Genomic DNA, 45,482 nt, shown 5'->3' on the forward strand with positions numbered 1-45,482 from the left:
ACCATCGCCTTCACGAAGGGGCACGGCACCGGCAACGACTTCGTCGTGATCCCCGACCCGGAGGGGCAGCTGGACCTCAGCGACGACCAGGTCGCCGCGCTCTGCGACCGGCGCTTCGGCATCGGCGCCGACGGCATCCTACGCGTCGTGCGCTCGGCCCAGCTCGCCGAAGGAGCCGCCGCGCTGGCGGAGGAGCCGGCCGCGGAGTGGTTCATGGACTACCGCAACGCCGACGGATCGAAGGCCGAGATGTGCGGCAACGGCATCCGCGTCTTCGCCAAGTACCTGCTCGATTCCGGGCTGACCACGCTGAACGCAGGGTCGACACTGCCCGTGGGCACCCGCGCGGGCGTGCGTGACCTGACGCGCAGCGACAGCGGGTTCCAGGTCGACCTGGGGCGCTGGCGCATCGAGGAGGCCGACACCCTGGTGCGCGCTCGCGGGCTGTCCGTGCCGCGCCCGGGTCAGGGCATCGACGTCGGCAACCCGCACGTCGTCGTCGCCCTGCAGTCCGTCGACGAGCTCGAGAGCCTCGACCTCACCGTTCTCCCGCAGCTCGATCCGGTGCCGCCACACGGCGCCAACATCGAGTTCGTCGTGCCGGGTGACCCGCTCGTCCACGACGGCGTCGGCTCGATCCGGATGCGCGTCTTCGAACGAGGCGTCGGCGAGACGCTCAGCTGCGGCACGGGGGTCGCCGCGGCGGCGTTGGCCGTGCGGCACTGGGCCGGGCCGGCGGCTCCCGATCACTGGCGCGTCGAGGTGCCGGGCGGAACGCTCGGTGTTCGCATGTTCCCGGCCGAGGAGGGCGAACACGTGGCCCTGTCCGGTCCTGCGTCGCTCGTCTTCTCGGGCGAGATCGCACTCGCCGGCTGAACCGATCGCGTCCGCGGATCCCGCCGCGCGAGGCGTCAGCCGACGATGTGCAGGGGCTCCGTCGGGGGAGTGCCGTGCCGGCGCACCCGCAGCACGCGGAACCCCTTCGCCGTCGCGGCCCGGTGCACGCTGTACCCGGTCGCGAACGTGGCCGCGAGCCAGCGCTGCAGCGAGTCGGATCCGAGATTGCGCTGCACGACGAGCCATGCGTCGCTGCGCTCGTCGAGACGAGGGATCCAGCGTTCGAGCAGACCGTGCAGTTCGCTCTTGCCCACGCGGATCGGCGGGTTGGATCGGATGCCGCGGAAGGACACGTCCTCGGGAACATCGTCGGGCAGCGCGGCGTTGACATTATCGAGCCCGAGTGACAGCGCGTTGCGGCGCACCAGATCGAGGGCTCGCTCGTTGACATCGACGGCCCACACCGTGGCGTGGGGGGAGAGCAGCGCAATCGACAACGCGATGGGACCCCATCCGCATCCGAGGTCCAGGATCTGGCCACCGGGCGGCGGGGGCGGAGTGTTCGCGAGCAGCACCGCGGTTCCGACGTCGACGTGCTCGGGGCTGAAAACTCCACCCGCGGTCGCCACCTCGACATCCCGGCCCGCAAGGGTGACCCTGATGCGACGCAGATTCTCGGGGGATGATGGTGTGGCGCTGAAGTAGTGGTCGCCGCCCATGGGAGCGAGCGTAGCGGAACAGGCGTCGGCGGGGGAGGCTAGGGTTTGGGGATGCTCCTCTGATACCGGCTCCAGCCACCACTCTCGACGAAGACAGATATCAGAAGCATCCGAAAGGCAATACATGACCGATACGACCACACAGCCGAGCGAGACCCCGACCGACCCGGTCGAGCGCGTTCTCGCCCGCGCGGAAGCGCGATCCGGCGTGCGGGTCTTCGGCTCCGACGCGACCCCGACAGACGGTCGCGTGACGGGAGCCGCTCAGGCTCTGCAAGACGAATCGACGGCGGGCGGTGCGAGTGCCGACGGCGACCAGTGGGACCGCGAAGAGCGCGCAGCGCTGCGCCGGGTGCCCGGCCTGTCCACCGAGCTCGAAGACGTCACCGAGGTCGAGTACCGGCAGCTGCGGCTGGAGAACGTCGTGCTGGTGGGGGTCTACCCCCAGGGCGAGCAGGAGGACGCCGAGAACTCGCTCCGCGAGCTGTCGGCTCTCGCCGAGACGGCGGGCGCCGTCGTGCTCGACGGCGTGCTGCAGCGTCGACCGCACCCCGACCCGGCGACCTACATCGGCAGCGGCAAGGCAGGTGAGCTCCGCGATCTCGTGCAGGCCGTCGGAGCCGACACGGTGATCGCCGACACCGAGCTCGCCCCGTCGCAGCGCCGCGCGCTGGAAGACGTGGTGAAGGTCAAGGTCATCGACCGCACGACCGTCATCCTCGACATCTTCAGCCAGCACGCGAAGAGCCGCGAGGGCAAGGCGCAGGTCGAGCTCGCGCAGCTCGAGTACCTGCTCCCGCGCCTGCGCGGATGGGGTGACTCCATGAGCCGCCAAGCCGGTGGCCAGGTCGGTGCCGGCGGTGCGGGCATGGGCTCGCGCGGACCGGGTGAGACGAAGATCGAGCTCGATCGCCGCCGCATCCGCACGCGCATGGCCATCCTTCGCCGGCAGATCCGCGAATTCGGACCGTCCCGCGAGGCCAAGCGCGCCGAGCGCAAGCGCCACACCATTCCCTCCGTGGCGATCGCGGGATACACGAACGCCGGCAAGTCCAGCCTGCTGAACCGCCTCACGAGCGCGGGGGTCATGGTCGAGAACGCGCTGTTCGCGACCCTGGATGCGACGGTGCGCCGGTCGGAGACGGCGGACGGCCGCACCTTCACGCTGACCGACACCGTCGGCTTCGTGCGCAACCTGCCGCACCAGCTCGTCGAGGCATTCCGCTCGACGCTCGAGGAGGTGGCCGGGGCCGATGTGATCCTGCACGTCGTCGACGCCGCGCATCCGGATCCGGCGAGCCAGCTGCAGACGGTGCGCGACGTGATGGCGGATGTCGGGGCACGCGGATCGCGCGAGATCGTGGTGTTCAACAAGGCCGACCTCGTCGACGACGACACGCGGATGGTGCTGCGAGGGCTCGAGCCCGACGCGCTCTTCGTGTCCTCACGCACGGGCGAGGGCATCGACGCTCTGCGCGAGGCGGTCGAGGCCGCCCTGCCGCTGCCGGCGGTCGAGGTGCGCGCCCTGGTGCCGTACGACCGGGGCGACCTCATCTCGGCGGCACACGACTCCGGGCACATCCTCTCCGCCGTGCACGAAGAGGGCGGCACCGCCCTGCACGCGCACGTGTCGGAGCGGCTCGCCGCGGAGCTCAAGCAGTACCGGGTGTAACCGCCCGGCGGCCAGCGGCCGGCATCCCGTTCTTCAGCGCGGATGCCGGCCGCTTCGTCGTTCGCCGGCGGGCACGAACTTCGGAAGATCTCACCATCGTCGGCCGATTCATGCCGTATGGGCCGAAAGCCGTGACATTCTCCGAAGTCGGTGCACGGCGCCCTTCCCGTTCCTGAGCCCGCGGAGCCAGGCGCGGGGCCCGCCGGTCAGTCCAGCGGCAGGGCCGGCACGCCGGGAGTCTCGAAGCCGAGCACCTGGCCGAGGAAGCTCAGCTCCGACTCGAAGGCGTTCTCGATCGTCTCCGCTCGCCGGAACCCGTGGCCCTCGCCCGCGTACTCGATGTAGGCGTGCCGCACGCCGTTGGCCGCGAGGGCATCGCGGATGGCGAGGGATTGCGCCGGCGGCACCACGGGGTCATCCGCGCCCTGCAGGATCAGTACGGGCACGCGCAGCCGGTCCGCATGCGTGAGAGGCGACCGCTCGATGTAGACGTCCTCGGCCTCGGGCAGCGGACCGACGAGGCGATCGAGATAGCGTGCCTCGAAGTCGTGGGTGTCCGCGGCGAGGGCGCGGAGATCGGCGACGCCGTACCGGCTGATGCCGGCGGCGAAGACATCCGTGTTCGCGAGCGCGCACAGCACCGTCCAGCCTCCGGCCGAAGCGCCCTTGATGGCCAGCCGCCGCCCATCCGCCCGCCCGTCCTCCGCGAGCCCCCGCGCGGCCGCCGCGACATCCTCGACATCGACCACGCCCCACTGCCCGTTCAGGCGCTCCCGGTAGCGGCGTCCGTAGCCGGTGGAGCCTCCGTAGTTCACGTCCAGCACGCCGATCCCGCGGCTGGTGAAGAAGGCGACGGCCGCGGATGCCTCGCCCGACACGGAAGTGGTCGGCCCGCCGTGCACCAGCACGAGGTAGGGCGGCCGTTCATCATCGGGCTCGGTCACGTCCGGGTTGGTCGGCGGATAGTCGAACGCGTGCACCTCGCCCGACGGGCCTTCGAACGTGACCGGTCGCGAGGGCGGCAGCCACTCGGGGTCGATCCCCGCGCCTCCGCGCAGCGGCACGAGGGACGCCGGGTCATCCACGTCCAGCAGCCAGAGCCCGCCCGGCACGCGGGAGCCGCCGCCCGTCAGCAGCACCCGGGTGCCGCGCGCGTCGCGCAGCAGCAGCGAGCCGGACAGCGGGACGCCGAGAGTGCGCGTTCCGGTGGGCTCGAGGACCACCAGATCGTCGCGCCCGTTGGTGCGGACGGCGACGATCCGCCCGTCCTCCAGCGTCAGGAACCAGCGGAGCCCGAGGTTCCACAGCGGTCCGCCCGTGTCGGCATCCGGGGTGGCGAGCGGCTCCACCTTCCCGGCGAGGCGCCCCTCCAGCTGCAGCCGCTGCAGGTTCCAGCGACCGTGGGGATCGGCCAGGAACGTGAGTTCGTCCGGTCCCGTCCACTCGGGCTGCAGCGCGGAGACGCCGTTTCCCCCGGCGACGACCACGCTGTCCGCGACGGCGCCATCGGGCATCAGCCGGCCGACGGAAAGGGCCGCCGCATCCCACGGCATGTCCGGGTGATTCCACGAGAGCCAGGCGAACCGAGCGCCCCGTGCCGAGGGATAGGCCACGAAGTCCGTCCCGCCGACCACCCGCGTCAGGGCTTCGGCGCGATCGGCGGCCGAGCCGTCGAGCGGCACGATCACGATGTCGCGGACCGGTGCGGCGCCATCGGTGTGCGTCTCGCGCACCGCGAAGAGCCGCCCGTCGGCGGCGGTGAGGTCGGCGAAGCGCATGCCCGCGTCGGCGGGGGTCAGGGGTTCCGGCGTGCCACCGAGCCGCTGCAGCCACACCCGCTGGTCGGAGTGCTCGACGAACACCAGATCGTCGGGGCCGATGCTCGTCCATGCGCCGCCGCCGTACTCCTGCACGCGCGACCGCGCGCTCCACGGGGCGGGGAGAAGAAGCTCCACCCGGGCATCCGATGGACCGTAGGACGCTCGACGGAAGACCGCGGTGCGGCCGCGCTCGGCGGGTACCCCCTCGCTCCACCACACGTCCTCGCCGACGAATCGCGCACCGTCGATCCGCGGCGAGGCGATGGCGACATCGGCCGCCGCGATCGGAGAGGGCCACGAACCATACGTGAGCGTCTGGGGCACCACCCCAGGCTAGGGGGCCGGAACACGGCGCCGGCGAAACACAGCGACACATCCGTGAAAGCGGGTGCCGAGTTCCCCTACCGTGGTCCCATCGTTGCCCGGTAGTCCAGGGCATGGTGCGACAGCCGAGCCCGGCACCCGCCCGCGATCCCCGGCGTCTCCAGCGCCGGTCGCGGCCGTCCGGCCTTCACCGTCCATCGACCCGAGGGGGAGCGATGCCCTTCGAGACCCGCAGTCCGTCAGCGGTGCCTTTCTCGTTCGAGCTGTACCCGCCGCGCTCCGACGCGAGCGAGGCGCAGCTCCACTCGACGATCGGCCGGCTGGCGGATGCCGGTGCCCAGTTCATCTCCGTGACCTACGGTGCAGGAGGCTCCACCGGCGGCCGCTCGCTCGAGGTGCTCCGCTACATCCGCGAACACACGTCCGTCGAGCCGATGGCCCACCTGACGTGCGTCGGAAACAGCTACGCGGGCGCCGCGGCCCTCATCCGCGAGTTCCTGGACGCCGGCATCGAGAACTTCCTCGCGCTTCGCGGCGACCCGCCGGCCGGCGCCTTCGACGGCGCTTCCTCCCTGGGCGACCTCGAAAGCGCCGCGCAGCTGACCCAGCTCATCCAGCGGGTGCAGGCGGAGCGCGCCCCGTACACCGAGGCGGTCGTGCCGGGTCTGCCCCGTGCGGCCACGGTCGCGCCCCGGCGCAAGGTGCGCATCGCGGTCGCTGCCTTTCCGAACGGGCATCCGCGGTCACGGCACCCCGGGGAGGACGTCGACGCCCTCGTGGCCAAGCAGGCGGCGGGCGCGACGCTCGCCATCACTCAGCTGTTCTTCCACGCCGACGACTACCTGTCCTTCGTCGAGCGCGCACGCCGCGCGGGGGTGGTCATCCCGATCTTGCCCGGCATCATGCCGATCACCTCGCCGAACCGCCTCCGCCGCGTGCTCGAGCTCTCCGGCGAGCCGCTTCCCAGCGAGCTGGCGATAGCGCTCGAGATCGAACCGACCGTCCACGGCCGCAACCGGATCGGCATCGAGGCCGCGGCGCGCCTGACCCGCGAGGTCGTCGCGGGAGGCGCCCCGGGCGTCCACCTCTACGCCTTCAATCAGCACGAAACCGTCCTCTCCGTCCTCGCCGAGGCCGGGATCACCACCCCGGCCGGCACACCCGCCGACCACCGCCTCGTTCCCATCCAGTGAAGGAAACTCCCATGACCGCATTCCCCACCGGCACGATCCTCGGGTACCCGCGCATCGGCCGCCGCCGCGAGCTGAAGCACGCCGTCGAGTCCTTCTGGGCCGGCCGCATCGATGAGGCGGCCCTCGAGGCGACGGCGTCCGAGCTGCGATCGGGGACGAGGGAGCGCCTCGCGGCCCTCGGTCTTGCCCGCGAGGACTCCTCGATCCCGGAGTCCTTCTCCTACTACGACCAGGTGCTCGACGCCGCCCTCGCGGTCGGCGCGCTTCCCGAGCGCTTCGAGCACCTCCGTTCGACGGATGGGACCATCGGGCTGCCCGCGTACTTCACCGCCGCGCGCGGCGAGGGCGAGCTGGCGCCGCTGGAGATGACCAAGTGGTTCGACTCCAACTACCACTACCTCGTGCCCGAGATCGGTCCCGAGACGGTCTTCTCCCTCTCGAGCGACCGGCTCGTGCGCGATGTCGCCGAGGCGCGGGCGGAGGGCTTCACCACGCGGCCGGTCGTGGTCGGCCCGGTGACGCTGCTGGCCCTGTCGAAGGCATCGGATGCGGCGCCGGAGGGCTTCGCGCCGCTGAGCCGGCTCGATGACCTGCTTCCCGTGTACGCCGAACTGCTCGCCCGGCTCGCCGAGGCCGGTGCCGAGTGGGTGCAGCTGGATGAGCCGGCGCTCGTCAGCGAGTCGTTGCCGGTGGATGCCGCGACGCTGACGGATGCCGCGGTTCGGGCGTACGCCGTGCTCGGTGCGGCCGAGAGCCGCCCCGCGATCTTCGTCGCCGCACCCTATGCCGACCTCGGCGCCGGCTTCGCCGCGCTGGCGGCCGCGCCGATCGAGGCGCTCGGTCTGGATCTCGTTCGCGGCGACGTTCCCGCGGGCGTTCCGGGGCTCGAAGGCAAGACTCTCGTCGGCGGGGTCATCGACGGGCACAACATCTGGCGGGGCGACCTCGGTGCCGCCTTCGACCGGCTCGAGGCGCTGCGCGGTCTGGGTGCGACGGTGTCGGCATCCACATCCACCTCTCTGCTGCACGTGCCGCACGACGTCTCGGAAGAGACCGATCTCGATGCGCGGCTGGCGTCGTGGCTCGCCTTCGCCGACCAGAAGGTGGCCCAGGTGGCCGCGCTGGCCCTCGGGCTCGCCGAGGGCCGCGACGCGATCGCGGGCGAGATCGCCCAGGCGTCCGCCGCGCTCGCCGATCGCCTCGACGCCCCAGGCGTGCGCGATGGCTCCGTGCGCGCGCGTGCGGCCGCGTTGTCGCCGCTGGACTTCGACCGCGGCGACTACGCCGAGCGCCAGGCCGCACAGGCGGAAGCACTCGACCTCCCGGTGCTCCCCACGACGACCATCGGATCTTTCCCGCAGACCGCCGACATCCGCCGCGCGCGGGCGCGCCACGCCAAGGGCGAGCTGAGCACCGAGGAGTACGAGGAGTTCCTGCGCGTCGAGATCTGCACCGTCATCGGCCTGCAGGAGGAGCTGGGGCTGGACGTGCTGGTGCACGGTGAGCCGGAGCGCAACGACATGGTGCAGTACTTCGCCGAGAACCTCGACGGCTTCGCGGTCACGCGTCACGGGTGGGTCCAGTCCTACGGCTCGCGTGCGACGCGCCCGTCGATCCTCTGGGGCGACGTGTCGCGTCCGGCGCCGATCACGGTCGGGTGGTCCGCCTTTGCGCAGTCGCTCACCGAGAAGCCGGTGAAGGGGATGCTGACCGGCCCGGTCACGATCCTTGCGTGGTCCTTCGTCCGCGACGACCAGCCCCTCGGCGACACGGCGAACCAGGTGGCGCTCGCCCTGCGGGACGAGATCGCCGACCTCGAGGCGGCCGGCATCGGCATCATCCAGGTCGACGAGCCCGCGCTGCGCGAACTCCTGCCGCTGAAGAAGGACGACCAGCCCGCGTACCTGGACTGGTCGGTGGGCTCGTTCCGCCTCGCGACCGCCGGTGCTGCGCCCGCCACGCAGGTGCACACGCACCTCTGCTACTCGGAGTTCGGCGTCGTCATCGACGCGATCGCCGGCCTCGACGCCGACGTGACATCGATCGAAGCCGCCCGCAGCCGCATGGAGGTGGTGACGGATGTCGCCCGCTCCGGCTTCGACCACGCCGTGGGCCCCGGGGTCTACGACATCCACTCGCCGCGGGTGCCCTCGGTCGACGAGGTGACAGATCTGCTCTCGCGCGCTCTGGCCGAGATCCCGGAGCGGCAGCTGTGGGTCAATCCCGATTGCGGGCTGAAGACGCGGGGGTACGCCGAGACCACTGCGTCGCTCAACAACATCGTCGAGGCCGCGCTGCGGGTGCGCGAGGGCGTGCCCGTCTCCTGACCTCCATACGAGAACGGCCGCCGCGCCCAGCGCGGCGGCCGTTCCCGTCGTCCGGTCAGACGGCGCGCAGCACGGCCACGACCTTGCCGAGCACCGTCGCCTCGTCGCCGAGGATGGGCTCGAACGCCGAGTTGCGCGGCAGCAGCCACGTGTGGCCGTCGCGCCGGCGGAACGTCTTGACGGTCGCCTCATCGTCGAGCATGGCGGCGACGATGTCGCCGTTCTCCGCGTTCGGCTGAGAACGCACCACGACCCAGTCCCCGTCGCAGATCGCGGCATCGATCATCGACTCGCCGCTGACCCGCAGCATGAAGAGCTCACCCTTGCCGACGAGCTGACGGGGGAGCGGGAAGATCTCCTCCACCTGCTGCTCGGCCGTGATGGGCACGCCGGCGGCGATGCGCCCCACGAGCGGCACCATCGCGGCGTCGCCCACCGACGGTCCGCTGTCGGCCGGGTTCTCCGTGGCGCTGCCCGGCAGATCGATCAGGACCTCCATCGCGCGCGTCTTGCCCGCGTCACGCCGCAGGTAGCCGCTCAACTCCAGCTGGTTCAGCTGGTGGGTGACGCTGGAAAGGGACTTGAGGCCCACCGCGTCACCGATCTCGCGCATGCTGGGCGGATAGCCCTGCCGGGCGATGGAGCGCTGGATGACCTCGAGGATCGCCAGCTGTTTGTCGCTGAGGCTCTTGCGCCGCCGCGTCTGGGGCTTCTCGCGGACGGTCGAGGTCGCCCCGGCCTCATCGCCGATGCTGTCGCTCGCGTCGCTCATGCGTGCTCCTTGTCTGCCGTTCGAAGAGGCCGCTCTTCGAATGTCGGTGGTTCCTGATGTTCTCTGTCTATCGAAACGGTATCCGAAAAAAGCCCGTCAAGCAGAGATTTGTTCGAGCGTGTCGCGCCTGGAACGGCATCCGATTCGAAGACCCGCTTGACAGCGTAGAACATCGAAGATAAATTCGGAACGTAGGTTCGTATCCGGCCCTCCCGGCCGAGAGTCGGATACGAAACTACGCCAACCTCGGAAGGACCCGCCATGACCACGGTCACCGCACCCGCCGGCATCCGCCACGCGATCGTCTCGGCTCCGGTGTCCCGCGCAGGGCAGACGCCCACTGCCCGCCTCCGCCTCACCGTGCGCGGCCGTCGTGTGCTCGCCGTCCTCGCGGCCACGCCGGCGGCTCTGGGGCTCGGCCTCGCCATCGTCGCCGGAGGCTCCGCCATCGCGGCCCGCGACGACGCGGCACCGTCTACGGCGTTCGAGATGGTCACGGTGACGAGCGGCGACACGCTGTGGTCGCTGGCGCAAGACGTCGCCCCGGCCGCCGACCCCCGGGATGTCGTCGACGCGATCGCGAGGCTCAACGCCCTCGACGGGGTCACGATCACCCCGGGCCAGCGCCTTGCCATCCCCGCCGAGTACGCCACCGACTGACGCCGGGCGGCTCGTCGCACCCTCCGCACCGAGCCGACAGCCGCGACCCGCGCTCTAGCATGGAGTGGTGAGTGTGAGTCTCGATGATCTGCCCCTGCGCGAGGAATTGCGGGGGAAGGTCCCGTATGGCGCCCCGCAGGCCCCGCTCCCTATCGCGCTGAACGTCAACGAGAACACGCATCCGGTGCCGGAAGAGGTCGCCGACGACATCCTCGACTCGATCGCCCTCGCGCTGCGCGAGGTGAACCGCTACCCGGACCGCGAATTCGTCGCGCTGCGAGAGAGCTTCGCGGACTATCTCGGGCACGGCGTCACCGCAGATCAGGTCTGGGCGGCCAACGGCTCCAACGAGGTGCTGCAACATGTCCTCCAGGCCTTCGCCGGTCCCGGCCGCACAGCGTTCGGCTTCGAGCCGACGTACTCCATGTATCCGCTGCTCGCGCGCGGCACCGGCGCCACCTGGATCGGCGGTTCCCGCGAGCCGGACTTCACGGTCACGCCCGATGATGCGGCATCCCAGGTCGCCGACGCGGCACCCGACGTCGTCTTCCTCTGCGCGCCGAACAACCCGACCGGCACTCCGATGCGGCTCGATGTGATCGAGGCGGTGTACGACGCCACGGACGGCATCGTGGTCGTCGACGAGGCCTACCAGGAGTTCGCGCCGCGCGAGGAACGGTCGGCGCTGACCCTCCTTCCCGATCGCCCGCGGCTCGTGGTCTCGCGGACGATGAGCAAGGCGTTCGCCTTCGCCGGAGCCCGTGTGGGGTATCTCGCCGCGGACGCGGCGCTGGTGGACGCGCTGCGCCTCGTGCGGCTGCCGTACCACCTCAGCGCGCTGACGCAGGCGGCGGCGCTCGCGGCGCTTCGCCACGCCCCCGTCATGCTGCGCATGGTGGATGAGATCGTGTCGCAGCGCGACCGGATGTCGGCGACCCTCGAAGCACTCGGCTACCGGGCCTATGAATCGTGGAGCAACTTCGTGCTGTTCGGGGGCGTCGATGACCCCGCCGCCACATGGCAGGGTCTCTACGACCAGGGTGTGCTGATCCGCGACATCGGGATACCCGGATGTCTGCGCGTCACCGCCGGCACCGAGGAGGAGACCACCGCGTTCCTCGAAGCACTCGCGTCGATAGACTCCCCAGCATGACCACAGCCCGCACCGCACGTCGCACCCGGGCCACCAGCGAGTCCACCGTCGAGCTCGAGCTGAACCTCGACGGCACGGGCAAGAGCCACATCGACACGACCGTCCCGTTCTTCGATCACATGCTCACGGCCTTCGCCAAGCACTCGCTGACGGACCTCACCGTCCGCGCCTCCGGTGACACCGACATCGACGTGCACCACACCGTCGAGGACGTGGCGATCGTGCTCGGCCAGGCGATCCGGGAGGCTCTCGGAGACAAGGCCGGCATCTCCCGCTACGGCGATGCGCTCGTCCCGCTGGATGAGGCGCTGGCGCAGGCCGTCGTGGACATCAGCGGTCGGCCGTACCTCGTGCACACCGGCGAGCCGGAGGGCTTCGAGCACCACCTGATCGGCGGTCACTTCACGGGGTCGCTCGTTCGCCACACCTTCGAGGCCATCGCGTTCAACGCGGCGCTGACCGTTCACGTCCGCGTGCTGTCGGGCCGGGACCCGCACCACATCGCCGAGGCGGAATACAAGGCGTTCGCTCGCGCGTTCCGTCAGGCGAAGGCCCTCGACCCTCTGGTGGAGGGCGTGCCCAGCACCAAGGGAGCACTGTGACTGAGGGAGCACTGTGACGACGGAGCAGACCCGGCCGGATGCCGCGACCAGGCCGCTCGTGGCGGTGCTGGACTACGGATCAGGCAACGTGCACTCGGCGGTGAAGGCGCTCGAGGCCGCGGGCGCGGACGTGCGACTGACCAAGGACCGCGGCCTCGTGATGGAGGCGGACGGCCTGGTCGTGCCGGGGGTCGGCGCCTACCGCGCCGTGATGGACGCGCTCCGAGTGAGCCGCGGAAACGAACTGATCGACCGCCGTCTGGCCGGCGGCCAGCCGGTGCTCGGCATCTGCGTCGGCATGCAGGTGCTGTTCGAGATGGGCGTGGAGCGCGGTGTCGACACCGAGGGCATGGGGGAGTGGCCCGGAGTGGTCACCGAACTCGATGCCCCCGTGCTGCCGCACATGGGCTGGAACACCGTCGAACCCGAGGAGGGCTCCCGCCTCTTCCGGGGCATCGAGGACGAGCGGTTCTACTTCGTTCACTCGTTCGGCGCCCAGAAGTGGCTGCTCGACGCGCAGCGGCCGTTCCGGCCGGCGGTGCTCACCTGGTCGACGTATGGATCCCCCTTCCTCGCCGCCGTGGAGAACGGTCCTCTGTCGGCGACGCAGTTCCACCCGGAGAAGTCCGGCGCTGCCGGCATCCGGCTTCTCGCCAATTGGATCGACGGACTGCGCAAGGGCTAGTGTCTAACTTCGTGCCACCAGTGGAGGGCACCCGTCCCCACGACACGCACGAGGAGCCATGAACGATTTCGCGTCAACGCCCGAGCTGACCCTCCTTCCCGCGGTGGACATCGCGCGGGGAAAGGCCGTCCGGCTCACGCAGGGCGAAGCCGGCAGCGAGACGAATTACGGCGACCCGGTCGATGCGGCCACCGACTTCGCTCGCCAGGGCGCGAAGTGGATCCACCTCGTCGATCTCGACGCGGCGTTCGGCCGGGGCAGCAACGCGGCGGTCCTCCGCCGCGTGATCAAGCAGGTCAGAGGCGTGTCCATCGAGTTATCGGGCGGCATCCGCGACGACGCGACCCTCGAGGCGGCGCTCGAGAGCGGGGCGGCGCGCATCAACCTCGGCACGGCGGCGCTGGAGAATCCGGAGTGGGCGGCCGATGTGATCGCGCGCTACGGGGAGGCCATCGCGGTCGGGCTCGACGTGCGCGGCACGACGCTCGCGGCGCGCGGCTGGACGCAGGAGGGCGGCGACCTCTGGACGGTGCTCGACCGCCTCGAAGCCGCAGGATGCAGTCGCTACGTCGTCACCGACGTCGCCAAGGACGGTACGCTGCAGGGTCCCAACCTCGAACTGCTGCGCGATGTCACGGCGCGCACGCCCAAGCCGGTGGTCGCGTCCGGCGGAGTTTCGAGCCTCGATGACATCGCGGCGCTCCGCGACCTCGTGCCGCTCGGCGTCGAGGGAGCGATCATCGGCAAGGCGCTCTACGCCGGCGCCTTCACGCTCGCCGAGGCACTGGATGTCGCGGCCGGCTGATCCGGATGGCTTCCCCGCCGACTCCGCGGGCGTCCCGTGGGCCGGCCGGTCCTTCGAGCCCAACGAGCACGCCGCCGACGACGGGTCGGCCCCTCCCGCCTTCCTCGACGCCCTGGCCCGGTTCCGCGCCGGCGAGGCCGGACCCGAAGCCGTCGTCGAGTCCCTGCGGGATGCGCGCCTGCTGATGCCCCTCGTGGCGGAGCTGGGCGAGTCGGGAACCGGCACGAACGGGCACACCGCCGACAAGTCGCAGGAGCTCTCCATCGTGACGGTCGCCGCGCCGGACGGACGAACGGTGCTGCCGGCTTTCAGCGACGTCGCCGCAATGGCGCGGTGGGATCCCGCGGCCCGGCCCATCCCGACACCGGTGCGGCGCATTGCGCTCGCGGCGGCCGACGAGGGCACGGACCTCGTGGTGGTCGACCCCGGCTCCGACACCGAATTCATCGTCCGCCGCCCGGCCGTGTGGGCGATCGCCCGCGGGATCCCCTGGGAGCCGAGCTACTCGTCTCCGGAGGTGTTCTCTGCCCTCACCGCGTCGGTCGCATCGGAGCTGGCCGTCCTCGACCTGTCCGTCGCGGCGGGCGATCCTCAGTCGCGCCTGCGCGGGCCCGAACTCGTCGTCCGGCTGGAGCTCATGGCGGGCCTCGAGCGCGCGGAGCTCGACGGAGTGCTCGCGCGGCTGGCTCGGCGATGGGCCGCCGATGACCGGATCGCGGTACTCGTAGACTCCCTCACGGTCACGCTCGTATCAGGAGACCCGCTGTCGCGCTCCTGAGCCGTCTCAGGTGACGGGACCGGTCCACTTCTCGCCGGGTCCCTTGCCGATGGGGTCGGGGATGACCGACGCCTCGCGGAACGCGAGCTGCACGGACCGCAGCCCGTCGCGCAGGGAGCGCGCATGCATGTCGCTGACCTCGGGCGCGGCCGCGGTGATGAGGCCCGCCAGGGCGTTGATGAGCTTGCGCGCTTCGTCGAGGTCGATCTGCGCATCGGGGTCGTCGGCGAGCCCGACCTTCACCGCGGCGGCGCTGAGCAGGTGCACTGCGGCCGTGGTGATGACCTCGACGGCCGGTACGTCGGCGATGTCGCGTGTGGCGGATGCCGCGGCCTGTTCGCGCTCCTCCCACTGGGCCTGGCGCGCGTCATCCTCGCTCGCATCGCTCTCGGGAGGGCCGTCTGGGACTGGAATCGTGCTCACGCGCTGCTCTCTGCTAGACTTGGGCGGGCTCCGGAGCGTTCTGCTCCGGCTCGAAAGAGGATTCACATCCCACCCGCGCTTGCCGTTCCAGGCTACCGGGTCACAGCACTCCGCCTCCGCGCCGCCAGCGCAGGGGTAGCAAGGGTGCAGGCGCTGCACGTGCCGGGTGGACTGTGATCCGAATTCGCCCGTGACACGAATCCTCGCGTCGCGGCGGCCGAATCCGCACAAAGAGGAGTTCCGCATCAGCGATCCCCGCACCAATGACCGCATCCGCGTGCCGGAGGTCCGACTCGTCGGCCCGGCAGGCGAGCAGATCGGCGTCGTCCGCATCGAGGTCGCCCTTCGTCTTGCCCAGGAAGCAGACCTCGATCTCGTCGAGGTCGCTCCCAACTCGAAGCCTCCCGTCGTCAAGATCATGGACTACGGGAAGTTCAAGTACGAGGCAGCGCAGAAGGCCAAGGAGGCCCGACGCAACCAGGCGAACACGGTCCTCAAGGAGGTCCGGTTCCGTCTGAAGATCGACCAGCACGACTACGAGACCAAGCGCAAGCGCGCCGAGGGCTTCCTCCAGGCGGGCGACAAGGTGAAGGCCATGATCCTGTTCCGCGGCCGCGAGCAGTCGCGCCCCGAGCAGGGCGTCCGCCTCCTCCGCAAGTTCGCAGAAGAGGTCGCCGAGTTCGGCACAGTGGAGTCGAACCCCACGATCGACGGTCGCAACATGGTCATGGTCGTCGCGCCGCACAAAAACAAGTCCGAGGTCAAGACCGAGCAGAACGCGGTCCGGGCTGCCAACAAGGAGGCCGCACGCAGCGAGCGCAGGCCCGCCACGGATTCGGCGCCGGCCCTCGACGAGGCACCCGCGCTCAGCGAGCCCGTCGCAGCGGCTCAGCCGCAGGCGGCAGCACCGGCCACGGCACCCGCCGTAGCGGCCGAGCAGGTTGCCGCGACACCGGCGAAGCCCGCGGCGGCCGAGCAGGTTGCCGCGACACCGGCGAAGCCCGCGGCGGCCGCGCAGGCAGCATCCGCGCCGGCGGCACCCGCGACGCCCCCGGCGACCGCCCCGGCGACGCCCCCGGCGACCGGCCCGGCAGCACCGGCGAAGCCCGCAGCGGCGGCAGCCCCGAAGCCGGCGGCACCCGCGAAGCCCGCAGCACCGGCCAAGCCGGCCGCACCGGCGAAGCCCGCAGCATCACCCGCGAAGCCCGCGGCGCCGAAGCCCACACCGGGCAAGCCCGCCGCACCGGCGCGAAGCACAGACACACCTGCTCCGGCATCCGCCGAGTAGGACAGCAGACTCCCGCTCGTCGGGCAGCACACACAACGAAGCCCCGTAGGGCCCCAGCAAAGGAAACACGGAAGATGCCGAAGCAGAAGACCCACTCGGGTGCCAAGAAGCGCTTCAAGATCACCGGCAGCGGAAAGCTCAAGAAGCAGCAGGCCGGAATGCGCCACAACCTCGAGGGGAAGTCGAGCCGCCGTACACGTCGCCTGAACCAGGACCAGGTTCTGTCCAAGGCCGACACCAAGGTCGCCAAGAAGCTCCTCGGCCGCTGACGCGCCCGAGACACGATAGGAAAATGAGAAATGGCTAGAGTCAAGCGGGCCGTAAACGCCCACAAGAAGCGTCGCGTCATCCTCGAGCGTGCCTCCGGTTACCGGGGTCAGCGTTCGCGCCTGTACCGCAAGGCGAAGGAGCAGGTCACCCACTCCCTCGTCTACGCATACCGCGACCGTCGCAAGCGCAAGGGCGACTTCCGCCGCCTGTGGATCCAGCGCATCAACGCCGCGAGCCGCCAGAACGGCCTGACGTACAACCGCTTCATCCAGGGCCTCGGCCTCGCGGGTGTGCAGGTCGACCGTCGCATGCTGGCGGAGCTCGCCGTGCACGAGCCGGCCACGTTCGCGTCGCTGGTCGCCACGGCGAAGGCGGCGCTGCCCGCCGACACGTCGGCCCCCAAGGCCACCGCGTAGTCGCATCATCGTCGTTCGGGGCGCCCTCCTTCGGGAGGGCGCCCCTTTCGTGTGCCCGCGCGTCTTTGTGGGGCTCCGCCCCACACCCCCGGCTTGCTGGCGCGCGCCCGCCCCTAGACTGAGCGCGTGCTCGAAAACCCTCGATCTCCGCGCGTGCGTGCGGTCGCGAAGCTCACCAAGCGCAGCGCGCGCCACGAGACCGGGCTCTATCTGCTCGAGGGTCCGCAGGCCGTGCGCGAGGCCCTGTCGTACGTGCCCGAAAGCGTCGTCGAGCTCTTCGCCACGCCGACCGCCGTGGAGCGGCATCCGGATCTGAGGTCCGCCGCGGGGGCCGCCGGGGTGGACATCGACTTCGCCACCGAAGCGGTGCTCGACGCCATGGCCGATACCGTCACCCCGCAGGGCGTGATCGCCGTCGCGCGCCAGACTCCGACATCCGTCAGGGACATCTTGGCGGGGTCGCCGAAGCTCATCGCGATCTGCGAGGAGGTACGGGATCCCGGCAACCTCGGCACCATCATCAGGGCAGCGGATGCCGCCGGCGCCGACGGCGTCGTGCTCACCGGCCGCACCGTCGACCCCTACAACCCGAAGGTCGTGCGTGCCACGACCGGCTCGCTCTTCCACCTTCCGGTCTCGGTCGGGGGCGAGCTCGACCAGATCATCGACCGGGCTCGCTCCGCCGGACTGCAGGTCATCGCCGCCGACGTCAAGGGCGACGATCTGCTTGCTGCCCGCGCCGAAGGCGTGCTGTCCCGACCGACGGCCTGGCTGTTCGGCAATGAGGCGCGAGGGCTGGATGACGAGAGCCTGGCGCTCGCGGATCGCGCGCTGCGGCTGCCGATCTTCGGTCGCGCCGAATCGCTGAATCTCGCCACCGCCGCCAGCGTGTGCCTCTACGAAACGGCGTTCGCGCAGCGCGAGCGCTCCTGACGCGGTCACATTCCGCAACTGTTACGTTCCGGTAAAGACACCGGCAACCTCCTGCGGGCGCGCCATCCGCCTCCTATGGTGAGGGCATGGCTCAAAGCGCGACCGCCACACCCCTCGTCGTGATGAAAGACGTGCAGAAGCACTACGGGGACTTCCAGGCCCTGACCGATATCGACCTCACCGTCAACAGCGGCGAGGTCGTGGTCGTGATCGGCCCATCCGGCTCGGGCAAGTCCACGCTCTGCCGGACGATCAACCGCCTCGAGACCATCACCAGCGGAACCATCACGATCGACGGCAAGGAACTGCCGAAGGAGGGCAAGGGCCTCGCCGAGCTCCGCGCCGACGTGGGCATGGTGTTCCAGTCGTTCAACCTCTTCGCGCACCTCACGATCCTGCAGAACGTGACGCTCGGGCCCATGAAGGTCCGCAAGCTCAAGCGGGCCGATGCCGAACGTCAGGCGCAGGTTCTGCTCGACCGCGTCGGCGTCGGGCACCAGGCATCCAAGCTGCCCGCTCAGCTCAGCGGCGGACAGCAGCAGCGCGTCGCGATCGCCCGGGCGCTGGCCATGAACCCGAAGGTCATGCTCTTCGACGAGCCGACCAGCGCGCTCGATCCGGAGATGATCAACGAGGTGCTGGATGTCATGGTCGGTCTCGCCCGTGATGGCATGACGATGATCGTCGTTACGCACGAGATGGGATTCGCTCGGAAGGCGGCCGACCGCGTCGTCTTCATGTCGGACGGACTCATCCTCGAAGAGCAGACCCCCGACGGCTTCTTCACGACGCCTCGCACGGATCGCGCCAAGGACTTCCTTTCCAAGCTCATCACCCACTGAGGCGCTGCGCGTCGGCACGGCCGCGCGCGGTGAGCCGTCGAACCCGCTCACTTGAGAGACGCAACACAAGGAGGAATCACATGCGAAAGTCACGAATCGTCGCAGGAGCCGCATTCGCGGTGACGGCGGCGCTCATGCTGTCGGCGTGCAACAGCGGCACACCCGGCGCGGCCCCCAGCGACGACGGCGGAGATACCGGAGAAGAGACCACCAGCGAGGCGCTCTGGGAGGTCTCGACGGACGTGTCCCTCGAGGGCAGCCCGACGTACGACGCCATGGTGGAGCGCGACGGCGTCGTGGTCGGCGTCAAGAACGACCAGCCGGGTCTGGGCATCGAGGACGCCACGACCGGCGAACGCTCCGGCTTCGACGTGGACATCGCCCGCTGGATCGCGGCGTCGCTCGGGTTCAGCGAGGACCAGATCGAGTACGTCACCATCCCGTCCGCGAACCGCGAGCAGGCGATCGTGAACGGCGACATCGACTACTACGTCGGCACGTACTCGATCACCGACTCCCGCAAGGAGCAGATCGACTTCGCCGGCCCGTACTTCGAGACCGGTCAGGGCCTGCTCGTGGCCGCGGACGACGACTCCATCAACGGCCCCGACGACCTCGAGGGCAAGGTCGTCTGCTCCGTCACCGGTTCGACGCCTCTGCAGCGGATCCGAGACGAGTACAACCCGGGCGAGACCGTCGAGTACGAGACGTACTCGCAGTGCGTCGAGCAGCTGAAGAACGGACAGGTCGACGCCATCACGACCGACCAGGCGATCCTGGCCGGCTACGTCGCGCAGGAGCCCGACGCCCTGAAGATCGTCGGAGAGCCCTTCAGCGAGGAGCGCTACGGCGTCGGACTCGCCAAGGGCGACACGGCCCTGAAGGATCACATCAACACCCTGCTCACGGACGGCGGCGATGTCTGGACCGCCCTCTTCGAAGAGCACCTCGCCCCGGCCGGCATCGAGGCGACGCAGCCCGCTGTAGACGAGTGATCGTCCTCCGGGAGCGGCGGCTTCGGCCCGCCGCTCCCGGAGCACTTCCCCCGAAACGAGAGGATGAGCCATGGGCGTGATCAGCGACAACGCCGACATCTGGCTGGAAGGCCTGTACGGCACGCTCGTGCTCTTCGTGTGCGGGGGACTGCTCGCCCTGATCCTCGGCATCATCGTCGGCGCGATGCGGGTCTCGCCCGTACCGATCGCCCGGACGATGGGAACGCTGTACGTCAACATCATCCGCAATACGCCGCTGACGCTGGTGTTCTTCGGATTCGTGTTCGCGCTGCCGCCTCTCCTGCAGATGAGGATCAACCCGCTGATCCTGGCCATCAGCGCCCTGGGCATCTACACCGCGACGTACGTTGCGGAGACGATCCGCTCCGGTATCAACACCGTCCCCGTGGGTCAGGCGGAGGCGGCTCGGGCGATCGGCATGACCTTCGGCCAGGTGATGTCGCTCGTGGTCATGCCGCAGGCCTTCCGCTCGGTCATCCCTCCCATGATGAGCGTGTTCATCGCCCTGCTGAAGAACACGACGGTGGCGGCAGGCTTCTCGGTCATCAACCTCGGATCGGTGCGCAACTACCTGAGCGAGCGCGGCGAGAACCAGATGGTCGTGATCCTCTGGGTGATGGTGTCCTTCGTCGCCCTCGTGCTCCTGCTGTCATGGGCGCAGCGCACCCTGGAGAACCGATGGAGGGTGGCGCGATGACTTCCGTGCTCTACGACGTGCCCGGTCCGCGGGCGATCGTCCGCAACCGAGTGCTCGGCGTCGTCACCGTGGTGGTGGTCGCCGCCATCGTGGGCTTCTTCGTGTGGCGCCTGGCCGTGACGGGCCAGTTCTCCGCCGAGAAGTGGGCCGCTTTCACGTACACGAACGTGTGGCTGCAGATCGGTCTCGCCACGCTTCGCACCCTGGCGGCATTCGCGGTGGCCGGCATCGGGGCGCTCATCCTCGGATTCGCTCTGGCGATCGGCCGGATGTCTGACCACGCCTGGATCCGCACGCCGGTGACGGCGATCGTGGAGTTCCTGCGGGCGGTCCCCGTGCTGATCTTCATGTTCCTGCTGTACTACGGCCTGCCCGTCATCGGCGTGAAGATGGCGCCGTACTGGGCGGTCGTCATCGCACTCGTGCTCTACAACGGATCGGTGCTCGCCGAGGTCATCCGGGCGGGCGTCGAGTCGCTGCCCCGTGGGCAGAAGGAGGCCGGGTACGCCATCGGGCTCCGCAAATCGGGTGTCATGCGACTCGTGCTGCTGCCACAGGCGATCCGCGCCATGCTCCCCGTGATCATCGCCCAGCTGGTCGTCACGCTCAAGGACACCGCCCTCGGCTTCATCATCACGTACCCCGAGCTGCTGTTCTACGCCCGCTACCTCGGATCGCAGTCGCAGCTGGACTCGCCGATCGTTCCGGCGACCATCGTGATCGGGTCGATCTACATCGGACTGTGCCTCATCCTGTCGCTCATCGCGAACCAGGTGGAAAGGCGAACGCGTCGCTCGCCGAAGGTCCCGCGAGACCCGCGTCAGAAGGACGGCACGGACACCCAGCTCATCATCACGCAGGTCGAGGACGGCACGCTCAACACGGGCAGGGCCACCGTCTGACCGGGCGCCGCCTGCGCCCCCGCTGAACGGGACGCGGCACAGCCGTCGGTAGACTCGACTCTCGTGTCCGACGTACCCGAAATCACACCAGAAGCGGTGGATGCCGCCGCCGAGGCCGCGCTCGCCGCGGTCGCCGCGGCATCCGATTCCTCGGCGCTGAAGGCCGCGCGCTCCGCACACGCGGGGGAGGGATCGCCGCTCGCCGCTCTGAACGCTCAGTTGCGCAATGTCGCCCCGCAGAACAAGGCCGCGTTCGGAAAGCTCGTGGGTCAGGCCCGAGGGCGGGTCGGCCAGGCGATCGCCGCCCGGGAGGCCGAGCTCGTCGAGGCCGAGACCGCAGCCCGCCTCGAGGCCGAGCGGATCGACGTCACGGCGCTGCCTTCCCGCGCGCGCCTCGGGGCGCGGCATCCGCTCACTCTTCTCCAGGAGGAGGTCAGCGACATCTTCGTCGGCATGGGCTGGGAGATCGCGGAGGGCCCCGAACTCGAGCACGAGTGGTTCAACTTCGACGCGCTGAATTTCGACGCCGACCACCCCGCGCGGCAGATGCAGGACACCTTCTTCGTCGACCCGCCGGAGCGCCACCTCGTGATGCGCACCCACACGAGCCCCGTGCAGGTGCGCTCACTGCTCGCGCGGGAGCTGCCGGTGTACGTGCTCTGCCCCGGTCGCGTGTACCGCACCGATGAGTTCGACGCGACGCACCTCCCGGTCTTCAGCCAGTTCGAGGGCATCGTGGTCGACAAGGGCATCACGATGGCGCACCTCAGGGGAACCCTGGATCACGCGGCGCGCGTGCTCTTCGGACCGGAGGCCAAGACGCGCTTCCGCGCGAACTTCTTCCCCTTCACCGAGCCGAGCGCCGAGCTCGATCTCTGGCACCCCACCTTCAAGGGCGGAGCCCGCTGGATCGAGTGGGGAGGCTGCGGCATGATCAACCCCAACGTGCTGCGCGCGGCGGGCATCGATCCGGAGGAGTACTCCGGCTTCGCGTTCGGGATGGGGATCGAGCGGACCCTGATGTTCCGCTCCGACGTGCAGGACATGCGCGATATGGCAGAGGGCGACATCCGCTTCTCGCAGCAGTTCGGGATGGTGGTCTGATGCGCGTCCCCCTGTCGTGGCTGCGTGAGTACGTGGATGTCCCCGCCGAGGCGACCCCGGAAGACGTGCTTGCGGCACTCGTGTCGGTCGGCTTCGAGGAGGAGGACGTCCACAGGTTCGAGCTGCAGGGCCCCATCGTCGTGGGCGAGGTTCTGGAGTTCACCGAGGAGCCGCAGTCCAACGGCAAGACGATCCGCTGGTGCCAGGTGCGCGTGGCGCCCGACGGCGAAACGGCCGCGGATGGTGGCCCGGCCGTGCACGGGATCGTGTGCGGTGCGCTCAACTTCTTCGAGGGCGACAAGGTCGTGGTGACGCTCCCGGGTGCGGTGCTGCCCGGTCCCTTCCCGATCGCCGCACGCAAGACCTACGGGCACGTCTCCGATGGCATGATCGCCTCGGCGAAGGAGCTCGGGCTTGGCAGCGAGCACTCGGGCATCCTGCGCCTCGCCGAGCTCGGCGTCGACGCACCCGTCGGCACCGACGCCATCTCGCTGCTGGGGCTCGACGACGTCGCGGTCGAGATCAACGTGACGCCGGACCGCGGCTACGCGCTGTCGATCCGCGGCGTCGCGCGGGAGTACTCGCACGCCACGGGCGCGCCGTTCCGCGACCCCGGCGCCGACGCCCCGGAGTGGACGGCGAGCGGCTTCCCGCTCGCGATCCTCGACGAGGCCCCGATCCGCGGCCGGGTCGGTGCGACCGGGTTCGCCGTGCGGGCCGTCTTCGATGTGGATGCCTCACGCCCCACCCCGCCCTGGATGATCACGCGCCTGACCCTCGCCGGCATCCGCTCGATCTCGGTGCTGGTCGACATCACGAACTACGTGATGCTCGAACTGGGCAACCCGATCCACGGATACGACCTCGACAAGCTGAACGGCGGCATCACGGTGCGCCGCGCACAGCACGGCGAGAAGCTCGAGACCCTCGACGGTCAGGTGCGGGTGCTCGATCGCGAAGACCTGCTGATCACCGACGGATCGGGACCGATCGGCCTCGCGGGCGTCATGGGCGGTGGCACGACCGAGATCGGCGACGGTACGCGCAACGTGCTCGTCGAGGCGGCGACCTTCGACCAGATCTCGATCGCACGCACCGCGCGGCGGCACAAGCTCCCATCGGAGGCGTCGCGCCGGTTCGAGCGCGGTGTCGATCCGCTGGTGGCCGCGGCGGCCGCCGACCGAGTCGTGCAGCTGATGGTCGCCTACGCGGGCGGGACCGCGTCCGACCTCGGGGCCATGATCGTCGAGCCGTTCGTGGCGCCAGAGATCCCGCTCCGGGCTGACTTCGTGTCGGGCCTCATCGGAGTGGAGTACTCGGATGCCGAGGTGCGCGAAGCGCTCGAATTGATCGGATGCCGGGTGCTCGATGCCGAGGGAGGGTGGGTCGTAACCCCGCCGAGCTGGCGCCCGGATCTCACCGACAAGTGGACGCTCGCGGAGGAGGTCGCCCGCATCGAGGGCTACGACCGCATCCCGTCCGTGCTGCCGACGCCGCCCTCCGGCCGGGGGCTGACCCCGGCGCAGCAGGGACGCCGGCGGGTCTCCAACGCCCTCGCGGCAGCCGGTTTCGTCGAGACGCCCTCGTTCCCGTTCACGACCGAGGAGCAGAACGACCTGCACGGCTCGGCGACGGGAGAGCACCTGCCGAGCATCCGGCTGGCCAACCCGCTCGACGGGCAGGCTCCGTACCTCCGCCGCTCTCTCGTGCAGGGGCTGCTGCAGGCGGCGCACCGCAACGTGGCGCGCGGGCTGACCGACCTGTCGCTGTTCGAGGTGGGCACCGTGTTCCTGCCCGAACCGGGGGTCGTCTACGGCACCGACTCGGTGCCGCCCCTCGCCGTGCGACCGGATGCCGCGACCCTCGCCGCGCTCGACGCGTCGATCCCGCCGCAGCGCCGACACGTCGGTCTGCTGCTCGTGGGCAACACGGTGCCGAAGCAGCCGGACGTAGCCCCCGTGCCCGCGGGCCTGGCGGACGCGCTGGACGGCGTGCGGACCATCGCTCTCGCGGCCGGCGTCGAGCTCACGGTGGCGCAGGGCGAGCGTGCGGCGCTGCACCCGGGCCGGACCGCGGTGCTCGCGGTGCCCGGCGACTCCCCGACCGTGGTGGGCTACGCCGGTGAGCTCCTGCCGGCGGTGGCGGAGGCCGCCGACCTCCCGGGCCGGGTGATCGTGGCCGAGCTGGATCTCGACCTCCTCCTGAGGCTTGCGGGCGAGAAGGTCGTGGCCGCATCGCTGTCGGGCTTCCCCGCCGCGACGCAGGACGTCTCGCTGGTGGTGCCGATCGGTGTCGCCGCCGGCGACGTTCGCGCCGCCCTCGAGGAGGGCGCAGGGCAGCTCCTGGAGTCGCTGCGCCTCGTCGACGACTACCGGGGAACCGGCATCCCGGATGGTTCGAAGAGCCTCACGTTCGCGCTCCGTTTCCGGGCGCCGGATCGCACGCTCACCGCCGCCGAGGCGACGGACTCGAAGCTCGCGGGCGTCGCGCTCGCCGCGGAGCGCTTCGGCGCCACGCTCCGCGAGTAGTCCCCGGCTGCGGCCTGTTCTGGGGTCGCTGAGCTTGCTCTCGGTCCCTGAGCTTGCTCTCGGTCCCTGAGCTTGTCGAAGGGTCGACGGGGCGACGCCTCGACAGGCTCGGCGGCCGGACTTCAGGTCACTGCCCTCTCCGGTCCCTGAGCTTGCTCTCGGTCCCTGAGCTTGCTTTCGGTCCCTGAGCTTGTCGAAGGGTCGTTCGCGGTCCGGTCTCTGAGCTTGCTCTCGGTCCCTGAGCTTGTCGAAGGGTCGAGGGTGCGACGCCTCGACATTCTCGGCGGCCGGGCTTCAGGTCACTGCACTGTCCGGTCCCTGAGCTTGCTCTCGGTCCCTGAGCTTGTCGAAGGGTCGAGAGTGCGACGCCTCGACAGGCTCGGCGGCCGGGCTTCAGGTCACTGCACTGTCCGGTCCCTGAGCTTGTCGAAGGGTCGAGAGTGCGACGCCTCGACAGGCTCGGCGGTCAGCACGTTCTCCACACCTTCAGTCACGGGCGTGCTCGGGTCAAGCGACGCGAACCAGCATGGCCGAATGCCATACATGTACATCGTGCGCTGCCGCGATGGAGCGTATTACACCGGAAGTACGCTCAAGGATCCGGAGGCCCGCGTCTGGGAGCACAACCATGACGAGGACTACGCCGCGCGATACACGATCAAGCGGCGCCCGGTCGTTCTGGTCGATGTCGAGTCGTTCGCCCGGATCGACGACGCGTTCAGGCGCGAGAAGCAGGTGCAGAAGTGGAGTCGGGCCAAGAAGGAAGCGCTGATGGAGGGTCGGCTCGATGATCTCCCCGGGTTGTCGCGTGCCGGGGGCGACGCCTCGACAGGCTCGGCGACCGGAGCTTAGGGATAGGTCCCTGAGCTTGTCGAAGGGTCGAGGGGGCGACGCCTCGACAGGCTCGGCGACCGGGTTGGGGGCGACGCCTCGACAGGCTCGGCGACCGGGTCGGGGGCGACGCCTCGACAGGCTCGGCGACCGGGTTGGGCGACGCCTCGACAGGCTCGGCGACCGGGTTGGGGGCCGACGCCTCGACAGGCTCGGCGACCGTGGCACGTCCCGCCATCGATTTGCGGAGCCGGCCCACCGGCGGCTATGGTCGCGGCATGCCTTCGGCCGCGCAGCTTCCCGCGACGCTCCTCGCGAGCGTCGCTCCCGCGCGCCGTCGTCAGAGCGACCGCCGACCGTAGGCGACCCCGCGCTCCCCGGTTTCGCCCGGGTCGAGCAGCCGGTGTCGCCGTCCCCGGCCTCCGCACTCCTGACCATAAGGTAGAAACCATGACGTACTCGGTCGCCGTCTCCGGCGCATCCGGCTATGCGGGTGGCGAGATCCTCCGCCTCCTCGCCGATCATCCCGACATCGAGATCCGCACCGTCACCGCGCACTCCAACGCGGGCCAGCCGCTCGTCGCGCACCAGCCGCACCTGCGCTCGCTCGCCCATCTGACGCTGCAGGACACGACGCCGGACACCCTCGCGGGCCACGACATCGTCTTCCTGGCGCTGCCCCACGGGCAGTCGGGCCAGTTCACCGAAGCGCTCGCGGACACACCCCTCGTGATCGACTGCGGGGCGGATCACCGCCTCGAATCGACCGCCGAGTGGGATCGCTTCTACGGCGGCGAGTTCTCCGACCCCTGGACCTACGGTGTGCCAGAGCTTCCGGTCGGTCCTGCGAACGGCAGGCAGCGAAAGCGCCTTGTCGGTGCCACGCGCATCGCCGCACCCGGCTGCAACGCGAGCACGGTCGCGCTCAGCCTCGCCCCGGGCGTCGCGGCGGGAGTGATCGATCCCTCCGACATCGTGACGGTGCTCGCCGTCGGTCCGAGCGGCGCGGGCAAGAGCCTGAAACCACACCTCCTGGGCAGCGAGATCCTCGGATCGGCCAACCCGTACGGCGTCGGCGGCACCCACCGGCACATCCCCGAGATCCGGCAGGCGCTGGTCGCCGCCGGGGGACCGGCAGACGGCATCCGCATATCCTTCACCCCGATCATCGTTCCGATGGCACGGGGGATCCTCGCGACCAGCTCCGCACCCATCGCGTCGGGCGCGACGGATGCCGAGATCCGGGCCGCCTGGGAATCCGCCTACGGCGGCGAGACGTTCGTCCAGCTCCTGCCCGAGGGCCAGTTCCCGCGCACGGCGGATGTGATCGGCGCCAACACGGCTCTTCTCGGCCTCGCCGTCGACCGCGCCGCCGGCCGGGTCGTGGTGATCGCCGCCGTCGACAACCTCACCAAGGGCACGGCGGGCGCCGCCATCCAATCGATGAACATCGCGCTCGGCCTTCCCGAGGGCCGCGCACTCAGTGTGAACGGGGTGGCACCGTGAGCGTCACCGCTCCCCAGGGCTTCGAAGCGGCCGGCGTCGCGGTCGGCCTCAAGAGCACCGGCAAACCGGATGTCGCCGTGATCGTCAACCGCGGCCCGCTCAAGACAGGCGCCGCCGTCTTCACCAGCAACAGGGCCAAGGCGAACCCGATCCTCTGGTCCGAGCAGGTCATCCGCGACGGGGTTGTGGAAGCCATCGTCTTGAACTCCGGCGGCGCCAACTGCTTCACCGGGTCGTTCGGATTCCAGACGACGCACCAGACGGCGGAGCGCGCCGCCGAGCTGCTCGGCGTCGGGGCCGGCGACATCCTGGTCTGCTCGACGGGGCTGATCGGCACGGGCGACCAGGTCTTCCGCGACAAGGTGCTCGCCGGCGTCGAGCAGGGCATCGCGCGGCTGAACCCGGAGGGCGGGCCGGATGCGGCGAACGCCATCATGACGACCGACTCGGTGCAGAAGACCGCGACCTACCAGGCGGACGGCTGGAGCATCGGCGGCATGGCGAAGGGCGCCGGGATGCTTGCGCCCGGGCTCGCGACGATGCTCGTCGTTCTCACGACCGACGCGGTGCTCACCTCGTCCGAGGCGGACGCGCACCTCCGTGCGGCGACGCGCGTGAGCTTCGACCGCCTCGACTCGGACGGCTGCATGTCGACCAACGACCAGGTCACGCTGATGGTGAGCGGGGCGAGCGGTGTCACACCGGATGCCGCGGCCTTCCGCGCCGGGTTGACGGCGATCTGCAGCGACCTCGCGAGGCAGCTGCAGGGTGACGCCGAGGGCGCGAGCCATGACATCTCCATCCAGGTCATGCACGCGGCATCCGAAGAAGAAGCCGTCGAAGTGGGCCGCTCCGTCGCGCGCAACAACCTCTTCAAGGCCGCCATCTTCGGGAACGACCCGAACTGGGGCCGCGTGCTCGCCGCCATCGGCACCACGACGGCGCTCTTTGACCCCTACGACGTGGATGTCGAGATGAACGGTGTGCGGGTCTGCAGCTCCGGCGGTCCTGATCGCCCGCGCGAAGAGGTCGACCTGACCCCTCGGGCGACCAGCATCGTCATCGACCTGAAGGTCGGCGACGCATCCGCGACGATCCTCACCAACGACCTCACCCACGACTACGTGCACGAGAACAGCGCCTACGCGTCATGACCGACATCCAGAACACGAGCCCGGAAGAGGCCGCGGCGAAGGCGAAGACGCTCGTCGAATCGCTGCCGTGGCTCAAGCGCTTCCACAACCAGATCGTCGTCATCAAGTACGGCGGGAACGCGATGGTCAGCGAGGAGCTGCAGGACGCCTTCGCCGAAGACATCGCCTACCTGCGCTACGTCGGCGTGCTGCCGGTCGTCGTCCACGGCGGCGGGCCGCAGATCTCGAACATGCTCGATCGCCTGGCGATCCCGAGCGAGTTCAAGGGCGGCTACCGCGTGACCAGCACCGAGGCGATCAGCGTCGTGCGCATGGTGCTGACGGGTCAGATCAATCCGCAGCTGGTCGCCAAGATCAACTCGCACGGCCCCCACGCGACCGGCCTGAGCGGGGAGGACGCGGGGCTCTTCGGCGGTCGCCGCAGGGGAGTGGTGATCGACGGCGTCGAGCAGGACCTCGGTCGCGTCGGCGATGTCGTGGAGGTCGACCCGACCCCCGTGCACGATCATCTGGCCGCGGGCCGCATACCCGTGGTGTCCAGCATCGCCCCCGATCTCGATCGTCCGGGGCACTCACTCAACGTCAATGCGGATGCCGCGGCCGCCGCACTCGCGGTCGCCCTGAAGGCGACCAAGCTCGTGGTGCTCACGGATGTGCCGGGCCTCTACGCGAACTGGCCGAACCGCGATTCGCTGGTCTCGCACCTGACGAGCGCGCAGCTGCGCGCCATGCTGCCCAGGCTCGAGTCGGGGATGATCCCCAAGATGCAGGCGTGTCTCGACGCCGTCGAGGGCGGTGTCGAGACGGCCGCGATCATCGACGGACGGGTCCCGCACTCAGTGCTCGTCGAGCTCTTCACAGACAACGGAATAGGAACAGAGGTGGTGGCGAAGTGACCGATTCCTTCGGGTCAACGACATGGCAGGATGCCGCGGGCCGCGACCTCGTCCGCAGCTTCGGTCCCCGTATGGCACTGTTCGCCCGCGGGAGCGGCGCGTATCTGTGGGACGAGGACGGCCGTCGGTACCTGGACTTCCTCGCCGGCATCGCCGTCAACTCGCTCGGGCACGCCCACCCTGCGTTCGTCGAGGCGATCGCCGATCAGGCCGCAACGCTCGCTCACGTCTCCAACTACTTCGCCACGAAGCCGCAGCTCGAGCTCGCCGCCCGGCTCAAGCGGCTGGCCGGCACGGGCGATTCGGGTCGGGTGTACTTCGGCAACTCCGGCGCCGAGGCGAACGAGGCGGCGTTCAAGCTCGCGCGCCTGCACGGCAAGGACACCGGCCGCACGCGCATCCTGACCCTCGAGAACGCCTTCCACGGCCGCACGATGGGAACGCTCGCGCTCACCGGAAAGCCGGCGATGCAGGAGTCGTTCCTGCCGATGGTGCCCGGCGTCGAGCACATCCCGGTCAGCCTCGAAGCGCTCGAAGAAGCGATGGATGATCGCGTGGCCGCGCTGTTCCTCGAACCCATCCAGGGCGAGGCCGGCGTCATCCCGCTGCCGGATGGATACCTGCGAGCGGCGCGCGAACTGACGGAGCGGCACGGGGCGTTGCTGATCATCGACGAGATCCAGACCGGCGCCGGGCGCACGGGGGCCTGGTTCGCCTACCAGCACGCGGGGATCACCCCCGACGCGATCACCGTCGCGAAGGGCATCGGCGGTGGGTTCCCGATCGGCGCGCTGATCACCTTCGGCGCCGCCAGCGACCTCTTCTATCCCGGCTCGCACGGCTCGACCTTCGGGGGGAACGCACTCGGCACGGCCGTGGCCGGAGCCGTTCTCACGGAGATCGAACGCGCGGGACTGGTCCGCAACGCGGCGCTCCGTGGCAACCAGGTTCGCGAAGCGGTGGCGGGCATCGGCTCTCCGCTCGTCGAGGGGACCCGCGGTGCGGGCCTCCTGATCGGCGTCGGACTCGCGCATCCCGTGGCGGGCGCGGTCGTGGCCGCCGCCCAGCAGCACGGCCTCATCGTCAACGCCGCCAACGACAGCACGATCCGGCTGGCGCCGGCGCTCATCATCGGCGACGCGGAGATCGCCCAGTTCACGGAGCTCTTCGCGGCGGCTCTGGCCACGGCATCCGAAGCGCTCCTGCTCGATCATCCCGCCGCGCAGGAGGTCTCGGCGTGACCCGTCACCTGCTGCGCGACGACGACCTGAACCCCGCCGAACAGGCCGAGATCCTCGACCTCGCGATCGAGCTCAAAAAAGATCGCTGGGCCGACAAGAGCCTCGCCGGCCCTCAGACCGTCGCCGTGATCTTCGACAAGTCCTCGACACGCACCCGCGTCTCCTTCGCGGTGGGCATCGCCGATCTGGGTGGTTCGCCGCTCATCATCTCGACCGCGAACAGCCAGCTGGGCGGAAAGGAGACCCCGGCCGACACCGCCCGGGTGCTCGAGCGCCAGGTCGCCGCCATCGTCTGGCGCACGTACGCGCAGGCCGGCCTCGAAGAGATGGCGGCCGGCACGCGCGTGCCGGTGGTGAACGCGCTGTCGGACGACTTCCACCCCTGCCAGCTGCTGGCGGATCTGCTCACCATCCGCGAGCACAAGGGCGAGCTGAAAGGCCTCACCCTCGCCTTCTTCGGAGACGGTCGCAGCAACATGGCGCACTCCTACGTGCTCGCGTGCGTCACTGCCGGGATGCATGTGCGCGTCGCCTCACCCGAGTCGTACGCGCCGCGGGAGGACGTCATAGCGGATGCGGATGCCATCGCCCGGACGACCGGAGGCTCCGTCACGCTGTACACCGACGGCCTCGAGGCGGCATCGGGCGCCGATGTGGTGGTGACCGACACCTGGGTGTCGATGGGCAAGGAGGAGGAGAAGCTCGCGCGGCTGCGCGACCTCGGGCAGTACAAGGTGACGCAGGAGCTGATGTCGCTCGCGCGACCGGGTGCGATCTTCATCCACTGCCTTCCGGCTGACCGCGGCTACGAGGTCGATGCAGAAGTGATCGATGGTCCGCAGAGCGTCGTGTGGGACGAGGCCGAGAACCGGCTGCATGCCCAGAAGGCGCTGCTTGTGTGGTTGCTGCGACAGCGCTAGGGTCCCCGGTCGTTGAGTGAGCGCACCGAGACGAGACGCTCGTACGTCGCCTCCCGCTGGGAGCGGCTGAACGGCCATCGCCGGGTGCCGGGGGTCGACCTGGCGCGAGGGCTCGCGGTGATCGGCATGTTCGCCGCGCACCTGGTGTCGATTCCGCCGTTCGAGTGGACGGACGCCTCCACCTGGCACGACGTGGTGAACGGGCGGTCTTCGATTCTGTTCGCAACGCTCGCCGGCGTCTCGGTCGGGCTCGTGACCGGACGAACCACCCCGTTCGCCGGCCCGGAACTCTCGCTCGCGCGGAGTCGCCTCGCCGTGCGGGCGGTGCTGGTCTGGCTGCTCGGGATCGCCCTCATCTCCCTCGAGGTTCCGGTGCTGGTCATCCTGCCGGCCTACGCCGTGCTCTTCCTCCTCGTGCTTCCGCTGCTCCGGCTTCCGGCCGCGTGGCTGTTCGCGCTCGCTGCGGCGCTCGCCGCCACGATGCCGTTCGTGCAGTTCGTGGTCGCCGGATGGTCGCTGTGGGCGACGCCGCAAGGCTGGCTGATCGACGCGGCGATCGGCGGCCACTACCCGTTCCTGGTGTGGAGCGCGTTCGTCGTGGCCGGGCTAGGGGTGGCGCGGCTCCCCTTCTCCCGCCCGCGGACAGCCGCGGCGCTGCTCGGCGTGGGCTCCGCACTCGCCCTGGTCGGGTACGCCATCGGCGCCGCGACGGCCGGCGCCCGGGCCGGTGAGCGCGAGTCGCTGTGGGCGTTCGTGACCAACTCCGACGCGCACTCGAGCGGCGTGGCCGAGGTCGTCGGCTCCGGTGGATTCGCCATCGCGATCCTCGGACTGTGCGTGCTCGCGACCTCTACGCCGCTCACTTGGGTGGTGCTTCCTCTGCGCGCCGTCGGCGCGATGGCGCTCACCGCCTACTCCGCCCAGCTGATCGCATGGGCGCTGCTGCAGCCGGCGCCGGCGCCGGGGGAGAGCAAGCTCAGCGCGTTCCGCGCGCTGGAGCCGTTCTGGCCGTTCACGCTGTGGACGATCGTGCTGTGCACCGCATGGGCACTTCTCGTCGGCCGTGGACCGGTCGAGTGGGCCTTCGACCGCATCGTGCGATTCGCCGTCCCCGATAGTCTGGAAACGCCATGACCGACGACGATTCTTCCAGCGACGCGACCACCAACGAGGGGGCACTCTGGGGCGCCCGCTTCGTGGGTGGGCCCTCACCGGAGCTCGCCGCGCTGAGCCGCTCCACGCACTTCGACTGGGTGCTCGCGCTGTATGACATAGCCGGATCGCACGCTCACGCAAAGGCCCTCGCCGCTGCCGGCTACCTCACGGCCGAGGAGGAGCGTGCCATGCACGAGGGCCTCGACGTGCTGGCGCGTGGCATCACCGACGGAACGCTGCGCCCCGGTCCGGCCGACGAAGACGTGCACGGTGCCCTCGAACAGGCGCTCATCGCGGTCGTCGGTCCCGAGCTCGGCGGCAAGCTCCGCGCCGGCCGCAGTCGCAACGACCAGATCGCGACACTCGTGCGCATGTATCTGCTCGATCATTCGCGCCCGATCGCCCGCGACATCCTGCGCGTCGTCGACGCGATCGTCGCGCAGGCCGAAGCCCACGAGAACGCCATCATGCCCGGCCGCACGCACCTGCAGCACGCCCAGCCGGTGACACTGGCACACCATCTGCAGGCGCACGCGTGGCCGCTCGTGCGTGACCTGGAACGCCTGCGGGATTGGCAGGCGCGTGCGGTCGTCTCGCCGTACGGCGGAGGAGCCCTTGCCGGCTCCACCCTCGGCCTCGATCCGGCACTGGTCGCCCGCGAGCTCGGGATGGCGCGCCCGGCCGAGAATTCGATCGACGGCACCTCGTCGCGCGACGTCGTCGCCGAGTTCGCCTTCATCGCGGCGATGATCGGCATCGACATCTCCCGGTTCGCCGAGGAGATCATCCTGTGGAACACGCGCGAATTCGGATTCGTCACGCTCGACGACGGGTATTCGACCGGATCGAGCATCATGCCGCAGAAGAAGAATCCTGATATCGCCGAGCTGGCCCGTGGCAAGGCCGGTCGCCTCATCGGCAATCTCACCGGGTTGCTCGCCACACTGAAGGCGCTGCCGCTCGCCTATAACCGCGATCTGCAGGAGGACAAGGAGCCGGTGTTCGACTCGGTGGCGACGCTCGAACTGGTGCTTCCGGCATTCGCCGGCATGGTGGCCACTCTGCGCTTCGACACGAACCGGATGGCCGAGCTCGCACCGCAGGGGTTCTCGCTCGCCACGGACGTCGCCGAATGGCTGGTGAAGCGGGGGGTCCCCTTCCGGGACGCGCACGAGATCTCGGGATCGCTCGTGCGGCTCTGCGAAGAGCGCGGGATCGAACTGGACGAGGTCAGCGACGACATGCTCGCCTCCGTCTCGCCCGAACTGTCACCCGACGTCCGATCGGTGCTCACCATCGAGGGTTCGGTGGCCAGCCGCACCGGGGCCGGAGGGACCGCACCGGAGCGGGTGGCGGAGCAGCGAGCCGACTTGATCGCCCGGGTGCAGGCCGCCGCCCACACCCTCGGACTCTAGGCGACCGAATCAGCCCCGCACCGCGGCGAGCGGTCCTCGCACGTCGTGGGCCTGTCGGCGCGTGGCCTCCGTCAGCTCTCCCAGTGCGAAGGCGACCTCTGGTGGTTCGCCGGCCACGTTCCGGCCCTCGAGGAACTCGGCCGCGACGACGGCGTCCTGTTGTTCCCCGAAGGCATCCTGCAGCTCGCGCCGACGCTCGATCTCTTCGTCCGCGCCGGCGCCGAGCACCGGTGCGGCGAGCTCCAGCGCGTAGCGGTGGCGTTTCGCGGTCTTGCGAGCGGAGTGAAGCAGATCGGCTGCCCGTGGGTCGCCCGCCGCGGCCCCTTCCCGAACGCGCTCGAGCCGCTTGCGGAGCTTCGCGTCGGCCTTCTTCACTCGCTTCCTCGCGCGTTCGGGCCGGCGGTCGGCATCGTCCGCGAAAGGCGGAGAACGATGCCACCGGCCGACCGCGTCGTACAGCCGGGTGGCGCGCTCGCTGGTCATCGCGTCCGACATCGCCCGCCACGCCGAGTCCAGTTCCCGCGCGATCTCGGCAGCGAGGTACAGTTCGACCCGGCCACGCGGGGTCCGTGGGTCCTCGTCCGGGGCGAAGCGCTCCCCGAGCACCTGCAGATCCCGCACCCCGCCGAGCACGAGGCCCCACCACCGCAGCTCGGCGGCGAACTCCTCCGCGGCCCGCGCGTCGTAGACCCGCCCGAAGGTGCGCAGGGTCGCGCGCAGGCGACGGACGGCCACCCGGGCGGGGTGCACCGACTCCGCCTCCCTGCGACCGAGGGGCTCCCAGTTCTCCAGGATCACGCCGCACTGCTCCGCGACGTAGCGCTGCACGAGACCTCCGAGGGTCTCTTCGGCGTCGGACTCCGCGCTCATCCGAGTGCTCATTCGGTCGCTCCGGAGCGAAGGTCGTTCACCAGATCGCCAGTCGCACGAGAGCCCCGACGATGCACGCCCACAGCAGGCTCGACAGGGTGCCGATGATGAAGCGCTCCCTCGCCTCGGCGGCGGCGAGTTCGGAGAACCGCCCGACACCCTTGATGGCGACGAGGATCGCGATCGCCTCTGGATAGCCCGCGATGAGCGCCACCACGACGGCGAGGCGTTCCAGGTAGCCGATGGTCGTGCCGCCTCGCATCACCTCGGCGCCGGCCGCGGACGGCTCGGTGATGGCGGTGCCCGCCGCCTCGGCATCCAGGATGATTCCACCGTTCACCCCGTCGCGCACACGGCCGTGCGTTGCGATCTCGAGCACCCGCCGAGTGATCGGGTTCCCGCCCAGCACGCCTACCGCGGTGCCGAGCAGTGCGATGACCATGCCCATGAGAATAGGCACGTTGAGGGGCGCGACCGAGACGAGGACGAGAGCCGACACGACCAGCCCGGCGGCCACGACAAGGGGCAGCGTCGCGGGCCTGCGCATGCTCAGCACGATGAGCACCAGCGCCGCGCACATCGCGAGAAACAGGAAGATCGAGAGGATGGCGATGGAGATCGCCTCGGGGAACAGCGCCGGCATCCGCACAGTCTGTCACGCACCCCCGTCGAGGCGGGCGAGCACCCGCCCCAGGGCGGGAATCGCCGCTTCGTCGGTACGCAGCCCGGCGGCGTTGGCGCGCAGGCTCACCGCGGTGGGGGTGATGCCGAGCACCGTGGCGGCCCTCTTCTGCGTCATTCCCCGGCTCAGCAGATCGGCGACTTCCCACCCCTGAGGTGTCCGGCGATCGCGCAGTTCGATGAGCAGCCGGATGAGGGCTTCCGCGTCACCGCCTGCGACACGGTCGTCGGCTTCGACGGCGAGGCGCTGCTGGGATTTCTTCGCGCGTTCGACGGCCGTGCGCGCGTGCAGGAAGGCGTCGCCTCGCCCTTCCCGGACGTGGGTGGAGAGGGGCGCTTCGATGGCACCGGCTCCCACTCCGACGCTCCATTCCTGCGCGCGCACCAGATGGAGTGCGATCTGCAGGGCAGCATCCGCGTCGGTCGTCGCCAGCTGGATCTCGTCCCCCACGGTACGCTCGGCGGGCGCCGCGAGGCGACTGCCGGCGAGCCGGTCGACATCGGCGAGCGCGGCGGGAACGAGATCACGGTTGGTGCGGCTGGCCCGCTGATCCGCGGTGATAACGAACATCCGTCCTCCATTATGCCTGTACGCCTAATTCCATAAGCATTATTGCTGGAGGCTTACTCTATTGAAGCCTTCAGACTTCATCAAGTCGTAGATATGTCTCCGAGCTTATCCCGAGCCGGCCTCACGGGCGGAAAGAGGTGCACGAGCGCCCGCTGATAGCCTGACGGAGTGTCTGTGTCCGCCGATCCCGCGCCGCCCGCAGTCGATCCGTCCTTCGAGAATGTCTGGGACGAGCTCGTCTGGCGAGGCCTCGTGCACGTCTCGACCGACCAGCAGGCTCTCCGCGCGCTGCTCGCCGGTCCGCCGATCGTGTACTACTGCGGCTTCGACCCGACCGCCCCCAGTCTCCACCTCGGCAACCTCGTGCAGCTGCTCACCATGCGTCGGCTGCAGTTGGCGGGGCACAAGCCGCTGGGACTCGTGGGTGGCTCGACCGGCCTGATCGGCGACCCACGACCGACATCAGAGCGCGCGCTCAACACGAAGGAGACCGTTGCCGAGTGGGTCGGGTACCTGCAGGAGCAGGTGCAGCGGTTCCTGAGTTTCGACGGCGAGAACGCCGCGCGGATGGTGAACAACCTCGACTGGACGGCGCCGCTGTCGGCGATCGACTTCCTGCGCGAGATCGGCAAGCACTACCGCGTCGGCACCATGCTGAAGAAGGAGGCCGTCAGCGCGCGACTGAATTCGGACGAAGGCATCAGCTACACCGAGTTCAGTTACCAGATCCTCCAGGGCCTCGACTACCGTGAGCTGTTCCTGCAGTACGGCTGTGTGCTGCAGACCGGGGGCAGCGACCAGTGGGGCAACCTCACGAGCGGGGTCGACCTCATCCACCGCGCCGAGGGGAAGAGCGTCCACGCCATCGGCACGCCGCTGATCACGAACAGCGACGGGCGAAAGTTCGGCAAGAGCGAGGGCAACGCGATCTGGCTGGATCCGGCACTGACCAGCCCCTACGCGATGTACCAGTTCTGGCTCAACACCGATGACGCCGACGTCGTCGATCGCCTCAAGGTCTTCACCTTCCTCACGCGCGCCCAGATCGAGGCGATCGCGGCGGAGCACGCCGCGGAGCCGTTCAGACGGATCGGTCAGAAGCGCATCGCCGCCGAGGTCACCAGCCTGGTGCACGGAGCGGATGCCGCGAACGCGGCGATCGCGGCATCCGAGGCCCTTTTCGGCCAAGGTGATCTGCGCTCCATAGACGCGGCCACCCTTGCAAGCGCGCTCCGCGAACTGCCGCATGCCGAACTCCCGGCCGGCACGCCCGTCGTCCAGGCGCTCGTGGAGACCCGGCTCGTCGCCAGCCTGAGCGAGGCACGACGCGCGCTCGGTCAGGGCGGAGTCTCTCTCGACGGCGTGAAGGTGGAGAACGAATCCGCCGTCGTGCAGGGCTCCCTTCCCGGTGGCGTTTCAGTGCTGCGGCGCGGCAAGAAGACGCTCGGCGGCGTCTTCGTGCGCGCATGACGGGAACCCCGCCCGCCGGCTAGGCGAAGCGCCATGCCGTTCACTCCCAGTCACGCCGTCGTCGCGCTGCCCTTCGTACGGACACCGCTGGTGCCGGCCGCGATCGCGATCGGAGCGATGACGCCCGACCTCCCGCTGTTCGTGCGCGGGGTGCTTCCGCGGTACGCGGTCACGCACGATCTCGCTTGGATTCCGCTGACCATGGTCATCGCGCTCGTGCTGCTGCTCCTCTGGCGGTGCGTGCTGCGTCCGGCGACTCGGGAGCTGGTGCCCGGATGGCTGGCGTCTCGACTTCCCACCGAGTGGGACGCAGGGTGGCGAACCGCCGTCAAGGAGACCTTCCCGTCGTGGCGTGGCGTGTTGATGCTCCTCGCGTCGCTCGCGATCGGCGTCGTCTCGCACATCGTCTGGGACCTGTTCACCCATGAAGGCCGGTGGGGCGTGTCGGCGATCCCTGCGCTCGCAGAGCCGTGGGGCCCGTTCGTCGGGGTCAAGTGGCTGCAGCACGGGTCCAGCGCAGCGGGGCTCGCCATCCTCGCCGTCTGGGCTGGGGTCAGCCTCGCGCGCAGCTCCGTGAACCCGATCCGCCGCCGTCTGCCCGGATGGATCCGCTGGTCATGGTGGGCGTCGCTTCCGCTGCTGCTCGGCGGGGCGCTCGTGTGGGGCGTCGTCACGGTCGGGCCGCTGACCGATGAATGGACGCCGGCGCATCTCGGCTACTTCGTGCTGCCACCGGCCTGCGCCGCATGGGGCCTGCTCACCGCGGTGCTGGCGGTCGCCATCCAGCTGGAGCGGACGATACGCGCCCCGCGCGTCGGCCGCCATCCCCTGCACCGGTGATCGGCGGCGTGGCTACTCTTCCCGCATGACAGCGGAGGAGCGACCAGGGGCGGAGAAGTGGGTGCCTCGCGGCGCGGACCTCGGTGAGCTGCGCAACGCCGTGCAGTCCTGTCGCGGATGCGAGCTCTGGAGGCCGGCAACGCAGGCCGTGTTCGGCGACGGGAGCCCGTCCGCCCGGATGATGCTGGTGGGCGAGCAGCCGGGTGACCGCGAAGACCTCAGCGGCGAGCCGTTCGTCGGTCCGGCGGGCGCGGTCCTTGACCGTGCTCTTCAGGCCGCGGGCATCGCGAGGGACGAGATCTACGTCACCAATGCCGTCAAGCACTTCAGATTCGAGGAACGAGGTAAGCGCCGGATCCACAGCAAGCCCGGCGTCGCCCACATCGTCGCGTGTGCCCCGTGGCTGGAAGCGGAGCTGGATGCCGTGGATCCAGACCTGATCGTCTGCCTCGGAGCGACCGCCGCACGCGCCGTGTTCGACCGCACCGTTGCCATCGGAGGCGAGCGCGGAAGACTGCAGCCCGCGAGGGGTCGGCAGGCGCTGGTGACGGTGCACCCGTCGTCGATCCTGCGGCTGCGTGCGGATGCCGATCGATCGGCCGCGTTCGATGCGCTCGTCGCCGATCTGCGCGTGGGGGCCGAGGCGCTCGGCCTCAGCCGGCGCTGACCCAGCCGGCGCTGACCCAGCCGGCGCTGCTCCTCAGCCGTTGTCGGCGGTGGGGCAGACAGGAGCGGCAGCCGTTGTAGCCACGGGCGATCGCGTCGGCGACCGTGAAGAACGGCACCTTGCCGGCCGACGCGAGCTGCGGCCACCACTGGCATGTGACGACGTGCAGCTCGAGCGTGCGCGCGTTGCCGAAGAACATGTCCTCGACCTCTTCGAGCTCGGCGCGGTCTGCTGCCCACAGGGGAGGGCAGCTCCGCGGGCACACCCGACGGAAGGGCGAATACGGCGTGTGACCGGCGGTTCTCCTCGCCGGCGCTCGGTGCGACACGCCCGGGCGACGGCCAGGATTTGCCCGATGCGCGGAACCGACGTAACTTATTACTTGTTCGCCCCACAGGGAAGCGGAGAGGCCGAGAGCCTGACCCCCCTCAAGCGGAGAACCACCCCCCATCTGAAACACACTCATTGAGTGTCGCGACCTTCGGGTCTAAGATGGAGGTTCCCACTCCTCGAAGCTGTCGAAGAGTGCTGGCCGGTGACGTTGAAACAGTCACGGACAGCCCGACTTGACAAGCAGAGCGAGTGAGATAGGATAGAGAAGTTGCCCCGGCGGCCCGGTTGATACGCCAGGAACGCGAGGCACACGATCTAGCTTGGTGAGACGCCGTCACTGACAGCTGCGAACGACTTCACGTCGAAAAGCGCCGATTTGACACGCGGATCACGATGAATAAGATAGAGAAGTTGCCCTGCGGGCGAGGCCGAGAGGCTGAGCAGCAGGAGCATCCGATCCTTGAGAACTCAACAGCGTGCACTTGTCAAATGCCAAAAAACCTCGCGGTCAGCTCTGCTGATCGATGAGATTCTTTTGAGATTAAACGGATATGTCAGTAATGACATCCGATCGTCAGATCAAACTCGCTCGGCCGAACCCATTCCGGTTCAGTCGCAGCAAAAATTCTTTACGGAGAGTTTGATCCTGGCTCAGGATGAACGCTGGCGGCGTGCTTAACACATGCAAGTCGAACGGTGAAGGAGAGCTTGCTCTCCTGATCAGTGGCGAACGGGTGAGTAACACGTGAGCAATCTGCCCCTGACTCTGGGATAACAGCTGGAAACAGCTGCTAATACCGGATACGAGCTGCGAAGGCATCTTCAGCAGCTGGAAAGAACTTCGGTCAGGGATGAGCTCGCGGCCTATCAGCTAGTTGGTGAGGTAATGGCTCACCAAGGCGTCGACGGGTAGCCGGCCTGAGAGGGTGACCGGCCACACTGGGACTGAGACACGGCCCAGACTCCTACGGGAGGCAGCAGTGGGGAATATTGCACAATGGGCGCAAGCCTGATGCAGCAACGCCGCGTGAGGGACGACGGCCTTCGGGTTGTAAACCTCTTTTAGCAAGGAAGAAGCGAAAGTGACGGTACTTGCAGAAAAAGCGCCGGCTAACTACGTGCCAGCAGCCGCGGTAATACGTAGGGCGCAAGCGTTATCCGGAATTATTGGGCGTAAAGAGCTCGTAGGCGGTTTGTCGCGTCTGCTGTGAAAACCCGAGGCTCAACCTCGGGCCTGCAGTGGGTACGGGCAGACTAGAGTGCGGTAGGGGAGATTGGAATTCCTGGTGTAGCGGTGGAATGCGCAGATATCAGGAGGAACACCGATGGCGAAGGCAGATCTCTGGGCCGTAACTGACGCTGAGGAGCGAAAGGGTGGGGAGCAAACAGGCTTAGATACCCTGGTAGTCCACCCCGTAAACGTTGGGAACTAGTTGTGGGGTCCATTCCACGGATTCCGTGACGCAGCTAACGCATTAAGTTCCCCGCCTGGGGAGTACGGCCGCAAGGCTAAAACTCAAAGGAATTGACGGGGACCCGCACAAGCGGCGGAGCATGCGGATTAATTCGATGCAACGCGAAGAACCTTACCAAGGCTTGACATATACGAGAACGGGCCAGAAATGGTCAACTCTTTGGACACTCGTAAACAGGTGGTGCATGGTTGTCGTCAGCTCGTGTCGTGAGATGTTGGGTTAAGTCCCGCAACGAGCGCAACCCTCGTTCTATGTTGCCAGCACGTAATGGTGGGAACTCATGGGATACTGCCGGGGTCAACTCGGAGGAAGGTGGGGATGACGTCAAATCATCATGCCCCTTATGTCTTGGGCTTCACGCATGCTACAATGGCCGGTACAAAGGGCTGCAATACCGTAAGGTGGAGCGAATCCCAAAAAGCCGGTCCCAGTTCGGATTGAGGTCTGCAACTCGACCTCATGAAGTCGGAGTCGCTAGTAATCGCAGATCAGCAACGCTGCGGTGAATACGTTCCCGGGTCTTGTACACACCGCCCGTCAAGTCATGAAAGTCGGTAACACCTGAAGCCGGTGGCCCAACCCTTGTGGAGGGAGCCGTCGAAGGTGGGATCGGTAATTAGGACTAAGTCGTAACAAGGTAGCCGTACCGGAAGGTGCGGCTGGATCACCTCCTTTCTAAGGAGCATCTGGCACTCTTCGGAGTGTCCAGGCGCCAGATTCGAGACACACGTTCTCGACTGGTAGCTCATGGGTGGAACATTTGACTAGGTGCCGATCGGAACTTCCCGAACTCAGTACGCTGCTTGCAGCTGGAAAGGTTTGGGTCGGGATGGCCGGCACATGCACGCTGTTGGGTCCTGAGGGACCGGATGCGCTGGCCCACGGGCCGGCACAGACGAAACTCAGGACCTTTTCCTGTCTGCCGGTATACGGCATGCGGAGAAGGTACCGCCCGTACTTTGAGAACTACACAGTGGACGCGAGCATCTTTGAGATGATCCTTCGGGATCATTTCACATAGATGATCTTTATAGATCATTAGTCAATTTCAATTCCGGACTTCGGTCCGGACCGATTCTGACGAAACTCATGTGATTTCAAATCTTTAAGAGCAAACGGTGGATGCCTTGGCATCTGGAGCCGAAGAAGGACGTAGCAATCTGCGATAAGCCTCGGGGAGTGGATAAGCACACCTTGATCCGAGGATTTCCGAATGGGGAAACCCCGCTGGGCGGCGTGCCGACCCAGTGACTCCCGCCTGAATATATAGGGCGGGTAGAGGGAACGTGGGGAAGTGAAACATCTCAGTACCCACAGGAAGAGAAAGCAACCGCGATTCCGTTAGTAGTGGCGAGCGAAACCGGAACAGGCTAAACCGAGTATGTGTGATATCCGGCAGGAGTTGCATATTCGGGGTTGTGGGACTTTTCGGGCTGCTCTGCCGAGCAGCCGGCGTGATGTGAAGATATAGACGAATGGCATTGAAAGGCCAGTCACAGAGGGTGCAAACCCCGTAGTCGAAATGTCTCTCACAGCGCGAAGAGTATCCCAAGTAGCACGGGGCCCGAGAAATCCCGTGTGAATCCGTCAGGACCACCTGATAAGCCTAAATACTCCCAGATGACCGATAGCGGACAAGTACCGTGAGGGAAAGGTGAAAAGTACCCCGGGAGGGGAGTGAAATAGTACCTGAAACCGTTTGCTTACAAACCGTTGGAGCCTCCTTAGTAGGGGTGACAGCGTGCCTTTTGAAGAATGAGCCTGCGAGTTAGCGATATGTGGCGAGGTTAACCCGAGTGGGGTAGCCGTAGCGAAAGCGAGTCTGAATAGGGCGATTCAGTCGCATGTCCTAGACCCGAAGCGAAGTGATCTATCCATGGCCAGGTTGAAGCGACGGTAAGACGTCGTGGAGGACCGAACCCACTTAGGTTGAAAACTGAGGGGATGAGCTGTGGATAGGGGTGAAAGGCCAATCAAACTTCGTGATAGCTGGTTCTCTCCGAAATGCATTTAGGTGCAGCGTTGCGTGTTTCTTGCCGGAGGTAGAGCTACTGGATGGCCGATGGGCCCTAAAAGGTTACTGACGTCAGCCAAACTCCGAATGCCGGTAAGTGAGAGCGCAGCAGTGAGACTGTGGGGGATAAGCTTCATAGTCGAGAGGGAAACAACCCAGACCACCAACTAAGGTCCCAAAGCGCGTGCTAAGTGGGAAAGGATGTGGAGTTGCTTAGACAACCAGGAGGTTGGCTTAGAAGCAGCCACCCTTGAAAGAGTGCGTAATAGCTCACTGGTCAAGTGATTCCGCGCCGACAATGTAACGGGGCTCAAGCACGCCACCGAAGTTGTGGCATTGATATTATTGGTAGGCCTTCGTGGTCCAGCCGTATTGATGGGTAGGAGAGCGTCGTGTGGCCAGCGAAGCGGCGGTGTGAACCAGCCGTGGAGGCCACACGAGTGAGAATGCAGGCATGAGTAGCGAAAGACGTGTGAGAAACACGTCCTCCGAAAGACCAAGGGTTCCAGGGTCAAGCTAATCTTCCCTGGGTAAGTCGGGACCTAAGGCGAGGCCGACAGGCGTAGTCGATGGACAACGGGTTGATATTCCCGTACCGGCGAAGAACCGCCCAAACCAATCCAGTAATGCTAAGTGTCTGAATCCCACTGACGGATCCCTTCGGGGTGAAGCGTTGGGCCTAGCACACGACCCTATGCTGAGGCGGTTAGCGTATTAACAGGTGTGACGCAGGAAGGTAGCCCAAGCCAGGCGATGGTTGTCCTGGTGCAAGTGCGTAGGCCGAGTGATAGGCAAATCCGTCACTCATACAGGCTGAGACACGATGCGGATAAAAAGTGGGTGATCCTATGCTGCCAAGAAAAGCATCGACGCGAGGTTCAAGCCGCCCGTACCCCAAACCGACTCAGGTGGTCAGGTAGAGAATACCAAGGAGATCGAGAGAATCGTGGTTAAGGAACTCGGCAAAATGCCCCCGTAACTTCGGGAGAAGGGGGGCCTTCGACGTATTAGGACTTGCTCCGAAAGCGTTTGGAGGCCGCAGAGACTAGTGGGTAGCGACTGTTTACTAAAAACACAGGTCCGTGCCAAGTCGCAAGACGATGTATACGGACTGACGCCTGCCCGGTGCTGGAAGGTTAAGAGGACCGGTTAGCCGCAAGGCGAAGCTGAGAATTTAAGCCCCAGTAAACGGCGGTGGTAACTATAACCATCCTAAGGTAGCGAAATTCCTTGTCGGGTAAGTTCCGACCTGCACGAATGGCGTAACGACTTCCCAACTGTCTCAACCGCGAACTCGGCGAAATTGCATTACGAGTAAAGATGCTCGTTACGCGCAGCAGGACGGAAAGACCCCGTGACCTTTACTATAGTTTGGTATTGGTGTTCGGTGTGGCTTGTGTAGGATAGGTGGGAGACTTTGAAGCATGGACGCCAGTTCATGTGGAGTCATTGTTGAAATACCACTCTGGTCACTCTGGATATCTAACTTAGAACCGTAATCCGGTTCAGGGACAGTGCCTGATGGGTAGTTTAACTGGGGCGGTTGCCTCCCAAAAAGTAACGGAGGCGCCCAAAGGTTCCCTCAACCTGGTTGGTAATCAGGTGTCGAGTGTAAGTGCACAAGGGAGCTTGACTGTGAGACTGACAAGTCGAGCAGGGACGAAAGTCGGGACTAGTGATCCGGCAGTGGCTTGTGGAAGCGCTGTCGCTCAACGGATAAAAGGTACCTCGGGGATAACAGGCTGATCTTGCCCAAGAGTCCATATCGACGGCATGGTTTGGCACCTCGATGTCGGCTCGTCGCATCCTGGGGCTGGAGTAGGTCCCAAGGGTTGGGCTGTTCGCCCATTAAAGCGGTACGCGAGCTGGGTTTAGAACGTCGTGAGACAGTTCGGTCCCTATCCGCTGCGCGCGCAGGAAATTTGAGAGGATCTGACCCTAGTACGAGAGGACCGGGTTGGACGAACCTCTGGTGTGTCAGTTGTTCCGCCAGGAGCACCGCTGATTAGCTACGTTCGGGATGGATAACCGCTGAAAGCATCTAAGCGGGAAGCCGGCCTCAAGATGAGATTTCCATGCCTTCGGGCGAGAGGCTCCCAGCCAGACTACTGGGTTGATAGGCCGGGTGTGTAAGCGTGGCAACACGTGTAGCTGACCGGTACTAATAAGCCGATGATTTGATAATCACCTTCCTAGGTGCTTGCGTCCACTGAGTGGTTCTCGATGTACGGTCGAGAACCGCATGAGCAGCCTTTGCGGCTGCGTGCTGTCGCTGACAGCAACCATGCTTTTGAACGATTGAAACATCAATAGTGTTTCGGCGGCCATAGCGTGAGGGAAACGCCCGGTTACATTCCGAACCCGGAAGCTAAGCCTCACAGCGCCGATGGTACTGCAGGGGGGACCCTGTGGGAGAGTAGGACACCGCCGGACTTCTTCGTGAAATGGCCACCCAAAGCTGGGTGGCCATTTTTCGTTAAGTCACATATCCCGTGCTCGCGACGAGCCGCGGCAAGAAGGGGACCCCATGGTCGAGGAGAACGAGGATCGCGACGCGAAGCGGTCTCCGCGGTCGGGCTCCGGCGCCGCGCGACGGAACGATGCGCCCCGCAGCTCGGGCACCGGCCGGCAGGGGGAACGCAAACCTTACGTGAAGCGCGAAGGCGACAAGAAGTCG

The 45,482-nt window shown here is 68.0% G+C and carries 39 protein-coding genes and 3 rRNA genes (1 of these 42 cut by a window edge); 34 read left to right on the forward strand and 8 right to left on the reverse strand.

Annotation, left to right across the window (positions count from 1 at the left end; translation table 11 throughout):
• Positions 1–876, forward strand: the 3' portion of a protein-coding gene (dapF, locus tag ACLQ2Q_RS02495; RefSeq protein ID WP_425817601.1) for a diaminopimelate epimerase. Its footprint begins 12 nt before the window's first position; only the last 876 of its 888 coding nucleotides appear in the window; its start codon lies beyond the left edge, outside the window; its stop codon occupies positions 874–876.
• Between the two features lie 35 nt (positions 877–911).
• Here dapF and ACLQ2Q_RS02500 read toward each other — a convergent pair whose 3' ends face one another.
• Positions 912–1,556 carry a class I SAM-dependent methyltransferase gene (locus ACLQ2Q_RS02500; protein ID WP_425817603.1) on the reverse strand — a complete coding sequence of 215 codons (645 nt, stop codon included), beginning with the start codon at positions 1,554–1,556 and terminating at the stop codon, positions 912–914.
• A 124-nt stretch (positions 1,557–1,680) separates the two neighbouring features.
• Here ACLQ2Q_RS02500 and hflX point away from each other — a divergent pair, with 124 nt between their 5' ends.
• A complete protein-coding gene (hflX, locus tag ACLQ2Q_RS02505) occupies positions 1,681–3,228 on the forward strand; it encodes a GTPase HflX (protein ID WP_425817605.1) in 1,548 nt (515 codons plus the stop codon).
• Between the two features lie 206 nt (positions 3,229–3,434).
• On the opposite strand, the gene ACLQ2Q_RS02510 is transcribed toward hflX, so the two are convergent.
• A complete protein-coding gene (locus ACLQ2Q_RS02510; RefSeq protein WP_425817607.1) occupies positions 3,435–5,372 on the reverse strand; it encodes an alpha/beta hydrolase family protein in 1,938 nt (645 codons plus the stop codon).
• Between the two features lie 215 nt (positions 5,373–5,587).
• Between ACLQ2Q_RS02510 and ACLQ2Q_RS02515 the strand changes: the two genes are divergently transcribed.
• Positions 5,588–6,565, forward strand: coding sequence for a methylenetetrahydrofolate reductase (locus ACLQ2Q_RS02515; RefSeq protein WP_425817609.1), 978 nt, complete (start codon positions 5,588–5,590; stop codon positions 6,563–6,565).
• Positions 6,566–6,576: 11 nt separating this feature from the next.
• A complete protein-coding gene (gene metE, locus ACLQ2Q_RS02520) occupies positions 6,577–8,892 on the forward strand; it encodes a 5-methyltetrahydropteroyltriglutamate--homocysteine S-methyltransferase (protein WP_425817611.1) in 2,316 nt (771 codons plus the stop codon).
• 55 nt (positions 8,893–8,947) lie between these two features.
• On the opposite strand, the gene lexA is transcribed toward metE, so the two are convergent.
• Positions 8,948–9,664: a transcriptional repressor LexA gene (gene lexA / locus ACLQ2Q_RS02525; RefSeq protein ID WP_425817613.1), complete on the reverse strand. Its 717-nt coding sequence runs from the start codon at positions 9,662–9,664 to the stop codon at positions 8,948–8,950.
• 261 nt (positions 9,665–9,925) lie between these two features.
• Between lexA and ACLQ2Q_RS02530 the strand changes: the two genes are divergently transcribed.
• The 6 genes from ACLQ2Q_RS02530 (at position 9,926) to ACLQ2Q_RS02555 (ending at position 14,347) form a co-directional block, all read left to right on the forward strand.
• The gene (locus tag ACLQ2Q_RS02530) at positions 9,926–10,324 is read left to right on the forward strand and encodes a LysM peptidoglycan-binding domain-containing protein (protein WP_425817615.1); all 399 of its coding nucleotides are present in this window, start codon (positions 9,926–9,928) and stop codon (positions 10,322–10,324) included.
• 67 nt (positions 10,325–10,391) lie between these two features.
• Positions 10,392–11,477: a histidinol-phosphate transaminase gene (locus ACLQ2Q_RS02535; RefSeq protein ID WP_425817617.1), complete on the forward strand. Its 1,086-nt coding sequence runs from the start codon at positions 10,392–10,394 to the stop codon at positions 11,475–11,477.
• Positions 11,474–12,079: an imidazoleglycerol-phosphate dehydratase HisB gene (gene hisB, locus ACLQ2Q_RS02540; RefSeq protein ID WP_425817619.1), complete on the forward strand. Its 606-nt coding sequence runs from the start codon at positions 11,474–11,476 to the stop codon at positions 12,077–12,079. Before ACLQ2Q_RS02535 ends, hisB begins: the two co-directional genes overlap by 4 nt.
• Positions 12,080–12,092: 13 nt before the next feature.
• Positions 12,093–12,764, forward strand: a complete 672-nt coding sequence (hisH, locus tag ACLQ2Q_RS02545) for an imidazole glycerol phosphate synthase subunit HisH (protein WP_425817621.1) — start codon at positions 12,093–12,095, stop codon at positions 12,762–12,764.
• Positions 12,765–12,822: 58 nt separating this feature from the next.
• Complete coding sequence (gene priA, locus ACLQ2Q_RS02550) at positions 12,823–13,569, forward strand: bifunctional 1-(5-phosphoribosyl)-5-((5-phosphoribosylamino)methylideneamino)imidazole-4-carboxamide isomerase/phosphoribosylanthranilate isomerase PriA (RefSeq protein WP_425817623.1); 747 nt, start codon at positions 12,823–12,825, stop codon at positions 13,567–13,569.
• Positions 13,553–14,347, forward strand: a complete 795-nt coding sequence (locus tag ACLQ2Q_RS02555) for an SseB family protein (RefSeq protein WP_425817625.1) — start codon at positions 13,553–13,555, stop codon at positions 14,345–14,347. The genes priA and ACLQ2Q_RS02555 overlap by 17 nt, the downstream gene beginning before the upstream one ends.
• 6 nt (positions 14,348–14,353) lie before the next feature.
• Here the strand turns inward: ACLQ2Q_RS02555 and ACLQ2Q_RS02560 are convergent, their stop codons facing one another.
• Positions 14,354–14,770 carry a DUF1844 domain-containing protein gene (locus tag ACLQ2Q_RS02560; protein WP_425817627.1) on the reverse strand — a complete coding sequence of 139 codons (417 nt, stop codon included), beginning with the start codon at positions 14,768–14,770 and terminating at the stop codon, positions 14,354–14,356.
• A 190-nt stretch (positions 14,771–14,960) separates the two neighbouring features.
• Here ACLQ2Q_RS02560 and infC point away from each other — a divergent pair, with 190 nt between their 5' ends.
• The 18 genes from infC to argH all read left to right on the forward strand — a co-directional run bounded on the left by infC (position 14,961) and on the right by argH (position 33,884).
• The gene (gene infC / locus ACLQ2Q_RS02565; protein WP_425817629.1) at positions 14,961–16,058 is read left to right on the forward strand and encodes a translation initiation factor IF-3; all 1,098 of its coding nucleotides are present in this window, start codon (positions 14,961–14,963) and stop codon (positions 16,056–16,058) included.
• A 74-nt stretch (positions 16,059–16,132) separates the two neighbouring features.
• Positions 16,133–16,327 carry a 50S ribosomal protein L35 gene (gene rpmI / locus ACLQ2Q_RS02570; protein ID WP_036301881.1) on the forward strand — a complete coding sequence of 65 codons (195 nt, stop codon included), beginning with the start codon at positions 16,133–16,135 and terminating at the stop codon, positions 16,325–16,327.
• A 30-nt stretch (positions 16,328–16,357) separates the two neighbouring features.
• Positions 16,358–16,744: a 50S ribosomal protein L20 gene (rplT, locus tag ACLQ2Q_RS02575; RefSeq protein ID WP_425817632.1), complete on the forward strand. Its 387-nt coding sequence runs from the start codon at positions 16,358–16,360 to the stop codon at positions 16,742–16,744.
• Positions 16,745–16,870: 126 nt separating this feature from the next.
• The gene (locus ACLQ2Q_RS02580; RefSeq protein WP_425817634.1) at positions 16,871–17,677 is read left to right on the forward strand and encodes a TrmH family RNA methyltransferase; all 807 of its coding nucleotides are present in this window, start codon (positions 16,871–16,873) and stop codon (positions 17,675–17,677) included.
• Between the two features lie 86 nt (positions 17,678–17,763).
• Positions 17,764–18,519: an amino acid ABC transporter ATP-binding protein gene (locus ACLQ2Q_RS02585; RefSeq protein ID WP_425817636.1), complete on the forward strand. Its 756-nt coding sequence runs from the start codon at positions 17,764–17,766 to the stop codon at positions 18,517–18,519.
• An 80-nt stretch (positions 18,520–18,599) separates the two neighbouring features.
• Positions 18,600–19,514, forward strand: a complete 915-nt coding sequence (locus ACLQ2Q_RS02590; RefSeq protein ID WP_425817638.1) for a glutamate ABC transporter substrate-binding protein — start codon at positions 18,600–18,602, stop codon at positions 19,512–19,514.
• A gap of 70 nt (positions 19,515–19,584) precedes the next feature.
• The gene (locus tag ACLQ2Q_RS02595) at positions 19,585–20,232 is read left to right on the forward strand and encodes an amino acid ABC transporter permease (RefSeq protein ID WP_425817640.1); all 648 of its coding nucleotides are present in this window, start codon (positions 19,585–19,587) and stop codon (positions 20,230–20,232) included.
• Positions 20,229–21,134, forward strand: coding sequence for an amino acid ABC transporter permease (locus tag ACLQ2Q_RS02600; protein ID WP_425817642.1), 906 nt, complete (start codon positions 20,229–20,231; stop codon positions 21,132–21,134). Before ACLQ2Q_RS02595 ends, ACLQ2Q_RS02600 begins: the two co-directional genes overlap by 4 nt.
• A 63-nt stretch (positions 21,135–21,197) precedes the next feature.
• Complete coding sequence (gene pheS, locus ACLQ2Q_RS02605) at positions 21,198–22,238, forward strand: phenylalanine--tRNA ligase subunit alpha (RefSeq protein WP_425817644.1); 1,041 nt, start codon at positions 21,198–21,200, stop codon at positions 22,236–22,238.
• The gene (gene pheT, locus ACLQ2Q_RS02610) at positions 22,238–24,766 is read left to right on the forward strand and encodes a phenylalanine--tRNA ligase subunit beta (RefSeq protein WP_425817646.1); all 2,529 of its coding nucleotides are present in this window, start codon (positions 22,238–22,240) and stop codon (positions 24,764–24,766) included. The genes pheS and pheT overlap by 1 nt, the downstream gene beginning before the upstream one ends.
• Before the next feature lie 534 nt (positions 24,767–25,300).
• The gene (locus ACLQ2Q_RS02615; RefSeq protein WP_425817648.1) at positions 25,301–25,618 is read left to right on the forward strand and encodes a GIY-YIG nuclease family protein; all 318 of its coding nucleotides are present in this window, start codon (positions 25,301–25,303) and stop codon (positions 25,616–25,618) included.
• Positions 25,619–26,047: 429 nt separating this feature from the next.
• Positions 26,048–27,103: an N-acetyl-gamma-glutamyl-phosphate reductase gene (gene argC / locus ACLQ2Q_RS02620; RefSeq protein WP_425817650.1), complete on the forward strand. Its 1,056-nt coding sequence runs from the start codon at positions 26,048–26,050 to the stop codon at positions 27,101–27,103.
• Positions 27,100–28,257: a bifunctional glutamate N-acetyltransferase/amino-acid acetyltransferase ArgJ gene (gene argJ, locus ACLQ2Q_RS02625; protein ID WP_425817652.1), complete on the forward strand. Its 1,158-nt coding sequence runs from the start codon at positions 27,100–27,102 to the stop codon at positions 28,255–28,257. Before argC ends, argJ begins: the two co-directional genes overlap by 4 nt.
• Positions 28,254–29,153, forward strand: a complete 900-nt coding sequence (argB, locus tag ACLQ2Q_RS02630) for an acetylglutamate kinase (protein WP_425817654.1) — start codon at positions 28,254–28,256, stop codon at positions 29,151–29,153. The genes argJ and argB overlap by 4 nt, the downstream gene beginning before the upstream one ends.
• Positions 29,150–30,394 carry an acetylornithine transaminase gene (locus tag ACLQ2Q_RS02635; RefSeq protein ID WP_425817656.1) on the forward strand — a complete coding sequence of 415 codons (1,245 nt, stop codon included), beginning with the start codon at positions 29,150–29,152 and terminating at the stop codon, positions 30,392–30,394. Before argB ends, ACLQ2Q_RS02635 begins: the two co-directional genes overlap by 4 nt.
• Entirely contained in the window at positions 30,391–31,314 is a 924-nt protein-coding gene (argF, locus tag ACLQ2Q_RS02640) for an ornithine carbamoyltransferase (RefSeq protein ID WP_425817658.1), read from the forward strand. The genes ACLQ2Q_RS02635 and argF overlap by 4 nt, the downstream gene beginning before the upstream one ends.
• A 12-nt stretch (positions 31,315–31,326) precedes the next feature.
• On the forward strand, positions 31,327–32,448 hold the full coding sequence (locus ACLQ2Q_RS02645) for a heparan-alpha-glucosaminide N-acetyltransferase domain-containing protein (RefSeq protein ID WP_425817660.1): 1,122 nt from the start codon (positions 31,327–31,329) through the stop codon (positions 32,446–32,448).
• Positions 32,445–33,884, forward strand: a complete 1,440-nt coding sequence (gene argH / locus ACLQ2Q_RS02650) for an argininosuccinate lyase (protein WP_425817662.1) — start codon at positions 32,445–32,447, stop codon at positions 33,882–33,884. Before ACLQ2Q_RS02645 ends, argH begins: the two co-directional genes overlap by 4 nt.
• Positions 33,885–33,893: 9 nt before the next feature.
• Here the strand turns inward: argH and ACLQ2Q_RS02655 are convergent, their stop codons facing one another.
• From ACLQ2Q_RS02655 to ACLQ2Q_RS02665, 3 genes are read right to left on the reverse strand one after another with little or no spacing between them, the layout of a single operon-like run.
• Positions 33,894–34,754 carry a CHAD domain-containing protein gene (locus ACLQ2Q_RS02655; protein WP_425817664.1) on the reverse strand — a complete coding sequence of 287 codons (861 nt, stop codon included), beginning with the start codon at positions 34,752–34,754 and terminating at the stop codon, positions 33,894–33,896.
• A 37-nt stretch (positions 34,755–34,791) separates the two neighbouring features.
• The gene (locus tag ACLQ2Q_RS02660; protein ID WP_425817666.1) at positions 34,792–35,397 is read right to left on the reverse strand and encodes a hypothetical protein; all 606 of its coding nucleotides are present in this window, start codon (positions 35,395–35,397) and stop codon (positions 34,792–34,794) included.
• Between the two features lie 12 nt (positions 35,398–35,409).
• Positions 35,410–36,006 carry a DNA-binding protein gene (locus ACLQ2Q_RS02665; protein ID WP_425817668.1) on the reverse strand — a complete coding sequence of 199 codons (597 nt, stop codon included), beginning with the start codon at positions 36,004–36,006 and terminating at the stop codon, positions 35,410–35,412.
• 168 nt (positions 36,007–36,174) lie between these two features.
• Between ACLQ2Q_RS02665 and tyrS the strand changes: the two genes are divergently transcribed.
• The 3 genes from tyrS to ACLQ2Q_RS02680 are packed head-to-tail and all read left to right on the forward strand — an operon-like array spanning position 36,175 to position 38,983.
• Positions 36,175–37,476, forward strand: a complete 1,302-nt coding sequence (gene tyrS / locus ACLQ2Q_RS02670) for a tyrosine--tRNA ligase (RefSeq protein ID WP_425817670.1) — start codon at positions 36,175–36,177, stop codon at positions 37,474–37,476.
• A 33-nt stretch (positions 37,477–37,509) separates the two neighbouring features.
• On the forward strand, positions 37,510–38,316 hold the full coding sequence (locus tag ACLQ2Q_RS02675) for a DUF4184 family protein (RefSeq protein ID WP_425817672.1): 807 nt from the start codon (positions 37,510–37,512) through the stop codon (positions 38,314–38,316).
• A 25-nt stretch (positions 38,317–38,341) separates the two neighbouring features.
• Positions 38,342–38,983 carry a UdgX family uracil-DNA binding protein gene (locus tag ACLQ2Q_RS02680; RefSeq protein WP_425817674.1) on the forward strand — a complete coding sequence of 214 codons (642 nt, stop codon included), beginning with the start codon at positions 38,342–38,344 and terminating at the stop codon, positions 38,981–38,983.
• Here the strand turns inward: ACLQ2Q_RS02680 and ACLQ2Q_RS02685 are convergent.
• The gene (locus ACLQ2Q_RS02685; RefSeq protein WP_425817676.1) at positions 38,970–39,182 is read right to left on the reverse strand and encodes a hypothetical protein; all 213 of its coding nucleotides are present in this window, start codon (positions 39,180–39,182) and stop codon (positions 38,970–38,972) included. The genes ACLQ2Q_RS02680 and ACLQ2Q_RS02685 overlap by 14 nt on opposite strands.
• A 762-nt stretch (positions 39,183–39,944) precedes the next feature.
• Between ACLQ2Q_RS02685 and ACLQ2Q_RS02690 the strand changes: the two genes are divergently transcribed.
• From ACLQ2Q_RS02690 to rrf, 3 genes are all read left to right on the forward strand, one after another.
• Positions 39,945–41,466, forward strand: a 16S ribosomal RNA gene (locus tag ACLQ2Q_RS02690).
• Positions 41,467–41,886: 420 nt separating this feature from the next.
• Positions 41,887–44,990: ribosomal RNA gene (locus tag ACLQ2Q_RS02695) — 23S ribosomal RNA — on the forward strand.
• A gap of 131 nt (positions 44,991–45,121) precedes the next feature.
• Positions 45,122–45,238, forward strand: a 5S ribosomal RNA gene (gene rrf, locus ACLQ2Q_RS02700).
• Together the 16S, 23S and 5S rRNA genes form the textbook arrangement of a ribosomal RNA operon.
• Positions 45,239–45,482 lie beyond the last annotated feature (244 nt).

The organism is Microbacterium sp. DT81.1 (assembly GCF_049844955.1).
In the GTDB taxonomy this organism is placed as follows: Bacteria; Actinomycetota; Actinomycetes; order Actinomycetales; family Microbacteriaceae; genus Microbacterium.

Excerpts from the sequence above, each read along its gene's own strand:
- ACLQ2Q_RS02665 (WP_425817668.1), bottom strand. The coding sequence starts at position 36,006 with ATGTTCGTTATCACCGCGGATCAGCGGGCCAGCCGCACCAACCGTGAT.
- rpmI (WP_036301881.1), top strand. The coding sequence starts at position 16,133 with ATGCCGAAGCAGAAGACCCACTCGGGTGCCAAGAAGCGCTTCAAGATC.
- lexA (WP_425817613.1), bottom strand. The coding sequence starts at position 9,664 with ATGAGCGACGCGAGCGACAGCATCGGCGATGAGGCCGGGGCGACCTCG.
- ACLQ2Q_RS02515 (WP_425817609.1), top strand. The coding sequence starts at position 5,588 with ATGCCCTTCGAGACCCGCAGTCCGTCAGCGGTGCCTTTCTCGTTCGAG.
- ACLQ2Q_RS02595 (WP_425817640.1), top strand. The coding sequence starts at position 19,585 with ATGGGCGTGATCAGCGACAACGCCGACATCTGGCTGGAAGGCCTGTAC.
- ACLQ2Q_RS02530 (WP_425817615.1), top strand. The coding sequence starts at position 9,926 with ATGACCACGGTCACCGCACCCGCCGGCATCCGCCACGCGATCGTCTCG.
- ACLQ2Q_RS02660 (WP_425817666.1), bottom strand. The coding sequence starts at position 35,397 with ATGCCGGCGCTGTTCCCCGAGGCGATCTCCATCGCCATCCTCTCGATC.
- ACLQ2Q_RS02685 (WP_425817676.1), bottom strand. The coding sequence starts at position 39,182 with ATGTTCTTCGGCAACGCGCGCACGCTCGAGCTGCACGTCGTCACATGC.
- ACLQ2Q_RS02600 (WP_425817642.1), top strand. The coding sequence starts at position 20,229 with ATGACTTCCGTGCTCTACGACGTGCCCGGTCCGCGGGCGATCGTCCGC.
- ACLQ2Q_RS02655 (WP_425817664.1), bottom strand. The coding sequence starts at position 34,754 with ATGAGCGCGGAGTCCGACGCCGAAGAGACCCTCGGAGGTCTCGTGCAG.
- hflX (WP_425817605.1), top strand. The coding sequence starts at position 1,681 with ATGACCGATACGACCACACAGCCGAGCGAGACCCCGACCGACCCGGTC.
- argB (WP_425817654.1), top strand. The coding sequence starts at position 28,254 with ATGACCGACATCCAGAACACGAGCCCGGAAGAGGCCGCGGCGAAGGCG.
- ACLQ2Q_RS02555 (WP_425817625.1), top strand. The coding sequence starts at position 13,553 with ATGTCGCGGCCGGCTGATCCGGATGGCTTCCCCGCCGACTCCGCGGGC.
- ACLQ2Q_RS02675 (WP_425817672.1), top strand. The coding sequence starts at position 37,510 with ATGCCGTTCACTCCCAGTCACGCCGTCGTCGCGCTGCCCTTCGTACGG.
- hisB (WP_425817619.1), top strand. The coding sequence starts at position 11,474 with ATGACCACAGCCCGCACCGCACGTCGCACCCGGGCCACCAGCGAGTCC.
- argH (WP_425817662.1), top strand. The coding sequence starts at position 32,445 with ATGACCGACGACGATTCTTCCAGCGACGCGACCACCAACGAGGGGGCA.
- ACLQ2Q_RS02615 (WP_425817648.1), top strand. The coding sequence starts at position 25,301 with ATGCCATACATGTACATCGTGCGCTGCCGCGATGGAGCGTATTACACC.
- metE (WP_425817611.1), top strand. The coding sequence starts at position 6,577 with ATGACCGCATTCCCCACCGGCACGATCCTCGGGTACCCGCGCATCGGC.
- pheT (WP_425817646.1), top strand. The coding sequence starts at position 22,238 with ATGCGCGTCCCCCTGTCGTGGCTGCGTGAGTACGTGGATGTCCCCGCC.
- ACLQ2Q_RS02590 (WP_425817638.1), top strand. The coding sequence starts at position 18,600 with ATGCGAAAGTCACGAATCGTCGCAGGAGCCGCATTCGCGGTGACGGCG.
- priA (WP_425817623.1), top strand. The coding sequence starts at position 12,823 with ATGAACGATTTCGCGTCAACGCCCGAGCTGACCCTCCTTCCCGCGGTG.
- ACLQ2Q_RS02500 (WP_425817603.1), bottom strand. The coding sequence starts at position 1,556 with ATGGGCGGCGACCACTACTTCAGCGCCACACCATCATCCCCCGAGAAT.
- ACLQ2Q_RS02680 (WP_425817674.1), top strand. The coding sequence starts at position 38,342 with ATGACAGCGGAGGAGCGACCAGGGGCGGAGAAGTGGGTGCCTCGCGGC.
- ACLQ2Q_RS02585 (WP_425817636.1), top strand. The coding sequence starts at position 17,764 with ATGGCTCAAAGCGCGACCGCCACACCCCTCGTCGTGATGAAAGACGTG.
- argC (WP_425817650.1), top strand. The coding sequence starts at position 26,048 with ATGACGTACTCGGTCGCCGTCTCCGGCGCATCCGGCTATGCGGGTGGC.
- rplT (WP_425817632.1), top strand. The coding sequence starts at position 16,358 with ATGGCTAGAGTCAAGCGGGCCGTAAACGCCCACAAGAAGCGTCGCGTC.